This is a genomic window from Cytobacillus sp. SAFR-174 (assembly GCF_051964675.1).
Classification (GTDB): Bacteria; Bacillota; Bacilli; order Bacillales; family Cytobacillaceae; genus Cytobacillus.
The window spans coordinates 257782-315452 of the sequence record NZ_JBQCMZ010000003.1 but is presented as its reverse complement, the minus strand read 5'-3'; the positions used below and the strand labels follow the sequence as shown (position 1 = coordinate 315452).

The 57671-nt window shown below is 40.6% G+C and carries 49 protein-coding genes, 2 pseudogenes and 1 riboswitch (2 of these 52 only partly in view); of the genes and pseudogenes, 15 read left to right on the top strand and 36 right to left on the bottom strand.

Annotation, left to right across the window (positions count from 1 at the left end; all coding sequences use genetic code 11):
* From ACTHRG_RS05325 to ACTHRG_RS05315, 3 genes are all read left to right on the top strand, one after another.
* A protein-coding gene (locus tag ACTHRG_RS05325) for an LTA synthase family protein (RefSeq protein WP_440230770.1) crosses the window boundary here: on the top strand, positions 1 to 1514 show its 3' portion. It extends 352 nt beyond the left edge of the window; the window shows 1514 of its 1866 coding nt (coding positions 353-1866); its start codon lies beyond the left edge, outside the window; it ends in the stop codon at positions 1512 to 1514.
* A gap of 142 nt (positions 1515 to 1656) precedes the next feature.
* Positions 1657 to 1806, top strand: a complete 150-nt coding sequence (locus tag ACTHRG_RS05320; RefSeq protein ID WP_160169263.1) for a hypothetical protein — start codon at positions 1657 to 1659, stop codon at positions 1804 to 1806.
* A gap of 160 nt (positions 1807 to 1966) precedes the next feature.
* Positions 1967 to 3076 (top strand): acyltransferase, encoded by a 1110-nt coding sequence (locus tag ACTHRG_RS05315; RefSeq protein WP_440230767.1) that lies wholly within the window; start codon positions 1967 to 1969, stop codon positions 3074 to 3076.
* A gap of 41 nt (positions 3077 to 3117) precedes the next feature.
* Here ACTHRG_RS05315 and ACTHRG_RS05310 read toward each other — a convergent pair whose 3' ends face one another.
* The 5 genes and pseudogenes from ACTHRG_RS05310 to ACTHRG_RS05290 form a co-directional block, all read right to left on the bottom strand.
* Positions 3118 to 4068 carry a DUF3298 and DUF4163 domain-containing protein gene (locus tag ACTHRG_RS05310; protein WP_286148125.1) on the bottom strand — a complete coding sequence of 317 codons (951 nt, stop codon included), beginning with the start codon at positions 4066 to 4068 and terminating at the stop codon, positions 3118 to 3120.
* A 111-nt stretch (positions 4069 to 4179) separates the two neighbouring features.
* Entirely contained in the window at positions 4180 to 4905 is a 726-nt protein-coding gene (locus tag ACTHRG_RS05305) for a hypothetical protein (protein ID WP_440230783.1), read from the bottom strand.
* A gap of 6 nt (positions 4906 to 4911) precedes the next feature.
* Positions 4912 to 5583 (bottom strand): annotated as a pseudogene (locus ACTHRG_RS05300) (serine hydrolase); the annotation flags it as partial.
* A 323-nt stretch (positions 5584 to 5906) separates the two neighbouring features.
* Entirely contained in the window at positions 5907 to 7538 is a 1632-nt protein-coding gene (locus ACTHRG_RS05295) for a LeoA/HP0731 family dynamin-like GTPase (protein ID WP_440230765.1), read from the bottom strand.
* Positions 7535 to 9523, bottom strand: a complete 1989-nt coding sequence (locus ACTHRG_RS05290; protein ID WP_440230763.1) for a GTPase — start codon at positions 9521 to 9523, stop codon at positions 7535 to 7537. The genes ACTHRG_RS05295 and ACTHRG_RS05290 overlap by 4 nt, the downstream gene beginning before the upstream one ends.
* A gap of 725 nt (positions 9524 to 10248) precedes the next feature.
* Between ACTHRG_RS05290 and ACTHRG_RS05285 the strand changes: the two genes are divergently transcribed.
* Positions 10249 to 11457, top strand: a complete 1209-nt coding sequence (locus tag ACTHRG_RS05285) for a C40 family peptidase (protein ID WP_440230761.1) — start codon at positions 10249 to 10251, stop codon at positions 11455 to 11457.
* Positions 11458 to 11497: 40 nt separating this feature from the next.
* Here ACTHRG_RS05285 and ACTHRG_RS05280 read toward each other — a convergent pair whose 3' ends face one another.
* The 6 genes from ACTHRG_RS05280 to pgsB all read right to left on the bottom strand — a co-directional run bounded on the left by ACTHRG_RS05280 (position 11498) and on the right by pgsB (position 16875).
* Positions 11498 to 12208, bottom strand: coding sequence for a poly-gamma-glutamate hydrolase family protein (locus tag ACTHRG_RS05280; RefSeq protein WP_440230759.1), 711 nt, complete (start codon positions 12206 to 12208; stop codon positions 11498 to 11500).
* Between the two features lie 67 nt (positions 12209 to 12275).
* The gene (locus ACTHRG_RS05275; protein WP_394580950.1) at positions 12276 to 12419 is read right to left on the bottom strand and encodes a CapE family protein; all 144 of its coding nucleotides are present in this window, start codon (positions 12417 to 12419) and stop codon (positions 12276 to 12278) included.
* A 4-nt stretch (positions 12420 to 12423) separates the two neighbouring features.
* Entirely contained in the window at positions 12424 to 14001 is a 1578-nt protein-coding gene (locus tag ACTHRG_RS05270) for a gamma-glutamyltransferase family protein (RefSeq protein ID WP_440230756.1), read from the bottom strand.
* A gap of 23 nt (positions 14002 to 14024) precedes the next feature.
* On the bottom strand, positions 14025 to 15215 hold the full coding sequence (locus ACTHRG_RS05265; protein WP_440230755.1) for a CapA family protein: 1191 nt from the start codon (positions 15213 to 15215) through the stop codon (positions 14025 to 14027).
* A 13-nt stretch (positions 15216 to 15228) separates the two neighbouring features.
* On the bottom strand, positions 15229 to 15678 hold the full coding sequence (gene pgsC / locus ACTHRG_RS05260) for a poly-gamma-glutamate biosynthesis protein PgsC (RefSeq protein ID WP_440230753.1): 450 nt from the start codon (positions 15676 to 15678) through the stop codon (positions 15229 to 15231).
* 15 nt (positions 15679 to 15693) lie between these two features.
* Complete coding sequence (pgsB, locus tag ACTHRG_RS05255) at positions 15694 to 16875, bottom strand: poly-gamma-glutamate synthase PgsB (RefSeq protein ID WP_440230752.1); 1182 nt, start codon at positions 16873 to 16875, stop codon at positions 15694 to 15696.
* A gap of 497 nt (positions 16876 to 17372) precedes the next feature.
* Between pgsB and ACTHRG_RS05250 the strand changes: the two genes are divergently transcribed.
* The 4 genes from ACTHRG_RS05250 to ACTHRG_RS05235 all read left to right on the top strand — a co-directional run bounded on the left by ACTHRG_RS05250 (position 17373) and on the right by ACTHRG_RS05235 (position 23109).
* The gene (locus tag ACTHRG_RS05250; RefSeq protein WP_440230750.1) at positions 17373 to 18788 is read left to right on the top strand and encodes a PPC domain-containing protein; all 1416 of its coding nucleotides are present in this window, start codon (positions 17373 to 17375) and stop codon (positions 18786 to 18788) included.
* 339 nt (positions 18789 to 19127) lie between these two features.
* On the top strand, positions 19128 to 20795 hold the full coding sequence (locus ACTHRG_RS05245) for a hypothetical protein (RefSeq protein WP_440230748.1): 1668 nt from the start codon (positions 19128 to 19130) through the stop codon (positions 20793 to 20795).
* 11 nt (positions 20796 to 20806) lie between these two features.
* Positions 20807 to 21958, top strand: coding sequence for a hypothetical protein (locus ACTHRG_RS05240; RefSeq protein WP_440230746.1), 1152 nt, complete (start codon positions 20807 to 20809; stop codon positions 21956 to 21958).
* A gap of 320 nt (positions 21959 to 22278) precedes the next feature.
* On the top strand, positions 22279 to 23109 hold the full coding sequence (locus ACTHRG_RS05235; RefSeq protein WP_440230744.1) for a hypothetical protein: 831 nt from the start codon (positions 22279 to 22281) through the stop codon (positions 23107 to 23109).
* 413 nt (positions 23110 to 23522) lie between these two features.
* Here the strand turns inward: ACTHRG_RS05235 and ACTHRG_RS05230 are convergent, their stop codons facing one another.
* The 11 genes from ACTHRG_RS05230 to ACTHRG_RS05180 form a co-directional block, all read right to left on the bottom strand.
* Positions 23523 to 24710 (bottom strand): M24 family metallopeptidase, encoded by a 1188-nt coding sequence (locus ACTHRG_RS05230; RefSeq protein WP_440230742.1) that lies wholly within the window; start codon positions 24708 to 24710, stop codon positions 23523 to 23525.
* 17 nt (positions 24711 to 24727) lie between these two features.
* The gene (locus ACTHRG_RS05225) at positions 24728 to 25714 is read right to left on the bottom strand and encodes an ABC transporter ATP-binding protein (RefSeq protein WP_440230740.1); all 987 of its coding nucleotides are present in this window, start codon (positions 25712 to 25714) and stop codon (positions 24728 to 24730) included.
* Positions 25689 to 26699 carry an ABC transporter ATP-binding protein gene (locus ACTHRG_RS05220; protein WP_440230738.1) on the bottom strand — a complete coding sequence of 337 codons (1011 nt, stop codon included), beginning with the start codon at positions 26697 to 26699 and terminating at the stop codon, positions 25689 to 25691. The genes ACTHRG_RS05225 and ACTHRG_RS05220 overlap by 26 nt, the downstream gene beginning before the upstream one ends.
* 13 nt (positions 26700 to 26712) lie before the next feature.
* Positions 26713 to 28032, bottom strand: a complete 1320-nt coding sequence (locus ACTHRG_RS05215; protein WP_440230736.1) for an aspartate aminotransferase family protein — start codon at positions 28030 to 28032, stop codon at positions 26713 to 26715.
* Positions 28033 to 28043: 11 nt separating this feature from the next.
* Positions 28044 to 29243: a hypothetical protein gene (locus tag ACTHRG_RS05210; protein ID WP_440230734.1), complete on the bottom strand. Its 1200-nt coding sequence runs from the start codon at positions 29241 to 29243 to the stop codon at positions 28044 to 28046.
* Positions 29243 to 30181: a succinylglutamate desuccinylase/aspartoacylase family protein gene (locus tag ACTHRG_RS05205; RefSeq protein ID WP_440230733.1), complete on the bottom strand. Its 939-nt coding sequence runs from the start codon at positions 30179 to 30181 to the stop codon at positions 29243 to 29245. Before ACTHRG_RS05205 ends, ACTHRG_RS05210 begins: the two co-directional genes overlap by 1 nt.
* Positions 30182 to 30198: 17 nt before the next feature.
* Entirely contained in the window at positions 30199 to 31101 is a 903-nt protein-coding gene (nikC, locus tag ACTHRG_RS05200; RefSeq protein WP_440230731.1) for a nickel transporter permease, read from the bottom strand.
* Positions 31102 to 31112: 11 nt separating this feature from the next.
* Positions 31113 to 32096, bottom strand: a complete 984-nt coding sequence (locus ACTHRG_RS05195; protein WP_035331008.1) for an ABC transporter permease — start codon at positions 32094 to 32096, stop codon at positions 31113 to 31115.
* Between the two features lie 63 nt (positions 32097 to 32159).
* Positions 32160 to 33764: an ABC transporter substrate-binding protein gene (locus tag ACTHRG_RS05190; RefSeq protein ID WP_440230729.1), complete on the bottom strand. Its 1605-nt coding sequence runs from the start codon at positions 33762 to 33764 to the stop codon at positions 32160 to 32162.
* Positions 33765 to 33810: 46 nt separating this feature from the next.
* Positions 33811 to 34908, bottom strand: coding sequence for a M24 family metallopeptidase (locus tag ACTHRG_RS05185; protein WP_440230727.1), 1098 nt, complete (start codon positions 34906 to 34908; stop codon positions 33811 to 33813).
* Positions 34909 to 35135: 227 nt separating this feature from the next.
* Positions 35136 to 35468 carry a DUF3870 domain-containing protein gene (locus ACTHRG_RS05180; RefSeq protein WP_035331011.1) on the bottom strand — a complete coding sequence of 111 codons (333 nt, stop codon included), beginning with the start codon at positions 35466 to 35468 and terminating at the stop codon, positions 35136 to 35138.
* Positions 35469 to 36025: 557 nt separating this feature from the next.
* On the opposite strand from ACTHRG_RS05180, the pseudogene ACTHRG_RS05175 reads away from it, so the two are divergent.
* Positions 36026 to 36742, top strand: a pseudogene (locus ACTHRG_RS05175) (SGNH/GDSL hydrolase family protein); the annotation flags it as partial.
* Complete coding sequence (locus tag ACTHRG_RS05170; protein ID WP_440230782.1) at positions 36743 to 37099, top strand: hypothetical protein; 357 nt, start codon at positions 36743 to 36745, stop codon at positions 37097 to 37099. It abuts the pseudogene before it with no gap.
* Positions 37100 to 37157: 58 nt separating this feature from the next.
* Here ACTHRG_RS05170 and ACTHRG_RS05165 read toward each other — a convergent pair whose 3' ends face one another.
* Complete coding sequence (locus ACTHRG_RS05165) at positions 37158 to 37934, bottom strand: DUF4309 domain-containing protein (RefSeq protein WP_440230725.1); 777 nt, start codon at positions 37932 to 37934, stop codon at positions 37158 to 37160.
* Positions 37935 to 38096: 162 nt separating this feature from the next.
* Here ACTHRG_RS05165 and ACTHRG_RS05160 point away from each other — a divergent pair, with 162 nt between their 5' ends.
* A complete protein-coding gene (locus tag ACTHRG_RS05160) occupies positions 38097 to 39044 on the top strand; it encodes a L,D-transpeptidase family protein (RefSeq protein WP_440230722.1) in 948 nt (315 codons plus the stop codon).
* Positions 39045 to 39077: 33 nt separating this feature from the next.
* Here the strand turns inward: ACTHRG_RS05160 and ACTHRG_RS05155 are convergent, their stop codons facing one another.
* Positions 39078 to 39851 carry a hypothetical protein gene (locus tag ACTHRG_RS05155; protein WP_440230720.1) on the bottom strand — a complete coding sequence of 258 codons (774 nt, stop codon included), beginning with the start codon at positions 39849 to 39851 and terminating at the stop codon, positions 39078 to 39080.
* 206 nt (positions 39852 to 40057) lie between these two features.
* On the opposite strand from ACTHRG_RS05155, the gene ACTHRG_RS05150 reads away from it, so the two are divergent.
* Positions 40058 to 41584: a polysaccharide deacetylase family protein gene (locus ACTHRG_RS05150; RefSeq protein WP_440230718.1), complete on the top strand. Its 1527-nt coding sequence runs from the start codon at positions 40058 to 40060 to the stop codon at positions 41582 to 41584.
* 35 nt (positions 41585 to 41619) lie between these two features.
* Here the strand turns inward: ACTHRG_RS05150 and ACTHRG_RS05145 are convergent, their stop codons facing one another.
* Positions 41620 to 42768, bottom strand: a complete 1149-nt coding sequence (locus tag ACTHRG_RS05145) for a glucosaminidase domain-containing protein (RefSeq protein ID WP_440230716.1) — start codon at positions 42766 to 42768, stop codon at positions 41620 to 41622.
* A gap of 236 nt (positions 42769 to 43004) precedes the next feature.
* Here ACTHRG_RS05145 and ACTHRG_RS05140 point away from each other — a divergent pair, with 236 nt between their 5' ends.
* On the top strand, positions 43005 to 43670 hold the full coding sequence (locus ACTHRG_RS05140; protein ID WP_440230714.1) for a hypothetical protein: 666 nt from the start codon (positions 43005 to 43007) through the stop codon (positions 43668 to 43670).
* A gap of 120 nt (positions 43671 to 43790) precedes the next feature.
* Here the strand turns inward: ACTHRG_RS05140 and ACTHRG_RS05135 are convergent, their stop codons facing one another.
* The 6 genes from ACTHRG_RS05135 to ACTHRG_RS05110 all read right to left on the bottom strand — a co-directional run bounded on the left by ACTHRG_RS05135 (position 43791) and on the right by ACTHRG_RS05110 (position 49617).
* Positions 43791 to 46028, bottom strand: a complete 2238-nt coding sequence (locus ACTHRG_RS05135; RefSeq protein ID WP_440230712.1) for a hypothetical protein — start codon at positions 46026 to 46028, stop codon at positions 43791 to 43793.
* 305 nt (positions 46029 to 46333) lie between these two features.
* Complete coding sequence (locus ACTHRG_RS05130) at positions 46334 to 46465, bottom strand: hypothetical protein (protein WP_440230710.1); 132 nt, start codon at positions 46463 to 46465, stop codon at positions 46334 to 46336.
* A gap of 177 nt (positions 46466 to 46642) precedes the next feature.
* Positions 46643 to 47434: a lipid II flippase Amj family protein gene (locus ACTHRG_RS05125; protein ID WP_440230709.1), complete on the bottom strand. Its 792-nt coding sequence runs from the start codon at positions 47432 to 47434 to the stop codon at positions 46643 to 46645.
* 140 nt (positions 47435 to 47574) lie between these two features.
* Positions 47575 to 47865 carry a hypothetical protein gene (locus tag ACTHRG_RS05120; protein ID WP_440230708.1) on the bottom strand — a complete coding sequence of 97 codons (291 nt, stop codon included), beginning with the start codon at positions 47863 to 47865 and terminating at the stop codon, positions 47575 to 47577.
* Positions 47866 to 48023: 158 nt separating this feature from the next.
* Positions 48024 to 49034: a PD-(D/E)XK nuclease family protein gene (locus ACTHRG_RS05115; RefSeq protein WP_440230707.1), complete on the bottom strand. Its 1011-nt coding sequence runs from the start codon at positions 49032 to 49034 to the stop codon at positions 48024 to 48026.
* A gap of 184 nt (positions 49035 to 49218) precedes the next feature.
* Complete coding sequence (locus ACTHRG_RS05110; RefSeq protein WP_440230706.1) at positions 49219 to 49617, bottom strand: hypothetical protein; 399 nt, start codon at positions 49615 to 49617, stop codon at positions 49219 to 49221.
* Between the two features lie 549 nt (positions 49618 to 50166).
* On the opposite strand from ACTHRG_RS05110, the gene ACTHRG_RS05105 reads away from it, so the two are divergent.
* On the top strand, positions 50167 to 50370 hold the full coding sequence (locus tag ACTHRG_RS05105; protein ID WP_440230705.1) for a helix-turn-helix transcriptional regulator: 204 nt from the start codon (positions 50167 to 50169) through the stop codon (positions 50368 to 50370).
* A gap of 241 nt (positions 50371 to 50611) precedes the next feature.
* Positions 50612 to 51388: a hypothetical protein gene (locus tag ACTHRG_RS05100; protein WP_440230704.1), complete on the top strand. Its 777-nt coding sequence runs from the start codon at positions 50612 to 50614 to the stop codon at positions 51386 to 51388.
* A gap of 121 nt (positions 51389 to 51509) precedes the next feature.
* Here ACTHRG_RS05100 and ACTHRG_RS05095 read toward each other — a convergent pair whose 3' ends face one another.
* The 5 genes from ACTHRG_RS05095 to ACTHRG_RS05075 form a co-directional block, all read right to left on the bottom strand.
* Positions 51510 to 52544 carry a hypothetical protein gene (locus tag ACTHRG_RS05095; protein WP_440230703.1) on the bottom strand — a complete coding sequence of 345 codons (1035 nt, stop codon included), beginning with the start codon at positions 52542 to 52544 and terminating at the stop codon, positions 51510 to 51512.
* 15 nt (positions 52545 to 52559) lie between these two features.
* The gene (locus tag ACTHRG_RS05090; protein WP_440230702.1) at positions 52560 to 54164 is read right to left on the bottom strand and encodes a leucine-rich repeat domain-containing protein; all 1605 of its coding nucleotides are present in this window, start codon (positions 54162 to 54164) and stop codon (positions 52560 to 52562) included.
* A 505-nt stretch (positions 54165 to 54669) separates the two neighbouring features.
* A complete protein-coding gene (locus tag ACTHRG_RS05085) occupies positions 54670 to 55467 on the bottom strand; it encodes an ankyrin repeat domain-containing protein (RefSeq protein ID WP_440230701.1) in 798 nt (265 codons plus the stop codon).
* Positions 55468 to 55539: 72 nt separating this feature from the next.
* A complete protein-coding gene (locus ACTHRG_RS05080) occupies positions 55540 to 56658 on the bottom strand; it encodes an Ig-like domain-containing protein (RefSeq protein ID WP_440230700.1) in 1119 nt (372 codons plus the stop codon).
* Positions 56659 to 56686: 28 nt separating this feature from the next.
* Positions 56687 to 56770: riboswitch (cyclic di-GMP riboswitch) on the bottom strand.
* 150 nt (positions 56771 to 56920) lie between these two features.
* Positions 56921 to 57671, bottom strand: partial view of an outer membrane protein assembly factor BamB family protein gene (locus ACTHRG_RS05075; protein ID WP_440230699.1) — the 3' portion only. The gene runs 707 nt beyond the window's last position; 751 of the gene's 1458 nt are visible here — the last part of the coding sequence; its start codon lies beyond the right edge, outside the window — the gene reads right to left on this strand; it ends in the stop codon at positions 56921 to 56923.

The window sequence follows — 57671 nt, the reverse complement described above, 5'->3', positions numbered from 1 at the left end:
TAGTTTACGTTAGTGATCTCTTTTATTGGATAGACATCCCTGCCATTCTTCTGGCTCTTTATGTTTTTTCACGGAAAGAAAGAAACCTGAGGCACCCTCTCATTGGATCAGCCATGTTTGCTGCAGGCGCTGCTTTTATCTTATTTGCGGCCTTTTATCCGCTGAAGGATACCTTTTCTGATCAATATAAAGTTTCCCTCACAGGTATCCTGCCAGCCCATATCTATGATCTTTCGAGAACTTACCATAACCATGCTGCAGCCAAAGAAATAACTGCTGAAGAAAAGACAGAATTGGAGATTTTGAAGGACTATTTCAAAGGGAAACAGGATCTTTTAAAATCATCTCCCTATTTCGGAAGGTTTAAAGGGAAGAATATTATTGTGGTGCAGGCTGAATCACTGAATGACTTTCCAATCGGCTTAAAAGTAAATGGTGAGGAAATAACCCCGCATCTGAATGAACTCATCAGCACCAGCCACTATTATCCGAATATTTACCTTCAAATTGGGAGAGGCAATACGTCAGATGCTGAATTTGCTGCAAATAATTCTTTATATCCTATTGCAGATATGGGTGTTTATAAAACTTATCCAAAAAATAACTTCCTCTCGCTTCCGCAAGTACTAAAAAAAGAAGGATACGCAACGAGCGCTGCCCATGGAAATTCACCGGAATTCTGGAACCGGAGATTGGCCTATCCTAACCAGGGCTTCGATAACTTCTACAGTACTGAACATCTAAAAATTAAAGAAGATGAAGTAATCGGAATGGGCGTCTCGGATCGAAGCATGTTTAAACAAATGATAGATATCTATAAGGAAGAAGAATGGCCATTTTACAGTTTTATAGTCAGTCTGACGAATCATCGGCCATTTGACTTGCCTGGTAAATATCAATCTTTGGATCTCCCTGCAGAATTTACAGATACCTTAACAGGGAACTATCTGCAGGCTACGCATTATTTTGACCAGTCAATCGGTTACTTTATTGAAAAATTAAAAGAAGAACAAATATGGGATGATACGATCTTTGTCGTCTATGGAGATCATTACGGGCCTATTCCAAAAGATAAGGATGAGATTGACCAGCTTCTCGGCATCAGCTTCAACCAGAAAGAGCAATTCAATGTCCCGCTGATCATTCACCATCCAGGACAGACCGCAGCTGTTAAAAATGAGGTTATTGGAAGCCAGCTGGACATCTTCCCTACTCTTGCATCTCTGATTGGCACCGAACAGCCGCTTGCACATCTCGGGGCATCACTTGATATCAAAAAAGAAGGCTTTGCCGGTTTTGCTTATGAAACGACCCCATACTCGTACTATTCGGGGCCATATGATTATGCTGCTTCACATAATGGAGTTTTCCAGGATGGTATTTGCACAGATAACAAAACCGGGGAAAAAGTGTCCGTTAATGCCTGTAAAAAAACGTATGATCAGCTTGTAAAGGATGTTCAGCTTTCTGAATTTCTGCTGAAAAATAATTTAATTGGGGAATTGTTTAAATAATTTCGAGGGATTCCAACAAAACCTGTGTATGACAGCGCAGAATTTGTTGGAATTTTTGTTGTTTTAATCAAATAAAAAGGCGGTATATACGTAATAACTAAAAATTGGGATTGAAAATATATAAAAAGGAGTTGTTTTTCAAATGAAAATTAAAGCAGGCAGCTGGAGTTTATTAACCCCCCAGGACAAATTGTTTATTTTGGAGGCAGTGAGCAGCCGCTCGAAAAACCGGAAACAGGAAGAGCAAGCTCCATCTCAAGAATCATACATTCAATTATCATTTGATATATAAGTGTCTGTAAATTTTTTAACTATTTCCCTATCTTTGGATGCATTATTAACAAATCGATACTTTATGGTTAAAGTACGATAACATTCCGGACGGGCCCCTGTATTTCATATACGATGTAGTGGTAAATGAATTCTGTTACTACTGCAAGGATGTGAAAGTCATGGGCAAATCAAAAGCACATATCCAAGAGATTCATTATTTGCGGGCTATTGCCTGCATATGGGTACTATTGGTTCACGTTTCAGCCTCCTTCTACTTTGAGAACGGCGAAACGTATAATGAACTTACTCTTTTCATCAATCAAATTAGCCGATTCGGTACACCTATTTTTGCTCTGATCAGCGGATTTCTGCTCTTCTACCAGACCCGGACAAGAGGCTTTACTCTAAAAAAATTTGCTGTGAGCCGTTTTACGAAAATTGGTGTACCTTTTATATTTTGGAGCATTTTCTATCTACTATTTATGTATTTCGTTCAAGGTGCCAATCCGTTTGAATCAGGGAAAAGACTGTTCCTGATCAACTTTGCTTTCGGCAATAGCTTTTACCATCTATATTTTATGTCAATTGTTTTTCAGTTTTACCTGCTGTTTCCGCTCCTGCAGCTGTTCCGTTCAAAAAAGAGCTGGATTTTCTTATTAGCAGGATCAATCCTAGTTAATTTATATTCATTAAAAGCCTATAACCCGGGACAGTTCGAAGGAATCTGGCAGGTCATTCTCAGCCAGCGCGCCTTTTTGCCAAGCTGGATCTTCTTCTTTATTTTTGGGGGATTCTTAGCTTATTATTGGGAGCCGCTTAGCCAGTTCTCGAAGAAAAACAAGAAAATCTTAGGTGCGGGTGCCGCGATTATAACTGTAATGGCTGTGGTGGAATATAAAATCATCGGATCCATCCCATCAAACCGGGCGACTAATATGATTAATATCCCCATTATCACTCTTTTTATGATGGGTATTGGGGAAGATATAAGGAAGATCAGCTGGCTGGAAATATTCCTTTCAAAAGTTGGAAGCCTTTCAATGGCCATTTATCTCGTCCATCCGTTTGTTCTTTTAACATTCCAATCACTGGCACCGAAAAGCATTTGGAGTACAGTTAATTTTCCATTTGTTTTTGCTCTGATCCTGTCAGGAACAATTGGAGTGGTTAAGGTTATACAGCTTCTGCCTTATAATCAGTATTTGCTTACAGTGCCTAAAGTTAAGGACAAAAAGCCTGAAAAGGTAAAACGACTGAAGAAACTGGAAGCAGAATCGAATACGGCATGATCATAAAAGCCCTAATTCACAACTTGAATTAGGGCTTTTGCTTATCTGAAAATTTTATTTGGCACTTTTACTTCCGGCATACCGGCAGCATATGGCGCGACTTCATATTCAAAGAATTTGATGGCAATACCGCTTCCTGTGAAATAGAAAGGACGCTCATTATTGATTGTGATTTCCTCCAAATACTCAGGGAAAATCATTTCCCCTCTGGCAGCCCGATTTTTCAAATCAGTGATGGCATAATTCTTAATCTTGCCTCTTGCGGCGCTGGTTTTTGCCACATCAGTTAACTGCAGCTCAACACCCTTGATCAGGTCAAAATTATACGAGGTTACCGTTGACATTCCATGAACGCCGCCTGTGTACATGTAATCGTAAACTAAAATGCTCAGAAGGTTATTTTCGTTATATTTCACCTTATAAGATACATCATAATCGTAGCTGTACATCCATTCTTCATCTTCTGGCACGTGGTAGCCATTGTCATAGTAATAATCCCATCGATGCTCTTCCTCTTCATCCTCGAGATTTTGAGCACTTTCATAAGACTGTTCAAAATGGCTCTTAATAATTGCATTAATACGCTCTTTTGCGGCATTATCCACTAAACTGCTTATTTGCGGATAAGTGAAATCCCCAATTTTCTTGTTCGTGAAGTTAACACCCAATGCCTGAAGCTTCACCTTGGATGGTGTTTCATATTTCACTTTGTTATTGCGGTCTATATAATAGCCGCCGCCTAAACCAAGCTTGCCTGGAAGAAACGTATAAATTCTATAATTTTCTCCTGCCTTCAGTGTTCTGGACGGAGTTTTTTTAGATCCATCCCACTTGTATAACTCCGTGTTCTTTAAAACTGTTAATCTTCCAATCTGGCCTTTTTTCAGCTCTGCTCCATCCCACATTACCTTGGCGCTTGCGCCAGTGGGAATGGAGACGAAAAAAAGTAAGAAGGAAGCTAATACCATAACAGCTATTTTGGCTTTTTTCATCGGATACCTCCAGAAATTAGAAATGAATTCCTTTTTAGGATATCACATTATAGGTATATGGAACTACTAGCAACCAGCTTTTTTTCCAACTAATATTCACTATTCACCCATTTATTGAACATCTAAATCATTGTATTTATTCTGCAAAGCTTTTATTACAACAGGATCAGATACCTTCGACAGATTTGACTCAACATATAATATCCCTTTTTCAGCACCTGATTGATTTTGCGAAGTAAGATCCTCTTTGATCTGATTCAGGACCATATTCAATGTGACAGCCATCCTGGTTTCCTCAAGTATTTTTTCCGATGGGTCTTTATACTGCTTAAGAACCGCGTCTCTAGTTGTCTTTCCATGCACTTTATATAAATACTGAGCCTGCCTCTTAATGAGTGAAGACAATGAGTGATAAGAGGCTTCCATCTTATCCAGGTCCCCTGCCCTCTTGTAAGATTCCAGTTCCCTCTGCTTCACGGTAAGTTTTTCTCCGGCAGTTATGCCATCGATAAAGTTCATAGCACGCTCTCTGGTAAGTTCTATATTCTTAAGTTTTGGAGAATAGGCTTTTTTATAGGTTTGCGATAAATCAGCATAAGCTTTCTTTGCCTGAATCAGGCTATTTCCGGTTTGATTATAGGCCGCATAGGGTTTAACAGTTGCTTTTCCTTCATAGTCCACATAGATCTGTCTATAAAGTGCCGAGCTTGCTCTTTCCGCATCAGCAAGGTGCTTCAAAAATAGATTGACAGATGAATTGATATGATAGGTATGCACTTTGCCTGCCAGCGAAGATATGAACTTAACATCTTTTTTTACTGGAATTCCGGTTGTCATAACAACGAGAATATATGGCTGATCATCCATAATAATAGCAGCATCATTATAGATTAAATCCTTGGGAATGTAGCCTACCTTATGGGCGACTTTCTTTGAAGCAAGGCCGGGAGCAATTGTTTCTTTATACACTGTATTTGCAAGCAGATTCAATAGCTCATTTCCATACTGCGGGTTCTTTTCAGCAAAATTCCACACACGCTTTAGATAGACAGACAAATCGTTGGCAGTAGTGACATTCATTCCTGCAGGATAAACCGTTTTACCTCACAATGACTTTGCATAATTAATAAAATTGCTTTTACCAACTTTTTCGCGCAGCATAATGAAAGCAATATTATCAGAGTAGACGATACACTTTTTCAGCAAATCACGGATGGTATATGAAGTCCCCACCCGGTCCTTTTGAATGACACCGCTTCCCCCGTAATAGTGATGTGAACGGTATGTAAGCTTTTCACTTAAGTTAATTTTGCCTCTTGAAGCCAGATCATAAACAAACAAAGCTAACGGAAGCTTTATTGTACTCGCTGCAGGCCTTATTTTAGAAGAATTATAGGAATACGCCTCTCCAGTGCTCAAGTTCTCATAATAGATTGAAATATTGGGATACGTTTTAATTGACGGCTTAACATAAGAATCAAGCGTGCCTGCGGCTTTTGCCTCAAAAGCACCCATACTTTGAAAAAACAGCATGAATGCCAGTAAAAAACAAGCTGACTTCTTCATTTCCTCTCTCCGCTCTATACTTTTTTAGTTCTATTAAACTATAAAATGGAAAAGTTTTCTATAATTAATTTAGTTAGGCAGGGAGCTGTCACGGCCTATTTGCAAGTTACTAGTGTCTATTTGCAAATATATTGATCTATTTGCAAATCATCTTATTCTATTTGCAGAATGCCCCGTTCTATTTGCAAATCACCGTCTAAACCGCAAAAAACCGCCGATGAAAACACCGGCGGTCCGCTATAACATTTTCATTAATGATCAGCCCTGGTTATTCACATTTCATCCAGATTCTCCAGCTCCATAATCGCCTGGTCAAGCCGATTTAAAGTTTGATTAAAGGCATTTAGAACTTCATGTTTTTCCATACGGAAGGTCTGTTGCATTTTTAATAGGGGAAAGTAAGCCGCTATATATTCCTCTTTTGTAAATGACTTTAAAAAAGCTTTGAAAAGATCTTCCACCTGGGAGGCAATTTCCGTTCGCCTTTTCTCGAATTTCTGTTCTTTCACATAATCAGCAATTCCAGTTATGGAATCAAGCGCGATCGACAGGACCGCCCCAAATGTCTTGAGCGCTTTCGCCCATTTGATGGCTCCCCAAGGTTTAAACTTGATGGGCAGTTTCGCCATATCCCGAACTTTTAAGATTGTCTGCGAAATGGCTTTAGTGGAAGTGCCTGATAATGCCTTAATTAGTTTTCCTCCGGCCTTGTTTCCCATTTGAAGGAGCTGGTCCTGAATTTTATCATGAAAATGGATAGATGCTTCAATATTGTGGATGAGTTCCCTTTGAGTTTCCATTAAATTTTCGGTATGCTTTTGGATGATTGTTTCAATCTTTTTATTTAGAATATATCCTTCATCACCTAATTTTGCGGTAACCTTTGACTGCAGATCTTCCATATTTGATGACGATGCGATGTATGCCAGAATGTCCTCTCGCATATTAATCACCTCATCGGTTATGTTAAGATGCTTTTTCGTTATTTCCTTCTCAAATTTAACGAGCTCTCCTTCAATCTCAAAGAGCTGATTTTTCAGCAGTTCTCTGTTTTTTTTCACATGTTCTCTTACTTGGGAGAGTTCGGTGACAGAATGATTAATTGCATCTTTAATGACACTCATTCCGGATTTTATCAGCAGCTGCTCTTTTGAATCATGAACAAATTGATCAATGGCAGAGGTCAGATTATTCATTCTCGATAGCTTCTGATAGTTTTCTTCCTGTTCGGCCCAAAAATCCAATCCCTGTTCAAAGGGATCGGCAGCCACACAGACTATGGCCGGGTCTCCTTCTATGGAAATTTCTTCTCTGATTATTTGTTTGACAACGTCCTTCTTAATTTGGGAGTGATGCAAATAGTCTGCTTCATCCTCCAAGTCTGCAATTGCGTCCATTTTGTTCACGACAAAAATGGTGGAATCGAGCTTGCCCAAGTCTTTAAGAAGCCATTTAATGGTCGGGTGATGGCTGGCTTTCAAAGGATTGACAGAATCAACGGTATAAATGATAACATTGGCTTCAGATATATATTTTTTCGTTTTTTCCGTGTGAAGCATATGTTCAGAGAAAAGACCAGGTGTATCCACAATGGAGAATCCTTTCCCGAATTTTTCCTCATCCAATTGATATAACGTAACTTCATTTGTCAGAGGTTCAGGTGAAATTTCAATATTGTCCAATTTTGCAATGGATTTGAGAATAGTGGATTTCCCATCTGTAAAAGCACCAAACATAGCGATTACAAAGGTATCTTGTTCAATATTCTGGATCGATTGATCAATTTTCAGCACAAGGCTTCCAAAATCAAGTTCCATGTCATTAAAGCCTAATAGCTTTTGTTTTAATCCGGAAAGATTCTTTAAAACTGCCTGTTTCTCATTTAAATAACCTGTAATGGTCATAATCTCAGTCTCCTTACACCTCTTATTGGCAATGAGATGCCCTTTTGCCTGCAATCATCAAATAATGCAGATGCTGCACGATACAAAAATTCCTCATTCTTTGGAATTAAAAGATATCCTTCCCTTACCAGTAATCCGCCAATGAATGACTCTAATGTTTCATAAACATTTATTTCCTGAAGTCTATAAATGGGAAGATTCTTCAGGGGAGGACCAATTAGAAGAGCCCGTTTCAGCTTTAAATCAAAATAGCTGAATTCACGGTCCGCTCCCTCGATGAAGGATGCCAGTTCACGTGACATGTCCGTCTTGCTAATCAATAAATCCCGTATTTTCTCATCCATTGCACGGCTAAGCTGTTTTATATGGTGTATAAACTGATGAAAGCCTCCTGCCTGCTTTGCCATACTTCGCTCTAAAAGCTTCATTTCCCTATTAAGGGTACTGGTAATCTCAGCTTTAATTTTTTTCATGGTCTTATTTATCTCTTTATACGCTTCAGTCTTAGCTTCTCTTTTCCTCTTCGTCTTATCTGCAAAAAACCAGTTCCAGGCTTTTCGAACAACCGTAACCAGAGCACCTATAGCCAACAGAATCGGGTTAATAGCCATTGCGATCAGTCCAATAGCTGATAGCCCGACATCCAGAACTTCCTTCATAATATAGCGGGCATTGATCTCCAATTTTTTTACGATTTCTTTCATATTGAATTCAGTGCTTCCCATGCCTCTAAATTGAAATTCAAGGTCTACCCTTTTTTGCAATTCAGTGAAGATAGCTTCTATTTCTTCGTGAAGTTCCCGCAGCTGCCCGTCAAGCATTTGCCGTATTTCTGTTTCTGCTGTACGCTGCTTTAATTCAAGCATTTGTCTAGTAACCGACTCGCTATATTCGCAGTCAATGCTTTCATAAATTGTATTCTGAATCTCACTTTTCAATAAATCCAATCTTAGATGGACACTTGTCAGGATATTTTCACGGAACCTCTCTATTGATAATTCTGCCTTACAAACAGCATCATCTGTTTTTTCCTGCATGGATCTGATTTCACGGTCAAATTCTTTCTTGCCCCTTAATATACGTCCCATAATAGATTCAACCGTACTCATGTATTTATAAGTATTAGAAATAGCCATTTCCTGCAGACTGTTTTGAGACAGTTTAGATAATAGTTGCTCCAGCTTGGGAAGATTGCTGAATTCATATCCCTTTTCAAGGCACCCAAAGACTTCTTCGAGCTTTTGCTGATCCCGGATAAAATCCTCCCTTTTAGGCGTCCCTGCAGAAATATACCCTAAATGAGCATTGATAATTAAGTTGTCAACATAGTGCTCGCCAAGAATATCCTGGAACTTCTCTCTTGTCCTTTTCTCAACTGTTCTGACAGATTCAGACTCCAGCTCTTTCTGATAGCGGTAGGCACTTGGTTTTCCTCTGGCGTTAATGATGGAATATACCTTTGCCTGATCCCGCAGAAAAGAAGAAATCTTTTTTAACGTCTCAGACTCAGGCTCTTTATTGGTGCCTATAACATAAAACACAACATGAGCTTTCTCCAAACCCCGCTTGATTTCAGAAATAAACTTGCGTTCGTCCCCTTCAATCCCGGGCAAGTCCATTAACTGCAGGGAATCAAACGAAGAATTGGATTTAACCTTTGTAAAGTCTTTGCGGCCATCACCGATGAAAGATCCGTCTCCTCTTGTCAGCGCCTCTATCAGAGTACTCTTTCCTGCATTTGTTTCTCCAAAAAAAGCTATATTAAAAGTATCCCACTCTACATTTTTCAGTAAAAAGTTCAAGTTCATCTGAATGCGATCAATTCCCGAGGCCACCTCCCGGCTGATGCCAGATAAGCTTTCACGCAGCCTGTCGTCATCGAGATCCGCTTGAGACATTTCATGAAATTCCTGAAGGGAAGTTAGGAGCATACTGGAATTTGATTGAAAAATGTCTTTGTAATGAATTAATGTACTATCACTCATGCTGATCGCCTCCTTAATTTGAATTATACATTCTTTTCAGACTATTAACTTACTAGATTGTTATGTATTTAACCAATTGCAGATTGTAAATAATCCTTATTGGAAGAATTTATATACCTTTTTCAGTTCTATTTGCAGGTTTCCAGTTCCTATTTGCAATTTTAAGACTCTATTTGCAAGTTCTATTAGTCTATTAGTAAACCTCCAGCAGCTATTTGCAAATTCAACTTGCAGATTCACCACTCCGCCTCAACTCCTTCTTGTCATGCAGCCACTCATTCCATTTCCTAAACTGAAGCCCAATTCAATCAAACGTTTGATTGAATTGTCTTATTCTATCCAAATACTGATTTTTCCTTATTTTTCTGCTCTTTGATCCTTTCCGCAGGTTAATGGGCAGGTTTGATTCACTTCTATTAATTCACCCGACAATTCCCAGTACTACTTTGTTTGCCTCATGCAGGCGTATATATATTCAGATTTTATTTCCTCATATCCCAATAACTACTAAAAATACAGGTGACACCTCCGATAACATTAGTAAGACCATAGCACTGAATTCAAATTTCATACAAAAAGGAGGCAAGGATTTTAATAGGTATGAAGACTTTCGCTTTTCCTAACCAGGAGCCTTTTAGCTGTTCCGTGCTACTGGGAGAATTACTTTGCAATTGCAAACCACTATTAAGCACGAGGTTAATCAACAAGGACAGGGAGTTGTCTACATGAGAAAAATACGCATCTGCTCAATTGCAGTGATCGCCCTGCTGATCACAGCCTTCTTTTTCATGCCAAGCACACAGGCAGCCAGTAAAGTTCATACAGTTTCATCAAGTGATACGGTTAAATCCATTGCTGCCAAATATAAGATATCGCCTACACAGCTTTTGAAGCATAATGGATTGCCAGATGAAAAACTATATCCTGGACAAAAGCTGCAAATCAATTCTGCCACTTATAAAAGCGCCCAATACCAATGGTATGAGCGAGGCAGGCAAATTGCGAGCTTTGCCAAAACGTTTGACGGATTTAAGAAGGAAATGGGAGAAGAGTCTCCTGAAAAGGGATTTGATTCCAGCGGGCTAATTTATTGGACACTGTCACAGCAAGGGATCCCTTTGGACCGCACGACCATTGACGGATTTTATAAGCTGGGGATGGAAACGGACTCACCAAAAGCCGGGGATCTGATTTTCTTTGTTAAAAAAGATAAAGCTGGTAAGGTAACTGAGGTGCTGACGGGCGGAATTTACCTCGGAGATAAGCATTTTGTCCATTCAGGATACGGATCTTCCGCCGTTAAAGTAAAGTCCGTAACCGACAAATGGTTTAAAGATTATAGTTATGTCTTTAAAACCTTTACACCTAAAGGGGAACATGTTGTTCAAAAAGGGGAAACATTAAGCAGTGTTGCAGCAAGATATAATAAGTCGGCTGCTGCTGTAAAAAAACTAAATGGACTTCCGTCTGACACCATTCTTGAAGGACAGTTTTTGCAGGTATACAATGAACCGATATTCCCTTTCTATTCTGAAAAGGATGCTGCTTATGACAAAGCCACCGATGTTATCAAGTATGCCTATACATTTAGAGGCTATGAATATGTATGGAGCGAGGAGAGCCCTGAAGAAGGCTTTGACTGCAGCGGACTCGTTTATTATGTAATGAAGCAGCATGATCTGCCAATCAGCCGTAAATCTGCGGCATCCTACTCAAGTTGGCTTGATATGATTTCAGAGCCGAAAACTGGAGACCTGGTATTTTTCGAAAATACAGGCACCCGGACAGGAGTTACCCATATGGGGATCTATCTCGGAAATGGCTATTTCATTAATACGACAGAGAGAGCCGGCGTACATATCTCTCATCTATCATCATCTTTTTTCACAAAGAAGTTTCACAGCTACGGAGACAGCGCCTCTCTTTTTCAATAAAAACCAAAGAAGACTGCCTATACTCATCAGGCAGTCTTCTTTAATCCAACTCTTTTTCTTTATATTTCTCTGTCGCTTTTTCCAGTGCTCTTAAAAAATCTTTATAGTTGTCTGTCTGCTGCTTTCGGTTGTTCATGGCAAAATCACGGTCTTTAAAGAAGCTTTTCCTCAGCTTGGTTGAAAGCTCCAGCTGAACTCCCCCGCCTTTTTTGCCGCGGTTCACAATATTTTTCTTGCCTGTTCCGCCAAGGCGGTCAGGAGCATTTTCTACATCAAATCCTGCATCTTCCAAGGCATCCTTTACAAGCCGCTTATACTGCTTATTTCTGCCGCCAACATAGACTTTTTCGTCATTCACTTCACGGTAACCATGAATAGACAGGCTTGTTATAGCTTCCTCAGCCATTTGAACAGCAGCCGGTTCGTCATAAAGAGTGGATGTAATATGGAGGATACTGTTACCCTTCGGCTTCAGGCCCTCAAAGATATAGGTGCTGGCATCAAGCCTTTCACCAAGATCTTCAGCCAATTCGCCGGTTCCGATCTCTATATTGCCTCCATGTATCGCAAAAATGGCAACTTCCGGTTTACGTTCGTTGATCTTGATCCGGTAATCGATATTCTCTTTTTCATATTTTTTCAATTCAGCAAAGCTTCGATATTCTTCAGGTCCCGTATTGCCGGGCAGCAATGATTTGATGATAAGAACCAGAAATATGATAACGATGCTAAATAGACTTATTCGCAACATGGAAAAACTCCTTATTTTAAGAAGAAGCAAGCAGATGGTTTCCGCTTACTTCTATGACTTTTTAAGCTTATACATTTTCATACTGCTCAATTTTTTTCTGTTCTTCAGGTGTTAAAGTATCTGTACGTTTTAAAGTGTTAAGTGTTGTTAATAGCGCCCCTACAAGTACGATTGGCAGAATCCATCCTGTTACTTTTTTTACTGTGTTCATTTTTCTATTTCCCCTTTTCTTGTTGTGTTCTCCAAATACCGCTTCTCCGCGGATCGCCCGCTCCGGACATTGATTTCTCTTTTTGGCTCATAATGAGCGCCTGAACCCCCCCATAAAACATAGGGGAAACTTTATGGTTGACCTGATAATTTCTGGCCTCTAACTCTGACAATACATCTTTTGGGAATGGAGATTCCGTTTGGATTATGCTGTTTTCAAATGTAAAACGATCACGATTTACAATTTCCTGAAGATCTCCTTCTCCTTTGGTATAGGAATAAATCACCTGCATAAGGATCTGCGGAATTCTGTTTCCTCCAGGTGAACCGATGCCGATGACTTCTTCAGGACTTATCATGACGGTGGGTGCCGTAAAAGTTCTGGACCTCTTGTTGGGTGCTTGCCCATTAATTCCGCCATCTGCGAAATTTTTCAGCTGGTCATTTAAAAAGAAACCATTCGTATAGGCTCCGGAACCGAAATAATTGCTTAAGGTGTTTGTCGCGGAAATCACTGTTCCCTCTTTATCCATGACAACAAAGTGGGTAGTGCTTTCGTGCTCTTCCTCTTCCGCCTGCAGATTTCCGCTATCTTTAATCAGTTCTTTTTGAAGAAATGAAATATGATCATCGCTTATATAGTTGGAAATTTCCTCTGCTGTCACACCGTCTCCAATATGAATTCTGCGGTCTTCATAGGATGTTTTCGTGATGTCCCCCATCCTGTCGATATATTCTGCCTGATTCCGCGAATCCAAACCGGTCTCCTCTGCCAGCTTCAGCATTTGAAGCAGAGTTGTTCCGGAAAAAGGCGGGGGAGCTGTGAACACTTCATAGCCGGCAAATGATCCTTGAACCGGCTCCGAATGCCTCACTTTATATCGCTTAAAATCATCAAGCGGAATGCCGGTCTTCACTTTGACCGCCTTTGCAATTTCTCCCTGATAAAAGCCTGCACTGCCTTCTGTCTGAATCGTTCTCAGCGTTTTTGCCAGATCCTTTTGGACAAGAATTTCACCGGGCAGTATCGCTTTACCGTTAGGGTAGAAGCTGCTGGTACTATCTGAATACACCCTGTACCGTGCCGTCTCCAGCCGATGGGAAAATCCCTGGTCAACCGCAAACCCTTTTTCCGCATAGTCAATGGCCGGATCCATAAGTCTTTTCATATCCATAGTGGCGTATCTTTGATGGATCGCCTCCATCCCGCCGACCAGCCCGGGAACACCGGAGACTCCGCTGCCGTTATAATTTGAAGGAGAGGTTTCCCTATAATCAATAAAGTCAGGTTCACCTTCAGCAGGAATGACCAGCATTCCGCCGCCGCCGCCTATTCCTGACGCGAACGGTTCAACAACGCCCAATATGTAGGAAATGGCAATGGCAGCATCTGCTGCATTGCCTCCATTTTTCATGATTTCCATCCCTGCATCCACTGCAATGGGATGTGAGGCACTGACACCATAGTATGAGTCAGGTTTTTCTTTGTAAGGTGCAAGAAGATTTTTTTCAGGGGACACATTCGAACAACCGGTTAACAGGCAAACGGAAACAATCAGCTGCCAAAAAGTTCGGTTTCTCATCTGCTGCCCCCTTAAAAAAGTGATTAGTTTTCTTTATTTTGACGTTTTTTCATGTGATCAATTACATGCTTATGATTTGCAATAATTTCGATCTTATTATCCTGCTTGGACCAATAAACATTCTCTGCGGTTTCTTTTGTTAATTGTCTGTACACACGAAGCTGATCAAAATAGCCAGTGGCCAGTCTTGGCGCGGCTTCCTCTATTTGCAAAGGAATCACATCGATTGTCGCTTTACCATCTTCCGTGAGGTTATACTGAACCATCGCAGAATCTTTTGTCCGGGTCCACCCCTGGTCAAATACGAAATTGCCTAAGCTGTAAAAGATAATTCCATCTTTGTAGACGTCAAACGATTGAAGCACATGGGGATGATGCCCGATGATAATGTCAGCCCCGGCATCGACCATTGCTTTAGCCAGTGCTTTTTGGCGGGGAGTAGCTTCCGTGTCGTATTCCTGTCCCCAGTGAACATTAACCACTACCAAATCGGCATTTCCATGGTCTTCATTTTTTGCTTTTTCAATCATGTCAAATAACACATCAGGATTTGCGCTCAACAAACCGTTTCGATCTTTTGTAGCGATTGTGCCTTCCACAAATGCATCAGTGAATCCAAGCGTTGCCACACGAACGCCGTTGACATCCTGATAGTTAATATGTTCTTTGGCTTCTTTACGGTTTTCTCCACCGCCGACATAATCCATGTTGTAGCGGTCAAACACATCCAGCGTGTCGCGAAGCCCTTCTTCCCCGTAATCCATCAAGTGGTTATTGGCAAGGTTCATGACGGTAAAGCCGGCATTCTTAACCGCATGGATGGCATCCATGTCTGTGTACAGATGAATGCTTTTATCCGTTTGTTCATATTTAGACGCATCATTTTTTAAGATTGGGTGTTCAAAGTTCCCGCTCACATAGTCAGAAGCATCAAAATACGGCTTTACATGACGGAATAAATAATCGGCTCCATGCCGTTTTGTTACTTCTCCAACATGGCGGCCCATCATCACATCCCCAACCATCGTCATCGTAAGCTTCTGGTTCTTCCTTGGCTCAACATCTTTCACTTCATCTGTTCTCCCGATCCAGGTGGAGGCGACCAGAAAGATGACCAGAATCGGCAAAATAACAGCTATATAGCGAAGATTTTTATACTTCGTTCTTTTGATAAAAATAAGCAGTTTTTCCTGAAAGTTTAAGGTTCGCTTCATTCCATTCACTTCCCTAGAACAAGTAGTACACGTTCATGATTCCGAACGTTAAACCGGATAACAGAAGCGTACTGCCAAGTGTTAATGGCATTCCTTGTTTTTGAATTGTGTTGGCGATTAATCCCGGAACAATGACACCGATTCCTCGGAATTCAAAGATTTCAAATGGCATAATCGGATAAAAATAATCGAGGATCAGCTTTAGGCAAATCCCTGTAATCAGCATGGCAGCAAATTTTCTTCTGCCGTACAAAATCACCCATCTGCCAATACCGTGTGTAACAATTAAATAAGTTAAGATACTAATCAATAAGACCACAACCATAAATACAGGCTGGTTAAAAACCAGTGCTAAATATCCAGGCACGACAAGGCCTGCAGGCAAGACACCTGTTTTTTCTGTAAAAATAAGACTTAGCGTTACACCCAATACAAGGGCAACATATAAATCGGCACCAAACATTCTTATCCCTCCCCCTTAACTTGCTTTTCTTTTTATGACCAATTCTTTAATGGCATCAATCAGCGGTTCTGCTGAACCATGTATATTTCCGACTCCATAAACAATTCTGTTTTCCAAATAAGGTTCAAGTTCAGCCATAATTTCTTCTGTTGTATAATCCTCCAGGTCCAAATACACTTTTGTATCCAGCTTACCTTCCTCATGAGCATCTGTAATGGGATCAGTCGTCTGACCAATTGCTACGACCACTTCTGCTTTAATATAAGGAAGAACATCGCGGGCAAACTGTTCCGTGCGATCCACTCTGTCTGCACGGCAGTTCATGATAACGATTGGCGATTCTGTGCTGTACCCCAGCGTGCTCACACGCTCCCAGATTCTCAATGTGGATGACGCATCATTGGCTGCAAAACCATTCACAAAGAATGAAGGATTTGCATCGTCGCCAAAACGGGTTATCCTCATTGCCCCCGGGTCAGGATGCGCATTCAGCATACCCCGGAATGCCGTTTCTTCATCAATTCCGAGCGCCTCTGCAACTGCCAGGGCAAGGGAGGCATTATCAGGGAACACCATGTAATCAAATTCGCGCAGAAATTCCTCTGTTATTCTGGAGTTGTCAGCTACAATCACTTTCGTGTTCCGTTCAGCAGCGATTTTCCTGAAAAGGTTCAGGTACTTACTCTCGATCGTAACCAGGTGGCCATTATAAGGAATGGTTGCTGTAAAAGCTTCCGCCACCTCATCCAGAGTAGGACCCATCACATCCATATGGTCCTCAAGCACATTCACAATTACGCCGATATTGGCCTGAATCATTTTGTTTTGAAATGTGAGCTGATAATCAGGCTGTACAGCCATACATTCACACACAAGCGCTTCTGCACCAAGCTCGGCAACCTCTTTGACGACCCGGCGCTGTTCACCAATATTGGGACCTTCCGGCCGGCGCTTAATCGGTTTTTCTTCATCTGTATGCCAGTAGATCATGCGGGCTGAAGTACCCGTCGTTTTGCCAACTGTTTTATATTCCGCCTCTTGAATCACACCAGTGATCAGACGGGTAACTGTCGACTTTCCGCGTATGCCGTTCACATTTACACGTACAGGAATTGAGTCAAGCCTCTTCTGGTGCTTTCGCTGCTCCACAATTCCATAGATTACGAGAAACAATGCACATATAATGATGAGAGCCATTTGAACAACCTCTCTTAAGATATTTTTTAACACTGTACAAGGCTACAATGTTTCAAACCTTCATACAACCGGAAAATTATACTAAAATATCATATAGGTCTTCTTTAACAACTTGTGTACTCGCGTATGGCTTCTAAACCCTTTTGCGTTAGTACTTTCAGAGGGCAATACCTTTTAAAATCTTTGGTTTTATATCTGTAAATTACATTTAATGGGATCAAAAATACTTTTTTAATATAATTTGGTTTTTATTTAAATACATTACATAAAAGTTAAATAACGGAAGGTTGACTTAAAGCTAATTTAAAGAATTTTTTCTCATTTGGAACATATACTCTTAAAAGCATTGCTATAATGTGGTAAATTTGTACTATAAAGGAAAGGGGGCCCAAGGATAATAGACTCAGATTCTGTGCTTTGGCAGTTTTTCTATACCAAAACAGAATTAAGAAGCATTAATCTATCACTACTATATTTATGGGGAGGTTATTATTAGAATGAAACGTATTTTGGGGACTGGATTTTTTGTTTTTATTTTTGCTTTCTTCTTTGGCCAGCTAACATTTGCACAGAGCTCTGGCATTTCCTCTGGTGTTCCTATGAAAGGAACTTTAGCATCAGAAGCAGCTGAGGATACATATTATTTCTCAACGGATAAAGATGGGGAAGTTTATATAACACTTGATGAAACTACTGGCGGATTCTGGATGTATCTTTACGATGAAAATGGAAGTGCCGTAACGGGCGATTATTTTAGCTCCCGCGGAGGAAAGATTGTCCTTGACCGCAAAGTTCAAAAAGGAAATTATCATATAAAAATACAAGCATATAATTGGAATGGCATTACAAGTGCAAATTATAGATTGAAAGCCACTTATCCCGGATCCATCAACCGAAATACCACTTCTTTTGAGCCCAATGAGACAGCGGAAACAAGTTTAGAAGTAAAATCTGGAGAAATCTATCAGTCAGTAAGTGAAACGGATATAGACCAGGATGTATACCAATTTACAACCAGCCAAGATGGCGAAGTATATATATCCTTAGAAAATACCACTGGCGGATATTGGATGTATCTCTACGATGAAAATGGAAGTGCTGTAACAGGCGATTATTTCAGCTCTATAGGGGGAAAGATTGTTCTAGATCGCCAAGTTCAGAAGGGCACTTATTTTGTAAAAATCCAGCCTTATAACTGGAATGGCATTACAAGTGCAAAATATCAATTAAAAGTCACCTATCCTGGTTCCATTAACCGTAATCAATCCACATTTGAACCGAATGAGACTTTTGAAACGGCACTGCCAATCAATTCAGGTCAAAACTATAACTCTAACAGTTATTCAGATATAGATCAGGATACGTATCAAATTAAAACCAATCGCGACGGAAATGTCAGAATTACTTTGGATAACACTAAGGGCGGATTCTGGATGTATCTTTATGACTCTTACGGCAATGCGATAACCGGAGATTATTATAGTACTCCAGGGAACACAATCGTGCTTGATAGGGATCTGAAGCAAGGCACATACTATGTAAAAATACAGCCTTATAACTGGAACGGCATTACAAGTGCCTCCTATCGTCTGCATGCTTCGTTCCCGGCACCGGCAAATGCCTGTGACCGCTATAAAGGCGTTTCAAAAATCTGGTGGGATGGCATTGAGCTGAAGCCAGGTCAAATCGGACGGTTAATCGTAAAGAAAGATACAACATTATTTAAATTAAACGGTGAACAAAAGTCGCCTTCCCGAACCCTAAAAGCAGGCGAATTTTACCGCATCTATGCTTTTAAACCTGGAATGCTGAGCGTCGGCGGCGGGTATTACGTGGACCGCGATTCAAAAGTTACGTATGAAACACCGAGCAAGGCAAAACTTGAGGCGGTTAGATGCATTCAGAACCGTTAAAGTTAATAGAAATGAAAGTCCTGCAGATGAAATGACTGCAGGATTTTCTATGTTTTCAGTAAATATGGAGACGGTTCTCTCGTGTCATTTTTCTGTAAAAGGACGTCGATTCTAAGACCCTTATAGAAAAACCTTAATGGTTCTGGAGTGGGAATGGTCATTGCAATACTTGAAACGCAGGAAACTTCTTTTTTTAGAAAGTATGCCATACTTTACCCTTGCCGAATTTTCAAGAGGGTTAAATAAAATTAACCCAAACCACCAAAAAACATAGTAATATATTCATATAATAGAAATTTATTGCTAAGTACTATTTCCCATACGAAAGGTAGATTCCCTATGTCAGCAGGACAGGCAATTGAGGTATTAAATCACGCGGCCTTCAGTGATGAACTTCCCCCTTCGCAAAACCTTATGCAGCAGTATGAAAAGATGATTGTCACAACACTGCTGCGTTCATTTGCGCTCGATTTTATCATTAAAGACCAGAATGGCGGGAATGTGGACACGCCATTAACAGCAAGGCAATATGGTTTGAAGGACGAGGACGCAAAAAAGCGCTATGATCCCAAAAATCGCGGTGATTATTCGGACAAGAACGTAAAAAAGCAGTACCACAGCAATAACTTCATAGATCGAAACAGAGAAGCTTCCGAATTAAAAAAGGAAGGGAAACTTTTTGATGCCTATACAGGACAGAAGATTGCCCCGAACGGAAAATATGACCTGGATCATACTATTTCGGCAAAAGAAATTCATGATGATCGAGCCGTATACCTGGCAAATTTAAACGGAGCGGATTTAGCGGTTGCCGACTCCAATCTAAACCACACAAGCCAGTCCATTAACCGGGCAAAAGGCAAAAAAACAATGGATCAGTTCTTGACTGATTTGAACAAAAAACAAGGTGAATACGAAGCTCGAATCAGCCAGCTTAAAAAGCAGGAGAGCTTAACAGATAAAGAGAGAAAAGAATTAAACAAGCTGACAAATTTAAGCCAGGCCAATGCAGAAAAAATGAAGGAAGCCGACGCGAAAGCCCGGAAAGAGTACAATAAAACCATTACGAAAGCTTATTTAAGCGACAAAAAGACCTATATTAACGCCGGTAAGGATGCCCTGAATACAGGCTGGAAAATGGGAGCCCGCCAAACGCTTGGTCTGATCCTGGCTGAAGTTTGGATCATTGCCCGCCGGCGGTTCCCTTTCATCATGGAGAAAATGAAAGAAAAATTTTCACTAAAGGAATTTCTAATGGAAGCGGCCGGGGCATTTAAAGAAGCTTTCCAGGCAGTGAAGGAGAAGTTCAAAGAGCTGATTGCGGCTTTTGCAAACGGCATGCTGGCAGGAATACTATCCTCTATTTCAACGTTTATCATTAATTTCTTCACCGGAACAGCCAAGCACGCAGTAAAAATGATCAGGGAGTTCTGGGGCAGTATTACCCAAATTTTTGACCTTTTGGTTTTTAACCGCCAAAACCTTTCACCGGGAGAATTAGCACGGGAAATTTCAAAGGTGATCAGCTTAGCGGCAGCCGTGCTTGCCGGAACTCTTGTGGCAGAAAGGCTTGAAAGCACAGGCATCGGCGATCTTCCTGTCATAGGAGAAGCATTAACCATATTCTTAAGCGGCCTCACAACCGGGGTTATCAGCATTTCGCTCGTATATTTCATAGACCATTCAAAGGAAATTCAAAAACTGGTGGAATACCTGGATGGTTTCGCTGACCAGCTTGAGTTAAAGAGACAGTACTATGCGCAGCTCAATGAACAAATAAAACAAAAAGTAAGCGAGCTATCCAGCCTCCCTATCGATCAGCTGAATAAACAATTAGCAAATGTTCAGATTCTGACACAGCAAATGAAGCTGGCTGACACTGATGATGAGCTGAATGAGATTGTGACTAAAACAATAGGAACGATGGGCCTCGATTTGCCATATAAGGACCGTGAAGGCTTAACGCAATTCATGCAGGATAAACAGGCTGTATTACATTTTGAATAGGAGTTTCAGTTATGGGGTTATTTGATAAGTTACGGGATATAAAATTGGATGCGGAAATTAAAGCATCAGAGATTCGTTATTCTGTTAGTGATAAATTTGATGATGTCAAATACTTTGTCGGGGACAAAATGGACGATGTGAAATATTTTGTTGAAGATAAAGTGGATGATGTCAAATTTTTCGTTGAGGATAAAGTCGATGATGTAAAGTATTTTGTTGGTGATAAAACCGATGACCTGAAGTACTTCGTCGCCGACAAGGCAGATGATCTAAAGGGCTTTGCTGAAGACAAACTGAAGATCAAATCAAAAGGCGATGTGGCTGAAGCGGTATCTTATGTGCTATTCCATCAGCAGATCCCTTTAAAATTTATCATGAGTTCTGTTGGTAAAAATACAGCGGCCAGCATACAGTCAAAAAATGATCAGTTAGCCGGAAGGGTTAAAGTACTAGAAGGCCTGCAAAGCCACGGAGCAGAACTGGAGAAAAAAATACAGCATCATTTTTCCGAGATTCAATCTGTCAGCGCCCAGCTCCAGGACCAGCTGAAACTTTTTGCCGAATGCTTTGAGCGGATTCATAATCGGCCAACTTACGGGATTAAGAAAGCAGATGGCCTGATTTCGTTTGGCGAGGGCTTCGATACACCTGTATTAATGGCGGACTTCGCCAGGTTTGATGAATATTTGGTGAATCTTTATGAGGAAAATGCCGGTATTCTGCAAGGTTTGCTTCGCACCCCTGTATTTGCGGCCATATTGAAATTCCGAGAAAAAACCCTGATGAACAAAATTGATAATGTTCGGTCAGAAGTAAATGAATGCATTAAAAGCATGAGGCCTCTGGTACAATACTTAAACCAATTGAACCTGACATCTGCCAAAATGGCCAGAGAACTAAAAGCACTCAATTCCATCTTCAGCCAGCAGGTTCAAAAGCTTTCCGGCATTGTGGATGAAAAAACAGACTTTGAACAATTCAGCCAAAACGACACTGCCATTCTAGACACTACTATTAAGCTGGTCCAAATCATTGTATCACTTCTCAACACACACCTTTTTAATGTTAAGGAAGTGTCGGAGCATGGCTTTGCTAAAATAAATTCGGGTGAAGTTCTTAAGGTGGTACAGGAATCTGAAAAAGTGAGGCAGCCGGGAAACTAGGGGCGGTTCCCGTGTTTCTCTCTTATGACTCCTAAGAACTGCAGTAATCTTTATTTATTCGGCTCAAGGAACCGACGGTCTCTATAACTGGTGCTCTCATTTTCAATCAAACGTTTGATTGAATTCAATAATATAGCCGTTTGGTACGGTTTAGGCGCCAGCGTTTTCCTATTTTTGAACGATACCGCTGTAAAAACGCAAGCCCAATATCCAATTTTATCCAATTGATAATTTGCAAACTATTCCCAGTAACTAGTCTAGTATATTAATTTAGGGTAATAGCCCTAGATTAAAGATACATACTTCAGGGGGAGACAGCATTGAAAAAGCTATTAATTTTACTATTCATTTTATTTCTATCTGCCTGTTCAGCTGATGAACAAAGGGTCGAAGAGATGATCGATCGTATGGCAGCTTCAGAGGAGCTCAGTGAAATACTGGCGTTTGGGTTCGTAACTGAAATTGAAAATGATGGGACAAATGTACTTTATGATCTTCATTTAACAGTGGAAGACACCTACGATGATATGACTTATACAGAGCAAAAGGAAGTCTTCGAGAAAATCATCTCATTTCTCGAAACGGAATCCGGTAATGCAGCCGGGGATTTAGATTGCGGAGAAGATTATACTTGCGATCTCCGAAGCCTTGAACTTTCTTCCTTTACAAGCGAGAATGAATATTCAATAGAGTATGGCCCTTCTGTCTCTGCTATTTCGAAAAACGGGGAGCCTTATAAGGATGACGCCGAAATTGCGGCAGATGAGGCAGCTGAACAAGATACTGATGCTGTGACAGAATCAAGTAATGAAGAAGCTGCAAATACTTCCGGCAGCACAGAGACGGAAAGCACAGATACTGAAACATTCGCGGTAGCCGCCTCCTATCCGGACACTGATTTTTCAACAGCAGACGGTGAAGACTGGGTTCAGCTATCAGATGATGAGAAATATTTGATGGTGTCACAGGCAATTGATACCTTCAATTCATCAGGCAAGTTCGTCATTACGGAAGGACCCGAATGGTTTTTGGATGCACTTAATGCCTTTTATGGAGATGGAACTACTTCAGAGGATCAAGCCGTCTCAGCTGAAAAAGTATCAGATGTAATGCTCCTATCCGGTCTGGCCGGCGGCGTGTTTGTAGAGTGATAATTAGAGAGTATCTCTGAGCAGGTATTTAATAAACGAACAGGGGACGGATGAACCGTCCCCTGTTTTCTGAATTTTGCATAGTGCAGGACTTCCCTGTACCTGAACATCATATTTCTATGTTTTAAACATTTTCTTTAGTTTATATTGCTCTATGTCTGCAACTCACCTCCGGCTATGTAATTCTACCAGCTCATCCTTTTCTTTATTAAATTCTCTAATACTATATAATTCATCCGCTCTGTTTGTTAAGCTTTCATTGACTTATGATTTCCATGTATCTTCATCTGCATTCTTAAAAAATTCTTCATTATAATTCATCCATTTCTTTAGGATGGACTTTTTAACAAAACCCTTTTTCTGGTTTTATCGAAAGCATTATTATTAAAGTGTTTACAGATGTAATCGTTGTGTCACGAAGAGCAAATCAATGACTCCAAATCCCTTGGATAGTATGTTAACATTTCCATTCCGTCTTCTGTTACTAGTACTGTATCTGAGTGGCGGAAACCTCCTACCCCGTTTACATATATGCCTGGCTCGACTGTAAAAACCATACCCGGCTCCATGATCGTGTGATCACCTAAATCAAAAAAAGGTGATTCATGAAAAAGCAGGCCGATTGCGTGACCAGTGTGATGTCTAGTTAATTCGGTAATATTATTCTCTTTAAAATATCTTTGAACCTCTACTTCTACTGATGATAAAGGATTCCCTGGTTTGATATGCTGAAAAGCCACTTCCTGTGCATTGTACATATGCTGGAAGTATGTTTTTTGTTCACTGCTTGCTTCCTCAACAAACATAGTTCTTTCTAACTCGCTTTTATAGCCCCATATACTCGCAGCAGCTGCAGTGACTAATGTATCTCCTTTCTTTAAAGTCACATTTTGAGCAACTGCATGAGGATAAGCTGACAGCTCCCCGACCTGCCCTCTAAACAGGGCAAAGGCTGTTTCCCCATGAGGTTTGTACTCCGGACCTAAGGTTTCAATCATGGCCAAGGTTGATTCTGTACTGGCTCTGCTTGTAATTTCCAGCTCACTTATTCCTGCCTTAGAATATTTTTGCAATAAACGATGGGCAAGATTTCCCCAGCGGCAGGACTCTTTAATCAATTCGATCTCTTCGTCCGATTTAATCATCCTTAACGCTGGAACCATATCCTTTATTGATTGATACTCCTTAGCCTCCAGTAATTGGTCAATTGAGGGTCCTCTATATCCTGATGCTGAAGCATACCCAAGGCTATCAGCTCCTACCCGTTTCCCTTGAAACCCCGCAGCTATTAAATCTCCCTTAAAATACTCCATCGGATGCTTGATTCCGGGATATTCAGGGTAGGAATGTACAAAGTTTATAGCACCAGAAAATTCTTCAGCATGTTCTTTTTCTAAAAATGGAACAAATAAGTGGGTTTTCTGATTGGAGTCCACAAAAAAGGCGATCGGCCGCTCTGTCGGGTGAAAAAAGAAACCGGTTAAATAAAATATATCAATGGGGCTAAAAATGATTGCACAGTCCAGGTCCTGCTGCTGCAGATTTTCCCAAAACCTTTTCTGCCTGGTCTTAATTTCTTTTTTTGAAATGGATAATCTCATAGAAACTCCCTCTATCCTTATTGATATAGATGACAGGCTACTAACTGTCCTGGTTCCTTTTCAGTCAGCACTGGTGTTTCTGCCTTGCATATTTCCATACAGCTTGGGCATCTAGTGTGAAAAGCACATCCGGATGGAGGATTGGCCGGGCTTGGAACATCCCCTTTTAGAATGATTCTTTCTCTTTTATGGTCTGCATTCACCTCTGGTGCAGCAGAAATTAACGCTAGCGTGTAAGGGTGGAGGGGATTTGAAAAAAGCTGATCTTTACTTGCCAGCTCCACAATTTTCCCAAGATACATCACAGCCACGCGATCGGATATATGTTCACACACTGATAAATCATGGGTAATGAACATATAAGTGAGATTATACTGTTCCTGAAGATCCTGCATAAGATTAATGACCTGTGCCTGAACGGAAATATCAAGTGCTGAAACGGGTTCATCCGCAATAATCACTTTTGGATTGAGAACCAATGCTCTGGCGATTCCGATTCTCTGACGCTGTCCGCCACTGAATTCATGTGGATGGCGTTTAGCATAACTTGGATCAAGGCCTACTTTGTTCAGCAAGTCGGCTACCTTCTCTTTTCTTTCGCTTTTGGAGCCAATATTGTATACCTTCATTGGTTCTAATAGCGTTTTCTCAACTGTCCATCTTGGATTAAGGGATGCATAGGGATCCTGGAAAACCATTTGAATATCTCTTCTGGTTGCTCGGAGTTCTTCCCTTGAGATGGCTGTTAGATCTTTTCCTTCAAGCTTAATGCGGCCCTCCGTTGCCTTCAATAACTGGATAATCAGTCTGGCCATGGTTGATTTTCCACAGCCGCTTTCGCCTACAACCCCTAAGGTCTCTCCTCTTCGCAACTGAAAAGAAACATTATCAACTGCTTTCACAGCGCCTACCTGTTTAGAAAGTATCCCCTTTTTTATAGGGAAGTACTTTTTTACATTTTCCACTTCTAAAATATAGTCATCTTGCAGGTTCGATAATGCCATTATTAGTACTCCCCTCTTCATCAGGTATAAGCCAACAGGCAGATTCTTGCGCTTCACCGACTTTCAAAAGCGGAGGAAGACTTGTTTCACATTGGCTCATTGCATATGGACAGCGATCAGAAAAACGGCATCCTTTTCCCCAATTGGATGGTGCAGGGACTTGACCGGGAATAAAATGTAACCGTTTTTCTTTATGGCCCTTTTTTGGCAATGAAGCCAGTAAGCCTTTTGTATAGGGATGGGATGGATTATTCAATACCTCTTTTACAGGTCCTGTTTCTACAATTTTACCGGCATACATAACAATCAAACGGTCACAAACTTCTGATACAACACCAAGGTCATGGGTGATGAGAATCATGGACATCCCTTTTTTGGTTTGCAGATCCTTCATAAGCTCAAGGATCTGTGCTTGAATCGTAACATCCAAAGCAGTCGTCGGTTCATCCGCAATTATCAGCTGAGGATCACAAGCCATGGCCATGGCAATCATGACCCTTTGCCGCATTCCCCCTGATAATTGATGCGGGTAGTTATCATAAATTTCATCCGCCCGAGGGATCCCAACCTGTTTTAATAAATCAACAACTTTTCTTCTTCTCTCTTCACCTTTAAGCTTTTTGTGGATTTTTAACGTTTCTCCGATTTGTTCTCCTACACTGTAGACAGGATTGAGCGAAGTCATGGGTTCCTGAAAAATCATACTGATTTTGTTGCCGCGAAGATTTCTCATTTCCCTTTTGGGCAAATTCAGGAGGTTGACACCGTTAAAATCAATTTGATCTCCCGATACTTTTCCAGGAGGTTTAACAAGGCCCATTATGGATAATGAAGTTACACTTTTTCCGCAGCCTGATTCTCCAACTATGCCGAGGGTCTCCCCTTTCGCGACATGAAAGGAGATGCCGTCGACTGCGTTAAAAGAAGCCTTTCTAGAGGAGAAGGTGGTTTTTAAATTTTTGACTTCCAGGATGTTCGAATTCACGAATCTTTCCCCCTTATGAACCTGCTTTAACCCCAGCAGTTTGCTGCAAGCTTGCATCCATATATTCCACTAACTGTTGAATAATCTCATCTGAATGCGCTACTGATATGGCATGGTGGAGCAGATAGTTTGGTGAACAATAAACACCTTTCTGTGTAAATGCTGCAATAAACGCAGCATATTTTTCCTTATCACTATGTGTAGCACTGCGATAGTCTGTTATTTCCTGGTCGGTGAAGTACCAATGAAAATGACCGCCTCTTCCTTGCATTCTAGCTTTCACCTGATATTTTTCTGCTGATTTTGTGAATTCAGCCAGCAGTTTTTCTGTTCTATTTTGCAGTGTACGAAAAACCTGTTTTTCTTCATAGATTTCCATAAAGGCCAATGAAGCAGCTAATGAAACCTGATGGCCATTATAAGTCCCCACAAAAGAACATGTTCCTTTCCCGGGGGTGACCGTTTCGAAAATGGATGCTTTTCCAGCCAAGGCCGCCAGCATATAGCCATTGCTAATCGCCTTGCCGAATGTAGAAAGATCAGGTGTCACTCCGTAATACCCTTGAGCTCCCCCAGGAGAATCTCTAAACCCGGTTAATAATTCATCAAACACCAGGACAATATTTAATTGATCACAGATCATTCTTAGCCCTTGCAAGTAATCTTTTTTGGCCGGGATATAACCAATATCTATCATAGTTGGTTCGATAATTAATGCTGCAATCCGGTGTTTATTTTCTGTCAGCAGGCGTTCAGCCGTTTCCAGATCGTTAAATGGAAGGACGAGAGTACTTTTTACTACATCCTCAATTAGCCCCGATGCACCTGGAAGTGACTTTGGCTCTGACTTGTCACCTGCCTTTTGAAGATCAGGCCAGGTACTGACAAATACAGCATCGTGCCAGCCGTTATATGCTCCTTCAATTACAGCAATATCCGGTTTTTGTGTGTACGTTCTGGACATAGCCATGGCATGCATAACCGCTTCTGTTCCTGTATTGGTATAACGGATTTGTTCAGCTGTCGGAACCATGGATAAAAACTTTTCAGCCGTTTTAACACTAAGTTCTGTCTCCACACCAGTCACGATTCCTGAAGTACTATAGAATTGCATCCGTTCATTGAAATCCGGATCATTGTGACCAAGAATGACCGCCCCGTTCCCCATAATGCAATCAATATATCGATTGCCGTCCACGTCAGTCAGATAAGCCCCCTCTGCTTTTTGGTAATAGATGGGGTGTGGATTGCGAAAACGGGAATTCGAGTGCACCCCTCCTGGCACTGATTTTACCGCTCTTGTAAATAACTCTTCTGATCTAGTTAGTTCCATCCTGTCACATCCTATCTGAATTGTTTAACTGTATCTGCAGATAACATATTTTTATAAAGAAACTCATAGAAAACTGGTTTTCTATCCTCAGACAGCCTCTTATAGGTCTCTTTTACCGCTTCATTTCCTCTCCAGTAAGAATAAATAAACGGAGCTCTTAATGTATGTTTGAAAAAGCGGAGCCTGGAATGAATCCAATTTTCTTCACCAAATGCAAAGTCTCTTAAGAATGCAGAAACTTCTTCATCTGGCTTCCCCTCTGCATGGATCATATGTGCAGCATTTATTCCAGAGATCGATTTGATTTCCTGATAGACTTTGTAGATTTCATCATCCAGGGAATCCGTCCAATCAATGAAATCGATCCCATTATCACCAATCCCCTCAAATACGGAACTGCTTGCTGTATTGGTGATGACTAACCCGGCATCAAGCGGGATATCACCCGATTGAAGACCTAATTCTCTTATTCGCATATGTGTAGTATGGCCCGGAAAGGATTCATGCGTGACTAAATGTTTTAAAGATTCATAGGTATAGGACAGATCGCCATTTATATACATTTTCCCGCCAACATAGTCACAATAGGCACTATACGGCACACCGTTCACGACCACTGGAGTTACCTCCACATCTTCCATCTCTTTAAACATTTTTTGAACGACACGTTCTTTTCCTTGAGAAAGCAAATCTTTTAATACAGATTCCACCTGTTGTGAAGGAACATGCTGTGCTTGTTCCCACTTTTTCACTTTCTCTTTCAGCGTTCCTAAAAATCCCTTTTGGATTAATAAAGATTCGAGTCTTTGATGAATCTCTGTTCTTTCTGTCTCCGAAAAGGGATTTTCGTTTACATATAACAGACCTCTAACATTCTCCCTGAAAGGAATCTCTTCACCGCTCCGCCATCTTGCCAGCCTTAGAAGTGAACCGATTTGCTGCTGCATATAGTTTCTGCGAACCTCGGATTGTATAGATGAATAGCTGCTTCTTAAACTCTCTAAATCTACAAAAATCTCATTCCAGCTGCTGTAGGAATTTGGTCTTTCTCTGGTTAAGTTAATCGGTACTAATCCTTCTTGATCAAGTGAAGCTTCTGAGCAGGATGGGAGGTTTTTCCGATAAAAATCATCCATCCCCAGTACAATTTGCGTATATACCTGTGACAATTTGTGGTCCAAGGACTCGAAATGGACCGTTTCAGTTCTCATTATTCTTCCTCCGCACTATCCAGATTACCAAGCATAAATCCATAATCTCCCGGACTTACTTTATTAAAGAGGCCTCTTGTTAAAATCACCACATTATTCTGGAATGGGGCCCGAATGACTTCCAGCTCTTCAAATGTTCTTGGGTTATAAGTTCTTGCCAAAACCTGATTTCCTTCGATGACAGTGCCTACAGCACTAAAGTCAAATTCCGGCACCATGATTCCGCCGTGCTTCGGACGAATAATGGTAATTTCAGTCATAACCTTTTGTTTTGGAGGAGGTGCGACCTCACCGGGTATCATTTTCAACTTCCGCATCACATTGAAAATCCCTTCTACACCTCTTTCAATGTCTTTATCGTGGTTAGGTCCTCCTCCTACCTCGACCGTAATGCTTGGGATGCCTTTTTCTAATGTATAAGTCGCTGTAGTGCCTTCATATGGATGCGAAGGACGGTATAAAATCGGAAAGTTAAATGCCCGTGATAATTCTTCATTATTTTGAATGTATACATAATCAACAACCGGAGTTGCACCGCCAGCATGCAGATCAATATAGACATCAATATGATCTAAAAAGTTTTCCACCATCGAATTTGCAAGCTGTTCTGTTACCCAGCCGTTTTTGTTTCCTGGAAACACCCTGTTCAAATTATTCATATCAAGAGGTGTATTTCTAGTCATGCTTTCAAATGCCAGCGGATTGGCAACAGGAAGCAGCTTAATCGTACCCGATATCTCTGATTCATCTAAGCGGTTATATACTCGCCTGATGATTTCCGCACCAATGATTTCATCACCATGTACAAGGGCAGAAACACCAAGAACCGGTCCCTCTTTTACCCCTTGAATGGTATGGATTGGCAAGGAAAGCGGTGTTCCATTAGATAAATGTGTAACAACAACCTCTTTATATTCGCGTGTAGATGTAACTGTCATGATAATTCCTCCTTTAATTAATTCCTTTTTAATTTCGAATCGGTTAAATCCCTAATTCCGTCTCCCAATAAATTAAAGCCTAATACTGTAAACATGATCGCTAAACCTGGATAGACTGATAAATGCGGGGCTTCCCTGATAAATTTCATCCCAAATGCCAGTGTCCAGCCCCAGCTGGATTCCGGCGGCTGAATGCCAAGACCAAGAAAGCTTAGTGTTGCTTCAGAAACAATAGCGGTCCCGAGCCCAAGTGTGGCTACAACGACAATCGGAGCCAGGCAATTGGGCAAAATATTTAAAAAGATGATGCGAAAATCATTCGAACCAATCGTCTTTGCCGCCTGAATATATTCCTCTTCCTTAATAGCCAGGACATTTGCCCGTACAATCCTCGCATAATTGGTCCAGTATACAAAGCCGAGGGCCAAAATCACATTTTCTATACCTGGGCCGAGAGCCGCAACTAGTGCAATGGCTAAGAGCAATACAGGAAATGAAAGGAAAATATCCACGACGCGCATAATCAGCGTATCAACCCAGCCTCCGTAATATCCAGATATCAAGCCGAGCGTAACACCAATAACCATGGCCAGCACCACTGAAACTAATCCCACTTCAAGAGAGACCCTTGCCCCGTAAATGATTCTGGAAAACAAATCCCGGCCATACTGGTCGGTTCCTAAAATATGTCCATCCTCCATTGGTGTCAGCAGCCGTTCGCTCATATTCATTTCATACGGATCATGAGTAGAAATGACGGGAGCAAAAATGGCGCAAATCACAACCACTAATACAAAAGCACCACCAATTAAAACAGACTTACTCTGGGTGATCAGCTGGAAAAAGTCTTTAAAGTCAAAGCCTTTCTTGGGGAGAGTTCCTGTTTGGTTCTCTGTTTGGTATTGTTTCGAAAGTTCCATCATCTCCCTCCTTATCCTTGTTGAATTTTTGGATTGATAATGGCGTACAAAATATCCACAATCAAGTTAATTAAAGCGAAAATAAGCGCAATCATTAAGACACAGCCTTGAACCACCGGGAAATCCCTCTGGCTGATCGCCGTAATGACTAGCCGGCCGATTCCCGGCCAAGCAAATACGGTCTCCGTGACAATGGCACCGCCAAGTAAATTTCCAAACTGAAGGCCTACAATGGTCACTACCGGAATTAAGGCATTGCGAAAAGCATGTTTCATGATGACAACAATACCTCTAACTCCTTTTGCCTCGGCTGTTCGGATATAATCTTCTTTCAATACTTCAAGCATGGCTGATCTGACCATTCGGGTAATGAGTGCAGCGCTCATTACGCCCAAGGTGAAGGCAGGAAGAATAATATGCTGTAAACTATCGACTAAATAGAAGAGGTTTCCGGTCTGAATTGTTTGCACAAAAGCATCTAATAGCGGCTCTCCTCTTCCAAATGAAGGGAGGATATTCAAATTTACAGAAAAGCCAATTATCAATAATAGTCCCATCCAGAAAACCGGCATCGATACACCAATCTGTGCAAAAAACATGCTGCCATAATCAAGCCAGGAAAATTGTTTTACCGCAGATATGATGCCTAGTGGAATCGCAATTAAAAGTGCTATGATCATAGCTACAACTGCAAGCTCCAGAGTAGCAGGGAGATGGGTGGAAATCAGTGTAATAACAGGGGTGTCTTGAAAAATAGAGATTCCTAAGTCTCCTTGAAATAGATTTTTAAGAAAAACCATTAACTGAATATAAAGAGGCTCATTTAACCCAAGAACATTTCTCAATCGTTCAAGATCCTCTTTTGTTGCATCTTGCCCGAGCAGGGTAAGGGCAGGGTCACCAGGAATAAGATGCAGCAAGAAGAAGACTAATATGGAAATTCCTAATAATACAGGAATAAATTGAAAGAACCTCTTTACAATAAATGTTGCCATTTAAATCACTCCTGACTTTAAGGCAAGAGGAGGGAAACCTCCCCTTCCCTGCTTCAGTCTTCCTTAATTTGTTATTTCAGCATCTTTAAGTCCATAGAAACTGCCCGCCGGATGCTCAGTAAAGCCTTTAAGGTTCTTGTTATACATAGCAATATAGCCTTGGTACAATAGGACATCATATGCTACTTCTTCTGTAACAATCTTTGCAGCTTCCTGATAGAAGGATTTACGTTCAGCCTGTTCCAGGGTAGTTCTTCCCTTCTCAATTAAGTCGTCAACCGTTGCATTACTGTATTTACCGTAGTTGCTTCCTCCATTTGTATGGAAAGGGTTATAGAAAGATCGATCCGGATCAACCAGGTTTAGCCATCCAACTAATGCAATATCGAAGTTCCCTTCCGTCAGACCTGTACTGAAAGTTGGCCATTCACTAGTTTTCACTTCAGTTTCTACCCCATTTTTAGTGAATTCGTTTTGCAGATATTCAACTGCCTGCATACGGTTTGGATCTTCACTATGAGTGGAGAGAGTAATTTTTAATTTTTCTCCATTTTTGTCCAAAATGCTATCGCCATCGCTATCTTCCCAGCCAGCTTCTTTAAATAACGCTGCCGCTTTAGCCGGATCGTAAGAAAAGCCGGAAATGGACTCATCATATGCCCATGAAGCCGGGATAAGCGGTGACTTACCAGGTGTATCCATTCCCTGATAAATATCAGAAGAGATAACCTCTTTGTTGACCAAATGAGCAATTGCCTGGCGCACTTTTAGGTCAGATAATATGGGGTGTTTTTGATTAAAGTTCAAATAAGTAAATCCAAGTCCTTCTGTTTCAATAACTTCAAATTGATCATTTTCTTTTATTCTTTTGATATCCTGAGGGGATAGAGGAGAATGCACGATATCAATGTCTCCTGATTCTAATGAGGCAACACGAGTGGAGTTATCAGGAATAATAAAGTAGGTTAACTTGTTTGTCTTAGGTGAGCCACCCCAGTATTTTTCATTTGCTTCAAATGATATTTTGCTGTTCTTATCCCACTTCACCATCTTATAAGGACCTGTCCCGATTGGATTATTGGATAATGTATTATCATTCTTTTCACCAATATGTTTAGGTACAATCCCAATGTCCAAATAGCTTAATAGGGGGGCGGATGGCTCTTTTAAAATAAATTTCACTTGATAATCGTCTACTACTTCAACAGACTTTATCGGCTCATAAAGTGAGGCGTAGGGTGCCTGAAAATCTGGATCAATTAAACTATCAAACGTATACTTTACGTCTTCTGCCGTGAATGGTTCACCATCATGAAAGGTTACATCTTGGCGAAGGCTAAAAATCCAGGTTGTTGGATCAGGACTTTCCCATTTCTCTGCAAGCCCAGGTTCAGGCTCCAGATTAGCCGATAGTCGAATGAGTCCATCATAGACTAACTCGGAAACCCTTTTGGCAGATGTATCTTTTGATAGCCGGGGGTCCATCGTGCCTGCATCCACATCCAGACCGACCTTAATTTCATCCCTTGCAGCGCCAGCATCTCCATCATCAGATCCTGCGGAACCTGGATTATTGCTGGCGGGTTTTTCATAGGAACAGCCAGCTAGAAAAGCAGAGAAAATGAACATCATAACAAACAAAATCGAAAACCAGCTTTTTTTATTCATTCTAATATTCCTCCCTTTTATCAATTAATGTGAATCATACAACCTATTAAACTCCGATTAACTCCAAATATTGCACCTCCTTGGAACTATTGTTCAGCACTTCACAGCCATTATCTGTAACAACCACTATATCTTCAATCCGAATTCCAAATTGATTCGGAAAGTATAGCCCTGGTTCGATACTAAAAGCCATTCCCGGCACAACTAAATCATGATTATTTTTATGGATTGATACACCTTCATGCAGCTCAAGTCCAATCCCATGCCCTGTTCTATGGATAAAATTTTCTTCATATCCCCACTTCTCAAATGAACTCCTCACAAGTATGTCAATTTCTGAAAAAGTAATGCCTGGTTTGATCTTATCGATTGCTTGCAGCTGTGTATCATGAACGATTTTGTATATGTCCTCAAATTTATTATCTCTCCTGCCCAAATAAAAGGTTCTCGTGATATCGGAGCAGTAATTCTTAAATAGTCCTCCCATATCAATTAAGATTGGCTGGTCCAGCTGACAGACTTGATCAGAAATCGTATGATGAGGGTTCGCAGAATTTTTTCCAAAGCCAATGATCGGCTTGAAAGATAATTCATTTACACCGTTCTCAGCGAAGAAGCTCCTAATGGTTGCCGCAACATCCCGCTCAGTACAGGGGAAATGCTGCAGCTGAAGAATTTGATACATAACAGCATCGGCAATCTTTGCGGATTGGCGAAGTGTATCAATTTCTTGTGCATCTTTTATTTCTCTTAACTTTTCTACAATCGTACTTTTCTCGAAATTTATTTCTGGAAGATGCTTTAATAAATCAATAAAGTAGGAACAGAGCCACGCCTGATCAATTCCTAACCTTTCCTTATTTAAAAAATGGGAAGCTAATGTTTTTACAGGATCCATATCATCACTGTAGAACACGATTTCAATCCCATTTAATTCAGGGATTTGATCGGAGAACATTTGGTGTATAAAAAGTTTTGTCTTTTTCCCCGGTGTTAAAAGCAGCACAGTCATCCGTTCCCCAGTATCAAAATTAGCTCCTAAAAGATACTTTAGGTTATAGGTTGACGAGACAACTAAATGATCATATCCATTTAACTCTGTCTCCTGCATACTCCTAATTATTCTTGATGGATTTGAACTCATTCACCTTCACTCCTTTTCGTATAAAAATATAAAAGACCAAGCCATGTCGAAATACACCTTACAAAAAGGGTATTTTCGAACAGCTTGGTCTTAAAATCCTTTGTATGAATAGGGGCTGCCTATCCACCGAACTTTAGGCTCGCTGAAAAAATTAAATTGTTTAATTATTCTATATATTTTAATTATACAGATTATTTCATGTAAATCAATAGCCATTTTTAAAATTTTTATACTGGAACATTCATTGACTTATAAATAGAATATTGATTGTATGCATCCCGCATTGCAGCTACAATCGCTTTCTTTCCCAGACCAAAATACCTTCTTTCAAATCTTTCAATTGGGCCTTCAATACCTTCTTTTAAATCGTGGCCAGTAAAAATACTTTTAATAAAATCAGTACACATATTTGTGACAAAGGTACTAGAAGCATTTAAAATACAATCCGTTTTTGGGTCAACCTCAAATCCAACACCCATGACACCATAAAGATTTTTAGCAGTCATTCCATCAGGCAATCGAGAATAACCCGTACAAATTATCGTATCATCAAAAGTCATACACAGTACCCCCCTCTATTTACTTTTTTATATTAATTCTTTTTAACTATTATGCCAAAATTTATTCGGGAACGGAAGGATATTTTTTGTTATTTTTAGAAAATTGAAATATATTAATATAAATTTTAACTTCCAGTTCTTTAAAATTATTAATGTTCAACGTTCAAAGCGGAATTTAATCAAACGTTTGATTGAAAGTGATAATGCTCTTTATAGTATGGCCCCCAAACGAAATGTCTGGGGGCTTTGTAAATGCCTTTCCTATTTATCTGAATGTTCCAACCCCATTTTTCACAGTAATATTTCTCCTATATTAATAGCAAATACTCCATCTATTGCTTGTTTTTCTTGCAGCCCTTCGATGACTATTGACTTATCTGTGCTTTCACCGCTATTCATAGTTATGACCACTTTCCCATTTAGATGGTTTTACTCGGGTTTTTATGACTAATTTCTTCGGACTTTGTCGGAATTTCAATTACGGAATCTATAGTTATAGTCCTAAAAGTCTAGTAACATAGTTATATATTCCATTTTTTCAAAAAGGAGGATTTTAATTGGTAAAGCTTTTAACAAAGATCTGTCTTGTTTCCGTTCTTATTTTAGGATTGGCCAGTCCGGCCTCAGCTTTCTGGGAGAGCAGCAGGAATGTTTATTATGTAGCGCTCGGTGATTCATTAGCAGCCGGCCGGACCCCATTTGGTGCGAATGGGAAGGGGTATCCCGACTATATCGCAGCCAGCTTTAAAGATGCTGGTGTATTAAAAGGATTTGTCAAGAATTATGCAGAGTCCGGCTATACTTCCGGACAGGTCCTCGCGGATATCCGGAATAATGTCACGATTGGCAATAATGCCGGAATTCAGGCCGAGCTTAAGAAAGCGACTCATATCACATTAAACGCCGGTGCCAATGACCTTCTTCGCCAGCTTAAGATTGACCGCACAACCGGAGCGGTTACATTTGATGAAGCTGAAATACAAAAAGCGATGGCGGGTGTCCAGCAGAATTTGACGGATACCATTTTAGCGATTAAAGCCATTAACCCGACTGCACAGATATACATAATGGGTTATTACAATCCATTGCCACATCTTCCGGCCCAGTATCAGCCGGTGCTTAATCAATCCCTGGCTGTGCTGAACACAATCATTGAGAAGATCGCGGAAGCATCCGGCTCTGCTTATATCTCCACTGCCCAAACCATCGCTGCCGATATCGGCTACCTTCCGAACCCTCAGGATGTGCATCTGAGTGAAGAAGGCTATAAAGCGGTGGCAGACCTGTTCTGGACATTTATGAAGCCTGAATTGGCGGAGGAGCCAGCTCCTGAAGAACCGAAGGAAGAGGATCAAGATATTCCAGTTGTCCACTGGGAAGGCATGGTTCTGAAAAAAGGGCAAATTGGGAAATTGACCGTTGAAAAGTCGATTAATCTATGGACACGCGCTGATGGGAAACTTAAAGCCGTTCGAGTTCTAAAAGCCGGAGAAACCTATCGTGTCTATGGATATGATGGAGGATTTGGCGGGCAGTACAGCGTTGGCGGAGGGTATTTTGTAACGAAGATCGATGGTTTTGTGAAGTATAAGACGCCATCGAAAGAGAAATTGAAATTAGTTAATCCGTAAATTGGGAAAGGAGATGCTGCGGGGCATCTCCTTTTGTTTTTTATCAAAAATAATCCTGCTATCTGTAACTCCGCTTCAGCAAAATACCAGACAAATCCGAGCGATTATCTCCGGCAAATGAAAAATAAACCTCATAATAGCCAAGATAATAATACATCATCCAATGTCCATCCATTTCGCTGATGCCTTCCCAGGATGGCTTTCCAACTGTATTTTTTATTATATAGGGTGTTAAAGGCGTCAAACCATCATTAGCCCACATGAATGCTGTAAATTCCGGATCATCTTCCCATCCAGTGAAATATATATAGTTCCCAAATTGCCTGCCATATCCTCCCTCATAATACCCTTCCCATGATGGAGTGTTTCCGAAGTGATCATATACATCATTCAAATCATCATGTTTAAGTGAAAACGGCTGCCCCTTCATAATGCCTTGTTTGGCCAGCTTCAGAAAATCTCCTTCATCAAAAAATACAATTCTGGCAAGCTGGCTGCGCTTGGTCTTAGAAGGTGTCTCGTATTTGATAGATGAGGATTTTTTGACAAAAGCCCCTCCGCCTAATCCATATACACCGCCATTTTGAACCTTATAAGAATATACCCGATAAATATTTCCCTTTCTGAGAGTTTTTATCGTCATTAATTTGCCTTTTTCATATTTGTAAAGAGCGGTATCCTGAAGAATGGTGACCCTTCCTATTTGGCCCTGAATAAGAATGGAGTTATCCCACTTTACACCGATTGGGGCAGATCCCGCCTGAGCCTCCTGATTGGAGAACAGCAGTAAAGCCATTGCAAGGGAAAACATAACTAGTAATTTGCCTATCTTCATCATCAAACCTCCTGCTTATAACCTGATTCCTACTGTTATGCATATGTTTGTGTGAGGATAAAAATGCAGGAAAAGATGCCTAAAAATATATTGAATACGCCAAATGATAGATGCCTATGTATGGTTCTTCGTGTATGATTATGACTAAAATGAGGTGAATATATGTCAAAATATGTGAAGCTATTGCTGGTTCTGTTCGGAATGGCCGCTCTGCTATACGGCAATCCCGCTCAGGCTGCAGATATAGACTGCAGTGATATCAGAACCGGCACAAAGGTCTGGTGGGATGGCACTGAGCTCCGGCCGGGACAAATCGGCAGAATCACGGTCCTTAAGGATGCGCCGCTCTATAAGTTAAATGGAGATCAGCTGGGCTACAGCCGCACTTTAAAAGCAGGAGAGGTTTACCGGGTATACGCCTTTAAACCGGGGCTTTTAAGTGTGGGAGGCGGATTGTATGTAAAGCGTGATACCCTGATCAGCTACCAGACTCCTTCTAAAGCCAAGCTGCAGATCGTGGCATGTGTCTACCAGAAAGATACACAGCTGAAAAATGAGGCACAGCAGATGATTATCGTGAAGAAATCATCTGTGAAGACAGCTGCCACTCTGCAAACCTATCAAAAACAAAATGGAAAATGGGTGCAGGCTTCATCCCCTATTTCAGCAGTGATCGGAAAAGAAGGCATGGGAAAAACCAAAGAAGGAGATGCCAGGACTCCTTATGGAACCTATAGGCTTGGAACCTCTTTTGGCTGGGGACCGAAGCCCTCAGGCTTGAGCTATCCTTTTAAGGCTGTAACGTCTAATGATTACTGGATCGATGATGCTTCATCAGCGGATTATAACAAATGGATCACATACTCCGGAAATCCGAATACGCGATGGAAATCTTTCGAAAGAATGAATCATCCTCTTTATAAATATGGGGTTGTTATTAGATATAATGAAGATCCCATTATTAAGGGAGAAGGCAGCGCTATCTTTTTGCATATCAGAACTTCCGGCACTGCTTACACTTTAGGCTGTGTCGCTATTGAGGAAAAGGAAATGGCAAAAATTCTGCAGTGGCTGAAACCTGATAAGAAGCCGATTATTGTGATGGAATAAAAAAGGAGAGCTCTCACGCTCTCCTTTTTCCTATTATTTAAGTCTTACAAAATCCAGGTTGGATCGGTTTCCACCTTCAAAGAAGAAGTAAAGATCATAATAACCGCAATCATAATACATATACCAATTTCCGTCCATTTCGCTTATGCCCTCTGATGCCGGCGATCCTACTGTCTTTTTTATGATGTAAGGTGTAAGGAAAACAAGGTTATCGTTCCACCAATCAATAGCAGTCAGTTCTGAATCATTTTCTCCGCTCGTGTAATAAAGGTAATTGCTGTCATCTCCAAATTGTCTGCCTAATCCGCCATCTATATAGCCTTCCCAAGTTGGATACATGCCATAATAATCATACACATCATACAGATCTTCATATCCGCCTACTGCAATCGGCTGGCCTTTGAGGATTCCTTTCTTAGCAGATGCCAGGAAGCCGTCCTGGAACATACTCAGGCGTGCAATCTGGTTCTTTTTTGTCTGGGAAGGCGTCTCATATTTAACAGAAGCCGTTTTCTTTACAAAAGCACCGCCGCCTAGACCGTAAATTCCGCCATCACGGTCTTTATAGGAATAGACGCGGAATTCGCTTCCTTTTTTAAGCTTGCGGATTACACTAAGCTTCCCTTTTTCTTCTTTTACAAGATCTGTATCTTTTAAGATGGTTACTTTTCCGATTTGACCTTTAATTAAGATGGAATTTCCCCATTTTACACCGATTGGCGCTTCAGCTGCTTCTGCATCGACATTAAATCCGAACATTAGCACTAGTACAAACGGAATACTTAATACCCATTTTTTCAAATTCATTCCTCTTTCCTCCACCCTATTGATGCCTCAGCAAATCTAGTAATCTGCTTTGGTAATTAAGCTGATTATACCTATAAAATGATTCTTCCACAATCAATTTTTCCTCATTATCTAGTAATAAAAGACTATGTATTTGTAATTTTTTATTAGATATAGTAAATTTTACCTATAAAATACTTTTATATGAATATAGTAAGGAGATAACTATGAGGAAAATACGGCTAATCTTATTCTTAATTTGCGCTTTCCTGTTCATGCCATTTACAGGCAGCACTATGGCTGCAGATCTTAGTCCAGCAGCTGAGGCTCAAGCTGATATCACTATGCATTCAGGAGCAAGCAATCAATACCAATCAAAGGCACTCATTTCTAAGAGCAAGAAATTTATTATCATAGGAGAAATCACCAATTCCTTAAATGAACATTGGCTTCATATTAATTATGGCGGAAAAAGCGGCTGGATCAAAGGTTCAGGGATTAAGAGACTGGATCTGCGGGTTCAGTATGTAACCAGCTCAGCAGCTGAAACTCTGATCAGAAGAGGAGCTTCCGAATCCTATCAGCAGACAGGCAGTCTGAAGAATGGCGAAATGGTGAAAATCATGGACACCTTCACCCATAAAAATGGCGCAATTTGGGTTCGTTTATCCAACGGAAATGTGACTGGCTGGTCTGAGCTTCAGGATCTGGAGCTGTTCAATGGAACGAGAAACTATTTTAATAAAACGGTATTCGCGAAGACTGATACCCAAGTGAAAAGAGGAGCTTCTTCCAATGCGCTAGCTGTTTATACTCTAAAAAAAGGGCAGCAGGTAATACTTCAAAGCACTGTCATTAATGGGAAAGAGATTTGGCATCGGATTGTGGACGGCCGGAAAAGCGGATGGATTGCGGACGGAACGATTACAAACCAGGTAACTCTCTCTGGTAATATGTATGTGAAAGATGAAAATGTTGTTATTCGGCGCGGCGCTTCTTCCCATTACAAAACAGCAGGAAAACTCAGCTATGGGCAAAAGGTGAGCATCATCTCAGGATTCACAAGCAGCTCTGGAGACATCTGGTATAAAGTTGCTGCAGGAAAGGGACTGGAAGGATGGATCCCTGCAGCATCCGTAACCAGCCAGCCAATGAAGGTCGTTTACCTGACGATTGATGACGGACCGACCATCTATTCAAATAAACTGCTGGATACTCTAAGCCAATACGATGCCAAGGCCACCTTCTTTATGGTGAATGGCAACATCAATGCATATCCGAAAGCTGTTAAACGTATGGTGACTGATGGACACGCGGTCGGGTCGCATAGTGTGACTCACGATAAAAATAAATTCTACCGCTCACCAGCAACAGCAGTTAATGAAATGAATACAACCAGAAATACCATTAAGAAAGTAACCGGCATCACCAGCAACCTGATGAGGACACCTTATGGCAGTATCCCTTATATGAAGCAAAACTACAGAAACGCGATGACCAAAGAGCATTTCATCATGTGGGATTGGAATGTGGACAGCATGGATTGGAAGTTTAACAGTTCCAGCTATGTGAACTACACACTTCATTATGTGGATATGCAGGAGGCAAAAGGACAAGCGCCGATTATTCTTATTCACGACCGCAAAGCGACCGTAGAGGCTCTGCCGTCACTATTATCGGAATTAAAGAAGCGCGGCTATGCTTTGGCACCTTTGAATGAAAGCATGACACCTCATCAATTTAAGCTGAAATAAAAAGAAAGCCGGCAAAAAGTTTGCCGGCTTTTCCTTTAATTCACATAGTCTATCATCTTTTTATCATAGTTAATATAAAATCCGCCTCCAAGATCGAGCTTGCTGCTGTCTATTTTATATACACGGTAGGATTCATTCTTTTTAAGCGTGCGGACTGCCTTTCCGCTCTTATCATAAAGAACGGTATTTTGCTTAAGTGAGGCTGTACCTAAATAATAGGTCTGGTTGCTTCCTTTTTTAATGTAATAGCCACCCCCTACGTCATAGCTTTTATTATCATAGCTGTATACGCGGACGGTTTCTCCCCTTTTCAGATACCGTTTGATTTTATGATCCGGACCATAAAGGGGAATATTTGTATCCTTTATGTAGACTCTTCCGATATAGATACCCACTTTGCCGCTGTCACCCTTTACAAGGTAGCCCCCGCCTACATCATAATAGCTTCCCTTTACCCCGTATACACGATAATGAACATCTTTCTGCAGTGTATTATACGGCCTGCCATCCGGAGTATACATCGCCACATTTCTGCGCGGAACCAGTTTCGCTACCGGCAGCTTATGATTGGAAGGCAATGAAACATTCGGAATTTGGATGGTCATTTTCTCCATATTATTGTAGATTTCCAGAATCTCCTGGCCATAATTTTTCCCCGGCACAGCCCAGCGGCCATTCAGATCTGTCCATTTTGGGGCAATTCCCCGTGTAACGAGATGAAAACGAGGATCAACATTCTCCGTAACTAACGGTTCTTTTGAAGCATATGCCTTTAAATGCTGAATTTGGGCACGAGCCCCTTCTTCAGCAGTCTTAAAGAATGCACCTTTCACACCGCCGCCAGTTGTGCCAATACCTGCATAATTATTCTGTTCAGGAATGACATCTCCGCCAAATTTAAAGTAACCGGTCTCTTTAATCGCCTGGGCAAACGCAATATCACCGCGAATTCCCTCAATCCGTCCAATGTTCAAATAATATTCAGCAAGCTGATAGATCGATACTCCCTGCAGCAATGGAGATGGATTATGCATCAAAACAAAATCCCCCATCTGGCTTGATGTCAGCACCGGGGAACCAGCAATATTTTCATTTTGACTCTGCGCAAAAGAACTGGAAGAAAAACTGCTAAGCACGAAAGCCAAAATTATGACAAAAGTAATAGATTTAATTCCTTTATGCACCAAAAATCCTCCTTAATTTACATATTATGACTTTCCTATTATAGCAGAATATGAGAATTATTGGTGAAGAATCTAATTATTTCAGCATCTGTATTTATATTCCTATTGATAGTCAATTAGACATAGATAGGTACAAATATATTTTAATAGGAATTTGGAACTAATAAAATATTTACCATTAAATCCATTTGCTGTATAATCAACTAATTAAACCATTTTAATAGGGAGGAAGACACATGAACAGAGTAAAAGCTATTATACTTACACTCACCTTAGCAATAGGATTCAGTCTTTTTGCGCCGAATGCAAACAAGGCAGAAGCCAAAGTTTTCTGGGATGGAGTAGAATTGAAGCTTGGTCAAATTGGCAGATTGGCTGTGCTGGAAGAAACAATCCTTTTTAAGCTAGAAGGCAACCAGAGAGTATTTGAACGCAATCTTTTGCCTGGGGAAACTTACCGCATCTATAATTTCAAACCTGGCATGCTAGGGGTCGGCGGCGGGTATTATATTGACCGGGACAAGCGGGTTAGGTATCAAACTCCTTCTAAAGCTAAGCTTTCTCAAGTGAAAAAAGAAAATGCTCCTCTTTTTGGCACTTATCAGGGGACATATACAGCCGGGCAGGGACTGACAGGCGTTACATTAGTTCTAAATGGAAGAACAGGAGAGTTCCATTTCTATGCTGTTGATGAAAACCCAGGAGTACCTTCAGGTGTTTTTACAACATCCAACACGTATGATATAAGAACAAAATCTATCGAAATTAAAGCCGGTTCTTGGATACAGAAGCCAGGATCTTATGTAACGGTAGATTTAGCCGGTAAATATAATAATGGATACATAACTGGCTATTTAGACGGAAATGAAGATTACAAATTTATGATGAAAAAAGTGAAGTAGATACATAGACAAGGCAGCTGGCAAATAATCCAGCTGCCTTGTTCTATGAATAATACAATCTATTATAATACTCCGTTCATGAATGGCCGCACTCTGAAGTAATTAAGCTTTATAAACCAATCACCTAAACATCCACAGCTCAGCGCCATCTTTAAAATATACATTCCCGCTGTTATCCATCGTGATATCAGAAGCAGCTGCACCCGTATATATCGTCTTTTTCATCGTCTTCGGATTCGCCATAAACAGGTTTTCCTCAACAGTCCCATATACCATGCCGTCTTTTCCAATCACAAGTGTTCCATTTTTGAATCGGCCGCTCGTGGCTGGGGTGATGTTCATTGTTTTTGTTTTTTTCGTCCTTGGATCGTAAGCAAACAAGTTTCCGTCCGATAATCCCCAAATCGTGCCATCAGGAGCAGCAGCCAGGCTATGAATCATTCTTGGCTTTGTTAGCGGAAGCGGTATTTGTTCGATTTTTCCGTTCGGATTCTTGCTGTTTAAACGGAAGAATACAGCTGTTTTCTGCGATTCATTTTTGCCATTGCTGAAGATAGTGGTTCCTCCGTAAATATAGCCGCCGCTTGACGCGAGGGATACAACACTTTGTTCAGGAACTATATTCCTCCGGATCGTTTTGCTATTTGAAGCCGGATTGTATACTGCCAATGCTCCGCCGGTTTCGCCGTTTTTCGGATGAGTTCCCATGAACAGACTCCTGGTTGTTTCATCAGCAGCCATTGCCACAATGCGATCCTGCCCGTTGCCTATACTAAAGAGCGGAGGCAGCTTTCCGCCGGAAACAGGCTGTGATGGATCGTATTCATAAACATCAGCTCCCGGGTAAACCCCCAGATACAGCTTGTCATTTAATGTTGCCATCGATTCAGCCTGGCCTATTTTTAAAAGCTCTTTCGTTTCCTTGGTCTGCGGATTGTATGTACTAACCTGCCCTGAGACAAAACCATTTGAAATTATCTGTCCCCGGGGTCCCCGCTCTATGTTGTAGATCGGAATGGACTGGTTTGGCAGATTCAGCTTATTAATCTGCAGTTCATTCTTAGCGGTGTTGTACAATAAATAAGTGCCTGAATTCCCTAAAAGGGCAATCACTGAGCCGCCCGGGTAATCTTTATGCTTCAAATCAATCAAATCAATCGAAACAGCTTCGGTTCCTTTGAGTGTTCCCGGTATGCTGCTGGTCTTACCGCTGCTCAGGTTATACTTGCGAAGAGCATAGCCATGTGAATAGTAGACAGAGTCCTCATCCGCGTTAACCTGGGAAACTCCACGGGAGCTTGCCGGAATTTCCTCTTTAAAGGCAAAAGTGCGGCTGTCAAAGACAAGGATCTTTTTGCTCGGCTCCAGCTTGGCAAAAAGCAGGCCATTTTCTTCATCTAAATCGTAAACAGATGTTTCACCCTGATATTTACCCGGAAGGATGCTCTGCTTCTTATTAGTAGTTAGATTCCATGCAACCAGCTGGGCTTTTGCCCCGACCCCGGCAAATAATGTATTGTTTTCTTCGTTATATGCCAGGCTCCTCGCTAATGTTTTTCCGGATAAAACCTGTCCCAGGTCTGTGAATCCTTTGCCGGTTTCATATTTGAAAACACCGCCATTGGGAGAACTGCTTCCAAAAACAACTCCAGCACCCGCTGCTTCAAGGTCATGGATGGATGTACCTTTTGCGGCTGCCCTTCCCTTGTCTGATAACGTTTTTGTCTTAGAGTTATAGTGGTATAAATGCCCATTCGGTGTACCGCCAATCCAGACATTCCCGCTAGTGTCTGCAGAAATAGCCCATGCACTGGTAGCGCCATTTAACGTCTTTTCATCCCATACTTTATTTCTGACGATATCAATCGCCACAAATTTGGCCGGCTCCCCCTGCAGCAGCACATACATGAGAGCTGTCCCATCCGGCGCATAGCCCGCCGCACCAGTAATAGCAATCGTATTATGTATCTGCGAGCCCAAATTTACAAAACGATTATGTATACATTCCGCTCCTTTTAATTTTGCTTTACTTGGCGTTTCATAAGTCACCCGCGCATCACGATCCACATAATACCCGCCACCGACGCTTAGCATTCCTGGCTTAAAGGCATATATCCGGTAGAACTCCCCTTTTTTTAGAGTTCTGGAAGTGATTCTTTTATTGCCATCCAGCTTGAATAAGAGTGTATCCTTCTCGATATTCAGCCTGCCGATTTGGCCCTTTTTCAGTTCCACGCCATCCCACCATATCCTTGTGGCTTCTCTGTAGGAATTGCATTCTCCCGCTGCGCTTGCCGAGGAATGAACTAATCCCAGTAACACCATGGTAATAAGTAGGAATGTTAGTGCTTTTTTCACGAATCCAACCTCCTTTTCTAGTACATTTGTATTATATATGATTATTAATTATTAATGTGTTATTTTCCACTATTTTCAAATTCAAGAGTCAAAAAAGCTCAGCTGAGTTGCCTTCAGCTGAGCTCTTTTGCTTTCTTAATAGCTAGAATGTTAAACAATTAACTATTAAGCCTCTATCATCATCTCTTTTGCAAAACAAACTTCAATTGGCTCTGACAGACACCTAATACACTTTCAATGACTCGTTCCTGCTGTTTTTCTGTAAGATTTGAACCTGATGGGAGACAGATTCCAGTATTAAAGAGTTATTCAGAAACACTTTTTGTGGAAGTGTGTGAAAAATATCCTGCTCCTTTAAATAATGGCTGCAGATGCAGCGGCTTCCACACCGGTCGTGCCTCAATACTATTATCAGCAAGAGCATTGATTATTTCCATAGGGGTTACTCCCAGCTTTTCAGCATCAATGGTAAGTGTAGTCACATTTAACCAATAATACTTTCGAAGAATTGGGCATGTGCTTCACAGAATACTTCTTTATTTATTCCAACTTTCGAATATTTTCTGCTGAAAAAAGACTCCGGATCCATAATCATTCAATTCGCTGGCAAATTCCTAACTATAGAAGCCCGCAATAATTTTTGCAGCTGGTAATACAAATATCTGTGCAATTAAAGTTCCCAGCAACTTTGTACCAATAAGCAAAATAACAAGTGCTTTCACATCTCCATATGGCCGCTTTTGTCTAAGTGCCTGATCTGTAATAATAGCTGACTGCGGATCAACCAATAATGTTAATAGAACTGTGGCAACACCATTTATCATACCGGAAGATGCAGATGCAGCCAGCCGGTGTTCTTCAGGAACAAAAGAGGCTGCATAATAAGCAGACAAAACACCAATCGTATAGATGGCGGTTATAATTGTATTCAGGAGCAGGAAACGCTTGGGTATCTGCTTGTATCTGATGCTAAAAAGCATTCTTCTTCGAGGACTTGTGGTGCTCTTAACTATTCGCTTTATCGTATTTATCTTCAGGGACTCTGCTACTATAGACGGCACAGATCCAGTAATCTCAAGCTTATCAACAGCTTTAGAAAAAATCCTTAGAAAAGTAGGAATACATACTATACCTAGCAGCGTACCAGCTGTAGAGGAAAAAATGACCAGCCTGATATCAGGAAGCGAGTCCTGTCCAGCAGCAATACTCGCGCCGATTAAACCGCCGATTAAAGGTGCCTGAAACATGTTTGCCGTTCTTGATAACAGCACAAAGATATTAAACAATGAAATGGAGAGTGCAAATTTTCCGCTCTTAACAGAATTAAGGCGAACGGAATATGCCAAAGTATCAATTAAATGAATGATTAACGTGAGAATTACTAGTCCAATTAGCTGTATATCCAAAGTTCAAGCCCCCAGCCTGGATTTCCGGTCTTAAGAGATAGATTAAATATACTCTTATCACATAAATTATTTATTACGCTTATTAGCCTGTCAATACTGCAACTTCAACAAAATAGCCAGCTGAGCAGCTGGCTACCAATTTAGTTATTTACTTGCTTAACTAACTCCAGCTTAGCTTTAGAAGGTGTCTCATAGAATAAATTCTTTTGAAAATATTCGTTGCTGCCATCCATTCGGTGGCTGCTTCTATAGGCAAACAGGTTGGCTTCCAAAGCATAATTCGTTGTGTAGTCATCACGGCAGATTCCATAAACGCGGAATACTCCACCCTTTTTCACATAACGGGCTGGAACCATTTTCCCATCTTCTAACTTAAAGATAGAGAACCCGGTTTTCAGCATCGTCACTCTGCCTATTTGTCCCTTTTTCAATTCTGTTCCATCCTACTAGACCTTTGCAGATGCTGCTTCGGCATTTACTGTGGAGAATACAAAAGGAATAACTAACATATCGCTGCTAAATATAATTTTCATTTCATTTTCGAATCTCCTCCTGAAGTTTTGACTTTGATAATAGAAATAACTGTTTCCTAAGAGGAAAAGTAATGGTTCAGATGCTGTGCCGCAAATGTAAATTCTTCTTTTGCACCTTCCATATCAAATCTTTTTTCTGATTTATAGCATAATATGGTTCCCTTATTTTCCTTCCAATGGTTATAATCATTCATTATCAATCTTTTATTTTCAGCCTCATGATGTTGTTCTTCAATTCCGTATACATAATAATAAATTTTGAAATCACCTTGGGGAAGCACCACTAAAACAAGGTTTGTTTTCTCTCCCCATTTATCGGGACAATAGAATCGTATAGCTGTTCTTTTTGACCAGTTATGAACCTTATCCAGCACAGCGCTGCCTGTGGTCTCTAATAAAACTGATGAAAACATCCTTCTTAAGGAATCAATATATTGTTCTTTAATCTCAAGGAGCTCGAGCATTCTGCTATAGTTTTTTTGCGCAAAATCCATTAATTGTTTGTCCACTTTTTGTTCTCCTATTAATTCTTCTAAATTCAATATAAAGTCCCTTAAGAAAAAGGACCATTTGGCATTACTGGTGGTGAACATGAAAGGCCCAGCCTGTTTTTTAATTTCTTCTATCAGTTCTTGATACAAGATGTTATTCCAATTGCCAGGAATGCCGGATAAACCATTTAACGATAGCACAACCAGTATATGGTCTTTATTAGGGTATTTCGCCTTTACATATAATTCATAGTCATCTAATGGATTAAGCAGAGAGTGATATATTTTATTTTCGATCACAAGAACCCAATTCTCGCTTGCAGCAACAATATCGATACGGTTCCCGGAGAGAGTTACTGCTTCACGTTCTATCTTTTCGATAGGGCTCTCTTCAATAATCTCTAAGCTCTTCCCTAACACTGTTAAGAAACTTGATATGAAAAGTGTCCCAAAATTATGCTCTTCACTTGGATCCAAATAGAAAGCCATTACATCACTGATGGGATTTTCATAATGCCCTCTTCCGCCTATGGAAAACACGGTTTTTTCTCTTTTAGGCTGGATAAATTGCTTCATATCTTCTAATAGCTCATTAAATTTATCAATTTTCTGCTGAACTTCTATGTGATTCGCCTTCTTTCATTTAGGCTCTTTTTTCAAAGTTTGTTATTTTTGGTTTATGAATTCTGCCCGTTGATTTCCGATGCAGGAAGAGGCGGCTCTGGCTGGACCTTTGCTCTTAACTCGCAATAATCTTACTCTATTTATCTACTTTATAATTATTTATAAATTTTTGTGATAAACTATTAAATTCGCTTAATGCTGCTTCTTCATTGAAACTGTCTTTATATTTAGAATTGCGGCTGTCTACCACGTGTTCATAAGCTATTCTTAAATCTCCGACTCTATCAACAAACTTTGTTTCTTTGCTTGAGAGCTTGCTGTAATCAAATTTTTTTGTACATACATCCTTAAAGTGATCTGAATTTGATACAACACTCTTTGATGGAGATTGGTCCAGTTCTTCCACGCTTTTCTGCATAGATTCTAAATAGGTTGTTCCTGCTGCATATATTTCAGTTCGAATTCCTTCTTCGCTTTTTTGAGTGCAGCCGGAAAGTGCAAAAAGCAGGATTAAGAAAATCAAAAAACGTTTCAAATTCGCACCTCTTTTCCGGTGTCTATGAAGGAAGTTAATCATCAGGTTTCATTCTTCTTTCACATTGTTGATTATAGCAAAAATTGGTATATATACAAATTTACATAAAATGGAGATTTCGAACGTGAATTTTCTTCTTATTAGCCAAATCCTCATTAAATTCCCAAGCTGGAAAGATAAACAGCTGACTTAATGACAGCTGCTCATTCTAGAAAAAAACGGAACTTTTCGCCCGTCATCTTCTGCCTATAATTTGGTTTTCTCAAATATATGGTAATTCAATTGAATGTGAGAATTTCCCGCTTTAATTAATCAATTTCTTCCTGGTTAAGAGGGCTTTTTTTAGGCTGTCAAAAGGACGCAGCTAGTACCCCTGACTTGAATTACAACGGTGTAAGAATATGCCTAGAGTTATAATACTGAAAGAAACAAACTAATAAACACCATTTTCCTTGGCGAAAACCTCCATAATTAAGTGGCATTAGAACTACTATAATTATTATTAATTAGTAAAATATACCTATAAATATCATCTTAAGAGGTTTTCATATGTATCCAGCTATAGGTCACAAATTAAGAATGAAACGATTGGCCCGTAACTTAACCCAAAAAGAGGCAGCAAAAATAATCGGAGTAAGTGTTTATATGATATCCGCATGGGAAAATGATCGATATTTTCCCTGTACAGTAAGAATGGAACAGTTAGCTGCACTTTATGATATTTCTGTTGAAGAACTAGGGGAGTATGAATAAGCAATCGGGAATAAAGGTGATGGAATGATGAAAGCAAAGGGACAGGTTTCTTGCAGATGGAACAGATTCGGGATCCGGCAAAAAGAAAAGCCCTGTAAAGATTTCTCTCCACAGAGCTTTCCTTCTACCTATGGAAACAGCAGGACCGTCCCCATGTTTCTTCCCATAATTTTCATATACCTCTCATCCTTCTATATTGATAGAATTATATGGTTAGAATATGGAAGCAGAGGTATGTAAAATGACATTATCTTTTAAAAAAGACACCGGAAATGCGTTTCCCTCCAAAAATTATTGGATTCCCATCTTGATTGGTGTGATTTCATTTTCAATTGGAGCGGCACTGGGTCCTTCTCAAAATGAAATAGATGCCTTAAAAGATGGAAATCAGGAAATTTCCGAAAAGCTTAACCAGCAAAATGATCTGCTGAATGAAGATGCCGAAAAAATCAAGACGCTGCAAACGGAAAATGAAGAGTTGAAAAGTAAGCTTGAAGAAGCGGCGCCTTTCTTTAGCCTTTCAGAAAACGAACAAGAAGCGATCCTAAATGGAATTCAAGCAAAAGCTGAAGCGGAGGAACAACGCAAGAAGGAAGAAGCCGAAAAAGCCAAGAAAGCAGCAGAAGCGAAGGCTGCCTCAGGCCCCATCTATGCTAAGATGGACGCACAAATGGAACTTTCAGCAGACCGGAAAGCTACCTTTAGCGGCACATCTAACCTCCCAGCGGGTACTGAACTCCTTATTTCGTTCAGCTTAACAGACGATAGCTATCACGCTCAGACCAAGACTGTGATCGAAGAAGACGGATCCTTTACAACCGAACAATTCTCTAATCGCGGCACCCCGCTTGCATATGGCAATTACCTTCTGGAAGTGATTTCTGGCGTAGCCAATATCCAGCCTCCTGAAGTAAAGGCCATTCTTGGCGAGAACTACGGCAATGTAAAAGGGCCTCTTGTTAAAGGTGAAACTTATGGGAGAATATTGAAACTGGAGAAGAATTTTACCATTCAATAGGCGGGATTCTTTCTTCTCCGCAGGCTAATATATGTTTTTCAACTTGAACGGTTGCCAATTCATAAGCCAATCCTTCCCTCTAAAAAGCTCTGCCAGAAACCAAATCCGGCAGAGCCCTTACCTATTTGCCAGGCTTAAACTCCCTTTTTATCTTCCCTTCTCCTGTAACAGACTCCATCACAATCACTGAACCTTTTGTATAAGTAATAAAACTTTCCGAGTTTTGGTCCTGCACCTCATAGACAACCCCCTCATAAGAGTCGTCTTTGGAATATTTGCTGATGGAAATGTCTCTGGATATGTTGTCATTTAATGAGCTGGTCACGATGTAAAAATACTGGTCATAATAGGTGAAGCTTTCCGGATAAAGAGCTCCCCCATAAACGGGAAACTTGTTCAGCAATTTAGTGTCTTTGCCTTCAAATGTCATTTCAGTGATGCTGTAATATCGATCACTCACCCAAATATGATCATCATTTATATCGTAATCTTCACTTAACACATACAGCTTTCCATCACCGGCTGCGAAGTTCACGGCCGTTTCATTAAACAGAATTTCTTCTGCTTTTGTTTTGATGTTAACCCTGTAAAGTCCAGCTCTGTCATTCTTTGTCATGATCAAATACATCCAGTCTCCTGCTTGAATGCCCGTTTCCGTATACATTGATCCTATGGCAAGTTTTTCTTTCACTTTTGTCCTGGCATTATAAAAATAAACCGCTGCCCCTTCCTGGCTTAATGAAACAAGATCTGCGGATGCAGGCTCCGCAGGCTTTTTCATAGGCGGATTCGCACAGGCGACGAGCGCAAGCTTTGCTTTAGAAGGCGTTTCATAAGTAACCTTTGTATCCCGGTCAACAAATAAGCCTCCTCCAACGCTCAGCTTTCCTGGCTTAAACGCATAAATCCGGTAAGCTGAGTTGACCTTCAGAGTGCGAATAATCGTTTTCTTTTCACCATCAAGCTTATATAAAGCAGTATCTTTTTGGACAAACAAACGTCCAATCTGGCCTGCCTTTAATTCAACGCCGTCCCACCAAACTTTTTGCCCAGGTTTAACTCCGCTGCAATTAGATGCTGCACTCATTTGTGCTGGCAGGATTCCAAGAAATAAAAACAAGGCAGCGAAAAACATAATGGATTTCCGTTTTCGCATGTCTGCTGCTCCTTCCTAATTAAAATCCGTTACTAACGTCTCAAGTTGCGGCAGGTTTTCCACCGGGGAAAAATCTGAAATGTAATTGCTGCTCAAATCCAGGTATATTAAATTCCTCAAACTGCGCAATCCTTCAACGTTCCTGATTCCATTCATAGACAGATTCAATTCTTCCAGTTGCGATAGCGATGATAACAAGTGGGTGTCATCAAATTTACCGATACTTAGGTCCAGCGCTTCCAACTTCCTCATTGATCTTAAAAACTCATAATCTTCAAAATGAACTCTGCTGGCTGTAAGCTCTTTTAAGTTTGTCAGATTAGAAAGAGGCGACCCGTCGATCCGGTCATCTGTGCCATAAAAGGAATCACGGATATTTAAGGACTCCAAGTTTTCAAGTGATCTCAAAGGCTCAAATGATTCTATGCTGACTTTTTGCAAATCCAGCGTCCTCAATGATTTCAAATTGCTTAGCGGTGTAAGATCGGCAATAGCGTTCCCGCCCAAATACAGCTCCTCAAGATTCGGGAAAGATCTCAGCATTCCCAGATCTGTAACCTTTGTTCCGCCCAAGTCAAGGCCTTTGAGGGTTCTCGAGTCATCTTCATATGTAAGAGTTTCAATCGGATTTCCCGCAAGACCGACATACTCTATCGAATGCAAATCAATCATGATATCGAATTTCTCGATATTATTTAGATAGAGTTCGACTTTCTTCAAATTTTTCAGGTCCGCTAACGGTGCCAATTTTTCATCTGTTAATACATTGGCGCTCAAATCAACACTTTCCAGACTTTTAAAATACTCCAGTCCAGCGAGATCACTTATCCCTGAATAGCCGGCATAAAGTTCCTTCAGATCTTTAACATCACTCACCATTATGGGACCGCTATGTTTGTCAATCGCTTCCCTGACAGCAGCCTCAAGATTTTCATCCGCGAACTGTATTTCCTTATCTGCTCCATACACCGGATGATCCTTTACTGTACCATCTGAGAAATGTTCCTTGACTTCAACATAATTCATCCGGCTGTTTAAACGGTCAAAAACAGCTTTCGCTGTAAAATAACTATCTGACCTGTCATCATCAAATTTAAATGAAAAAGCAGATCCCAATACGTCGGTATCAGAATTAATGATCACAGGAAGTTGTTCATTCTCTCCATCAAAAATACTGATCCGCTGCAGCTTGCCATTTTTCACATAAAATAAATCTGTTAAATAGTCAGATCCCTCAAAATGAAGTCCTGATCCAAAAATCGATGGCGTTTCAGCCGACTCAGGAAGCATCGCAGCTGTCCCGGCACCTGAAAGCTTTCCCTCTTTCGGAATCGCTGTTAACGAAAGCGAGACCTCGTGGAGCTTTGCTGTTCCGTGCTCATTTAGCAGGGCCATCTGGTAACGGCCTTTACAGATCTTTCTGTTCTTATTTTTCACCACCTTTTCACGCAGCGGATAGATCACCGCCTGATACTCCCGGCCTGCTTCATCGTTTACAGTAAATTGAAACCTCCCAGCCTTCTTTATTTCAGCTGGGCTTTTATCAGTGGCCGCATAGGCCTGAGCTGAGAATCCTGTAAGCAGCAGCAAAAACCCCAGGACATATAAAAACCGTTTCACAAACTCATCCCCCTTTGTATCTCTTTAGCAAGTAGTTCAGTAACTAAAGTCACGAATCTGCCAACAGTTCCTTTCAGAACTAGATTAGCAGTAATAATTTAACAAAACAATAGAAATCGGTGCTTTTATACTAGGTCTTTATTATTATTATTTATCTGAATATTCAACTTTCGAGTATAGCACAGTCCGCTATTGGCCTATGATGCTCTTGGTATAATTTTGGCAATAAATTCATAATAAACTCCTAACCTATAAAATATTTATAGTAAAATCTTTCATGATAAAAATCGGAAAGGAGAAGGAGATTGAAAAAGTTAGGATTGTTTGGATTATATTTGCAGTGATAAATTTGATTCACAATAACAAACGATACCTTCGGACTAGGTATTAAGACCAAATTACAAGACAATCGAACGGATTCGGTTTCCCGCAAAAAGAAAAGCCCTGTAGAGGTTTCTCTCCACAGAGCTTTCTTTCTAAGGAAGCAGCAGAACCGTCTCCATGTTTAAGAGACGGAAATTACCCAGTTTTCTTCGAATAGTCTTATAAGGTCAGAGTTTCCAGTTTCATACACTTCATCTATTAATTGTTCACCTGAAATAGGATTAATAAAGTCTGTGCTTGCACCTGCTTCAATTAATATCTTGGCTAAACCAGCGTTTTGCTGGAGAACGGCATGAGACAATGGCGTAAAACCTTGAAAATCTTCGAAGTTTGGATCTGCACCGCTATTTAGTAATAAGACTGCAATTTCGTTATATCCAAATCTATTTCTATCCGTACTTAAATATGATACCTGAGCCAATAATTTAGAAAGATCATCTTTATCATCATAATTGCTTAGGTATTTCTCAATTTTGCCAAGGTCTCCTTCATAGATTACTGATTTCTCAAGTTCCTTATAAGAAACAGCTTTTAATGGGTTGTTGATACATTTTACCGCTGCTAGTTTTGTTTTACTTGGAGTTTGATAGGTGATTTTTACATCACGATCAACATAATATCCTCCACCCACACTTAACATACCCGGCTTAAATGCATAGATACGGTAAAACTCTCCTGCTTTCAACGTACGGGAAATAGTCTTTTTCTCTCCTTCTAATTTAAAAAGAGGTGTATTCTGCTTAATACTCAATCGTCCGATTTGTCCTGGCTTTAACTCAATCCCATCCCACCAAATTTTTGATTGTCCTTTAAATTGGGAGCAAAAATCGTCCTCTGTACCGGCCGCACTTATTTCTGAAGGATTTGCACTAATAACCAGCAGCAGAATGAGAGATATAAATAATTTTAACAACTTCAAGAAGTTCCCTTCTTTCTCTTTGAATATAGTTCATAGCACTAGCGCTGCATTAAAACTTCATTTAGCTCTCAACTATGAAAAGTTGAACTTTTCGATACTGAGTGAGGCTCCAAACCATTCAATTGAAAAAGTCATTTTTACAGAGTTCTTTAGCTTTAAGCCATTTTCCCCTGAGATATCCTTGCCGATGTATAGCGTATAAGTTTCGCCTGCTTTATACGGCTGGGCTGGTTTGATTGTTATTGATTTTGTTTCTTCAGAATAACTGATTGATGTCTCAATAAGGTTTTCCGCTGTATCAAGAACAATTATGTCTAAGTTTGAAAGTGTTTTTTCATTAAGTTTTCGAGAAAATTTTATGTTCCATTCTTTTGATGCTGGAACCTCTGATTTTGCTGGTTCCAACTCTTCTGCAGATTCATCATTATCCACTTTTTCTTGTACATCATTCTGTAACTCTTTAAGCGTCGTTAAAACTTCGTTAATCTGAGTACTAAGCAATTTAATTCTGCCATAACGAGATTGCCATTCTTCGGCAGCTGTTCCTTTTGCAGCGAGTGAATCCAGACGATTATTTACTGCATCTAAGCGGTTTTGAAGTGCATTGAATTTGCCAGCATAACCTGGATATTCATTTAATTCTTCTTCTACTTCCCCAGCTTCTTCGTCAATTGAACTGTCTGCTTCATCGACTTCAGTTGTATCATCATTGTCTATACTGTCACTACCATCTTCACTAATAAGTTCCTCTTCAGATACATCCTCATTATCTGTGGCAGCATCAACATTACTTTCATTTCCACTGGAATCCTCATTAGTTTCTTCTGTGCCAGACTCACTTAGAGCATTTGTGTCCTCCTGTTCGCTTGATGGCTCTTCCGCTCCTTGTTCACTGCTTTCAGGAGTCTCTTCTTCTACTGTTGGATCGGCAGTTTCTCCTTCCAAATCCTCAATAGGTTTATAAAGATTCTGCAGCTTTTCTTGATAATGGGTTATTTTTTCTTCAATCTTATCTAATTGCTTGTCAATAGATTTTAGCTGCTGAGTCTGACCTTTGTTAGACTGTTGATTCTCCTTCACTTTCTGTACCTTTTCCGACTTAGGATTATCTTTTGGTGCTGCAAAAGCCGGACCTGAGAACAACATTCCCAATGCAAGAACGGCAGCTACTGCAGGTGTAAATTTTTTCATTCCCTATTCCTCCTATAAAATTTTAGGGCCTGGCAGCTGGCTGGCATAGAATCACTCCTTAGCCCCTATAGCTTTGTGACACCAAATTTCTTTGGCTGTACCCATTATTATTATCGGATAAATTTACAAATAATTTATATGGTCCACGGGGACAGGTGCCCCGTCCCTATTTTTTGCTTTTAAAAAAGACAGCTGATGCATTAAGAAAAGCCCCGCAGGAGATCCGCGGAGCTAGTATTAAACTAAGTACTTTTCAGACTATTTATTTAATAGAACAATTTGCTTGGGCAAGCTTAGTCTTCGAAGGTGTTTCGTATTTGATTTTCACATCCCGGTCAACATAATACCCGCCGCCCACACTCAATTTTCCTGGTTTAAAGGCATATATTCGATACTCTTCACCCTTTTTCAGTGTCCGGGCAGGAACTTTTTTATCTCCTTCAAGTTTATACAATGCAGTGTCCTGCATGATGGTCAGTCTTCCAATCTGGCCCTTCTTCAGCTCTGCACCATTCCACCAGACTTTTCCGCCTTTAAAATTTGCACAGGCATCAGGTTTTGCCGGTGCTGGCTGCTGCGTATTACCGGCCAAGTAAATCTTTCCATCTTCAGTGGCTATTACCGGCTGGTTCTTTGAAGAGATAGAGAGAGAAGAAATAGATTGATCAAACTGAATACGTGCTTCTGATTTCCCTGTTTTCATGTTAACAACTTCAAGGAAACTTGGCTGCAAATAGTTCTTTATCGCGTATACCAACGTTGACTTTGTAAAATATAATTTCTTATTATAGGAATCACCGCGGTCCCAAATGTCATCCTCTGAAAGATTCCTGCTCCATAATACTTGTCCATTTGGATTCAAGGAAGTCAGAGAGAAACCAGTATAGTAAATATTCCCATCCGGACCCAACTCAAAGCTTCCATTGGAGAAATCATCCGCAAAAGTGTGGCGCCACTTCAAGCCCCCATCAGTACCCATTGCTAAAATGTGATTCTCTCCATCCTCATAAAGC

What these genes read in the sequence shown, in the direction of transcription:
- ACTHRG_RS05270 (WP_440230756.1), bottom strand. Translation starts at nt 14,001, where the DNA reads ATGAGAAACCGAACTTTTTGGCAGCTGATTGTTTCCGTTTGCCTGTTA.
- ACTHRG_RS05140 (WP_440230714.1), top strand. Translation starts at nt 43,005, where the DNA reads ATGAACAGAGTAAAAGCTATTATACTTACACTCACCTTAGCAATAGGA.
- ACTHRG_RS05080 (WP_440230700.1), bottom strand. Translation starts at nt 56,658, where the DNA reads ATGAAAAAATTTACACCTGCAGTAGCTGCCGTTCTTGCATTGGGAATG.
- ACTHRG_RS05265 (WP_440230755.1), bottom strand. Translation starts at nt 15,215, where the DNA reads ATGAAGCGAACCTTAAACTTTCAGGAAAAACTGCTTATTTTTATCAAA.
- ACTHRG_RS05100 (WP_440230704.1), top strand. Translation starts at nt 50,612, where the DNA reads ATGACATTATCTTTTAAAAAAGACACCGGAAATGCGTTTCCCTCCAAA.
- ACTHRG_RS05310 (WP_286148125.1), bottom strand. Translation starts at nt 4,068, where the DNA reads ATGAAAAAAGCCAAAATAGCTGTTATGGTATTAGCTTCCTTCTTACTT.
- pgsC (WP_440230753.1), bottom strand. Translation starts at nt 15,678, where the DNA reads ATGTTTGGTGCCGATTTATATGTTGCCCTTGTATTGGGTGTAACGCTA.
- ACTHRG_RS05210 (WP_440230734.1), bottom strand. Translation starts at nt 29,243, where the DNA reads ATGAGAACTGAAACGGTCCATTTCGAGTCCTTGGACCACAAATTGTCA.
- ACTHRG_RS05250 (WP_440230750.1), top strand. Translation starts at nt 17,373, where the DNA reads ATGAAACGTATTTTGGGGACTGGATTTTTTGTTTTTATTTTTGCTTTC.
- ACTHRG_RS05320 (WP_160169263.1), top strand. Translation starts at nt 1,657, where the DNA reads ATGAAAATTAAAGCAGGCAGCTGGAGTTTATTAACCCCCCAGGACAAA.
- ACTHRG_RS05305 (WP_440230783.1), bottom strand. Translation starts at nt 4,905, where the DNA reads ATGACAACCGGAATTCCAGTAAAAAAAGATGTTAAGTTCATATCTTCG.
- ACTHRG_RS05205 (WP_440230733.1), bottom strand. Translation starts at nt 30,181, where the DNA reads ATGACAGTTACATCTACACGCGAATATAAAGAGGTTGTTGTTACACAT.
- ACTHRG_RS05245 (WP_440230748.1), top strand. Translation starts at nt 19,128, where the DNA reads ATGTCAGCAGGACAGGCAATTGAGGTATTAAATCACGCGGCCTTCAGT.
- nikC (WP_440230731.1), bottom strand. Translation starts at nt 31,101, where the DNA reads ATGGAACTTTCGAAACAATACCAAACAGAGAACCAAACAGGAACTCTC.
- ACTHRG_RS05290 (WP_440230763.1), bottom strand. Translation starts at nt 9,523, where the DNA reads ATGAGTGATAGTACATTAATTCATTACAAAGACATTTTTCAATCAAAT.
- ACTHRG_RS05230 (WP_440230742.1), bottom strand. Translation starts at nt 24,710, where the DNA reads ATGAGATTATCCATTTCAAAAAAAGAAATTAAGACCAGGCAGAAAAGG.
- ACTHRG_RS05165 (WP_440230725.1), bottom strand. Translation starts at nt 37,934, where the DNA reads ATGAAGATAGGCAAATTACTAGTTATGTTTTCCCTTGCAATGGCTTTA.
- ACTHRG_RS05095 (WP_440230703.1), bottom strand. Translation starts at nt 52,544, where the DNA reads ATGCGAAAACGGAAATCCATTATGTTTTTCGCTGCCTTGTTTTTATTT.
- ACTHRG_RS05155 (WP_440230720.1), bottom strand. Translation starts at nt 39,851, where the DNA reads ATGAATTTGAAAAAATGGGTATTAAGTATTCCGTTTGTACTAGTGCTA.
- ACTHRG_RS05150 (WP_440230718.1), top strand. Translation starts at nt 40,058, where the DNA reads ATGAGGAAAATACGGCTAATCTTATTCTTAATTTGCGCTTTCCTGTTC.
- ACTHRG_RS05285 (WP_440230761.1), top strand. Translation starts at nt 10,249, where the DNA reads ATGAGAAAAATACGCATCTGCTCAATTGCAGTGATCGCCCTGCTGATC.
- ACTHRG_RS05295 (WP_440230765.1), bottom strand. Translation starts at nt 7,538, where the DNA reads ATGACCATTACAGGTTATTTAAATGAGAAACAGGCAGTTTTAAAGAAT.
- ACTHRG_RS05195 (WP_035331008.1), bottom strand. Translation starts at nt 32,096, where the DNA reads ATGGCAACATTTATTGTAAAGAGGTTCTTTCAATTTATTCCTGTATTA.
- ACTHRG_RS05240 (WP_440230746.1), top strand. Translation starts at nt 20,807, where the DNA reads ATGGGGTTATTTGATAAGTTACGGGATATAAAATTGGATGCGGAAATT.
- ACTHRG_RS05105 (WP_440230705.1), top strand. Translation starts at nt 50,167, where the DNA reads ATGTATCCAGCTATAGGTCACAAATTAAGAATGAAACGATTGGCCCGT.
- ACTHRG_RS05115 (WP_440230707.1), bottom strand. Translation starts at nt 49,034, where the DNA reads ATGAAGCAATTTATCCAGCCTAAAAGAGAAAAAACCGTGTTTTCCATA.
- pgsB (WP_440230752.1), bottom strand. Translation starts at nt 16,875, where the DNA reads ATGGCTCTCATCATTATATGTGCATTGTTTCTCGTAATCTATGGAATT.
- ACTHRG_RS05130 (WP_440230710.1), bottom strand. Translation starts at nt 46,465, where the DNA reads ATGGAAATAATCAATGCTCTTGCTGATAATAGTATTGAGGCACGACCG.
- ACTHRG_RS05180 (WP_035331011.1), bottom strand. Translation starts at nt 35,468, where the DNA reads ATGACTTTTGATGATACGATAATTTGTACGGGTTATTCTCGATTGCCT.
- ACTHRG_RS05280 (WP_440230759.1), bottom strand. Translation starts at nt 12,208, where the DNA reads ATGTTGCGAATAAGTCTATTTAGCATCGTTATCATATTTCTGGTTCTT.
- ACTHRG_RS05225 (WP_440230740.1), bottom strand. Translation starts at nt 25,714, where the DNA reads ATGGCATTATCGAACCTGCAAGATGACTATATTTTAGAAGTGGAAAAT.
- ACTHRG_RS05190 (WP_440230729.1), bottom strand. Translation starts at nt 33,764, where the DNA reads ATGAATAAAAAAAGCTGGTTTTCGATTTTGTTTGTTATGATGTTCATT.
- ACTHRG_RS05215 (WP_440230736.1), bottom strand. Translation starts at nt 28,032, where the DNA reads ATGGAACTAACTAGATCAGAAGAGTTATTTACAAGAGCGGTAAAATCA.
- ACTHRG_RS05185 (WP_440230727.1), bottom strand. Translation starts at nt 34,908, where the DNA reads ATGAGTTCAAATCCATCAAGAATAATTAGGAGTATGCAGGAGACAGAG.
- ACTHRG_RS05315 (WP_440230767.1), top strand. Translation starts at nt 1,967, where the DNA reads ATGGGCAAATCAAAAGCACATATCCAAGAGATTCATTATTTGCGGGCT.
- ACTHRG_RS05160 (WP_440230722.1), top strand. Translation starts at nt 38,097, where the DNA reads ATGTCAAAATATGTGAAGCTATTGCTGGTTCTGTTCGGAATGGCCGCT.
- ACTHRG_RS05275 (WP_394580950.1), bottom strand. Translation starts at nt 12,419, where the DNA reads ATGAACACAGTAAAAAAAGTAACAGGATGGATTCTGCCAATCGTACTT.